The following is a 57,671-nucleotide window of genomic DNA, read 5'->3' as shown; positions in this document are numbered from 1 at the left end:
GGGTGTAATAGACTTCAAGCCGTCCGAAATTCGGATCGTCCTTGGGCTGGCCGGGCTGCGTATCGACGGCAAGCGCGTTTCCCTGCCCGTCCTTCGCCTCGATGTGATCGCGATAAAGATAGTAACCGTCCGCGATCTGCCAGTTCAGCACGAGACGGCCATCCGTATCTTTCAGCACACTCAGGCGAAAAGCCTGATCGACCGGCAGCGGGTTCGCTGCCGATGCCGGGCCAAGCGCGAGAAACAAACTGATGAATAAGCCAGCGAGGCCCGTAAAGAAACGCATTACGATTTTCCGCATAAATTCGATTCGGACAAATTGATCATGTTGCAAAAGGCGAATGCTCCGGCCACCTTAAGACAGCCTTAAGCTGGCGCGGTGAAAAGCCCGTGTGCTTCTAATTGTCAATGAAGGCGGAAACAGGAACTCATGCGCATACTCGTGGTAGAAGACGACGCGATCCTCCTCGACGGACTGACCGTAGGGTTGGGGCTTGCCGGTTTCACCGTGGATGCCGTTTCCAATTGCGGCGATGCGGAAGCAGCCCTTGCCGCCCAGAACTATCATGCCGTGGTGCTCGACCTGATGCTGCCCGATGGCTCGGGCCTCGACATCCTCAGAACGATGCGGCGCGGCCGCGACGAGACACCGGTGCTACTGTTGACTGCCCGCGATCAAGTGCCCGAGCGCATTGCCGGCCTTGATGCAGGTGCCGACGATTATGTCGGCAAGCCCTTCGACCTGCATGAGCTTGCAGCCCGCGTGCGCGCAGTCGCCCGACGTGGTGCCGGACGCGCCAATGCCCTGCTTGAATGGCGCGGCGTGGAACTGGACCCGGCGGAGATGTCGGTGCTTCTCCATGGTGAACCCGTCAGGCTGACCCGACGCGAATTCTCGATCCTGCGCGCCTTGATGGAACGGCCGACCGCCACCTTCTCCAAATCCTCACTGGAAGAAGCGCTTTATGGCTGGCAGGAAGAAGTGGAGAGCAACGCGGTGGAAGTCCATATCCATCATCTGCGCTCGAAACTCGGTTCGGATTATATCGAAACGGTGCGTGGGGTCGGCTACCGTCTGGCGGGGGCAAGCGCATGAATTCCATCCGCAGCCGCCTGACCGGCATCCTGATCGGCGTTACCTGTCTCGTGTGGCTTTTCGCGGTGGTGTGGATCCATATCAGCACCCAGTCACAGCTTGAAAAAGTGCTCGATGCGCGCCTGATGGAGGCCGCACGCATGGTCAATTCGCTTCTGACCGAGCACCGTGTGGAGGTTGGCCCGGAAGGCGATGGCGGGCAATTGTCGCTGAAGCCAATGCCGGATTTTCCGCTTTATGACCGGCAGCTGTTCTGCCAGATATGGGCGCTTGACGGCAAGCTGGTGGGACGTTCCGAAAGTGCGCCCGGCGTGCGGCTCACCAATGTTGCAAACGGCTTTTCCGATACGGAAGTTGCGGGCGATCGCTGGCGTGTGTTCGCTGTCGAAAATACCCAGCTCGGACTGCGTGTCATGGTCGGCGACAGCCTGAGCGTTCGTGAAAGGCTGGTGCAGAACGTCGTGGCGGGCCTCGTGCTGCCAGCCCTGCTGATGTTACCTGTTCTGGCGCTCATGATCTGGCTGTGCGTGCGACGCGGTCTCGACCCGCTGAGCCGCCTTGCATCCGTGCTTTCCAAGCGGCAGGCGCAGGATCTGCGCCCACTGCCCGAACAGAACCTGCCCAAGGAGATCGCGCCCGCCGTCACCGCGCTGAACGGGCTTTTCCATCGCGTTGAAGAGGCGCGCGAGCGCGAGCGCAACTTTGCGATCTTTGCCGCGCATGAGCTGAAGACGCCGCTCGCCGGACTGAAGACGCAGGCACAGATTGCCGAAGGTGCGAAGGATGAAAAAATGCGCGCCAATGCGGTGCGCCAGATCGCGGCGGGCGTCGACCGCACCAGCCGCCTCACCAACCAGCTTCTGGATCTGGCAGCGCTTGAAACCAGCGATGAGATCGAAGCACCAGCATACGAACCGGTGTGCCAGCTTCTGGTTGCGGTATCCACCGACATGCGGATGCTCGCAGTCCAGCGCGGCATTTCCATCGAATTGCCAGACAACATGCCGCTGGTGCAGTTGCCCTCCCCGCATCTTTTCACGCTTGCTGCTCGCAACCTGATCGAAAATGCCGTCAATCACTCGCCCAGGGATGGCGCCGTGCGCTGCCAGATCGAAGCTGAAGCGGGCAAAGTCAGGCTCACTGTCGAGGATAATGGACCTGGCATTCCCGACAGCGAAATGCCGCATGTAACCGAGCGTTTCTTCCGTGGCGCACATCGCAACGAAACCGGCAGCGGCCTTGGCCTCGCAATTGTGAAAATGGCGGCAGAACGGATGGGTGGCGAATTGCAGCTGCAAAACCGCTCACAAGGCGGGTTAAGCGCATCAATCATCGTGCCGGGCACGATTGTCGAATGACATAATACTGCGTCCCGCATCATGATCCGGCTGAAGCGGAATATTGACGAATCCTGAGCAAGGCTCTCTTCCCTATTTTTCGGGCCTTCTGGCAGCTGTCTTTGATTTAGATCAATGACAGCTGCTCTCTAAGCGCTGATAGGAAACCTATCGCTATTGCTGTCTCATCCGAGATGGCTCTTGTCATGCGCTGCGAGGGGATTTCATGAACTACGCCGCTGGAACAGTCCTTTCCGGTCTGGGAGCACTTTTTGCCGTGCTTCTGGCCGGATTTTCCCATGATGAGCTGTTCAGAACCCATATGTGGATTCTGTTCGCTACACTGGCCATCTTCACCATTCTTCTGATGCGAAATGCCGATTACGGCCTGACGCCGAAAAAGGTCGACCAATCCACCTATATGGACGGCCCGATCCGCTACGGCGTCATCGCAACGGTTTTCTGGGGAGTGACCGGTTTTCTGGTCGGTGTGGTTATCGCCGCGCAGCTCGCCTTTCCAGATCTCAATCTGGAACCTTACCTGAACTTTGGCCGCCTGCGTCCGCTGCATACCTCTGCGGTTGTTTTTGCGTTTGGCGGAAACATCCTGATCGCGTCATCGTTCTATGTCGTGCAGCGCACCTGCCGCGCCCGCCTCATCGGCGGTGATCTCGCATGGTTCGTATTCTGGGGCTATCAACTCTTCATCGTGATGGCTGCGACCGGCTATCTGCTCGGCATCACGCAGAGCCGTGAATATGCAGAACCGGAATGGTATGTCGACATCTGGCTCACCATCGTCTGGGTCGCCTATCTGGTCGTGTTCCTCGGCACGATCCTGAAGCGCAAGGAGCCGCATATCTATGTGGCGAACTGGTTCTACCTGTCCTTCATCATCACCATCGCCATGTTGCACATCATCAACAATCTGGCGATCCCGGTCTCCTTCCTCGGCGTGAAGAGCTATTCGGCTTTCTCCGGCGTTCAGGATGCTGTGACGCAGTGGTGGTATGGCCATAACGCCGTTGCCTTCTTCCTGACCGTGCCATTCCTGGCCATGATGTACTATTTCGTGCCCAAGCAGGCAGAGCGTCCGATCTACTCCTACCGCCTGTCGATCGTGCACTTCTGGTCGATCATCTTTCTCTATATCTGGGCTGGTCCGCACCATCTGCATTACACCGCCGTTCCCGATTGGGCGCAGACGCTGGGCATGGTGTTCTCCATCATGCTGTGGATGCCGTCCTGGGGTGGCATGATCAACGGTCTGATGACGCTTTCCGGCGCATGGGACAAGGTCCGTACCGATCCGATCATCCGCCTGATGGTTGCAGCTATCGCCTTCTACGGCATGGCGACCTTTGAAGGCCCGATGCTTTCGATCAAGGCCGTCAATTCGTTGTCGCACTATACGGACTGGACCATCGGTCACGTTCATGCGGGTGCGCTCGGCTGGAACGGCATGATCACCTTTGCCGCCGTCTATTATCTCGCACCGAAGCTGTGGAACCGCCAGCGGCTCTATTCGATCCGCATGGTCAACTGGCACTTCTGGCTGGCGACGCTCGGCATCGTTCTCTATGCGGCGGCCATGTGGGTTGCCGGTATCCAGCAGGGCTTGATGTGGCGCGAATACGACGATCAGGGCTTCCTCGTCTATTCCTTCGCGGAAACCGTGCTCGCCATGTTCCCATATTACGTCATCCGTACGCTTGGCGGCGTGCTCTACCTCGCCGGTGGCTTCGTGATGGCCTGGAACGTCTATCAGACCATTCGCGGCAATCTGCGCAACGAAGCCCCAATGGGTGGTGCGCAGCCTGCAACTGGCACCACCATGCAGCCTGCCGAATAAGGAGCGTGTGATTTATGTCGATACTAAAGAACCACTCCAAGCTGGAGAAAAACGCAACGCTGCTGCTGATCGCATCGCTCGCCGTGGTCACGGTCGGTGGCATCGTTGAAATCGCGCCGCTCTTCTATCTCGAGAACACAATCGAGAAGGTGGAGGGCATGCGCCCCTACTCGCCGCTGGAACTCGCAGGCCGTGACGTCTATGTGCGTGAAGGCTGCTACCTTTGCCACAGCCAGATGATCCGTCCGTTCCGCGACGAGGTGGAACGCTACGGTCATTACAGCCTTGCTGCGGAATCCATGTACGATCATTCGTTCCAATGGGGTTCCAAACGCACGGGGCCTGACCTCGCACGCGTCGGTGGCCGCTATTCGAACGAATGGCACGTGCAGCACCTTGTCCGTCCGCGTGACGTGGTGCCGGAATCGGTCATGCCAAGCTACGCCTTCCTGAAGAACCGTCCACTGGACGCCTCCAACATTGCTGGCAATCTGAAGGCCAATGTGGCGGTCGGTGTGCCCTACAGCCAGGAAATGATCGACAGCGCGCTGGATGATCTCAAGGCACAGGCCACGCCCGATGCCGATACATCCGGTGTCGAGGCCCGCTATCCCAAGGCCAAGCTCGGTGATTTCGACGGCAATCCGCAGATGATCTCGGAGATGGACGCACTCATCGCCTATCTCCAGATGCTCGGCACGCTGGTCGACTTCTCGACCTACGACCAGTCCCCCAAAGCGAGATAAAGCGGAGATTTAGCGATGGATTACAATACCATGCGCACGTTCGCCGATAGCTGGGGTTTGCTCGGCATGGCGCTCTTTTTCCTCTTCGTCGTCTTCTACGCCTTCCGGCCAGGCAGCAAGCAGATAGCCGACCACGCGAAGGACATTCCTTTCAAGGATGACGCAAATGACTGACAAGCAAATTGACGATGTCACCGGCGTAGCGACGACCGGCCACGAATGGGACGGCATCAAGGAACTCGACAATCCAATGCCCCGCTGGTGGCTGTGGACATTCTACGCCACCATTTTCTGGGCGATCGCCTATGTCATCGCCTATCCCGCCTGGCCGCTGATTTCCAGTTCCACCGGCGGCGTGCTCGGCTGGTCGAGCCGTGGCGCCTTCTGGGAAGAAACCGCCAAGATCGACAGCGAGCGCCAGGGCATTATCGACCAGATCAAGGCCAAGGACGTGCACGAGATTCTGGCTGATGAAAACCTGCGCCAATATGCGATTGCCGGTGGCGCTGCTGCCTTCCGCGTCAACTGCGTGCAGTGCCACGGTTCTGGCGCACAGGGCGCACCCGGCTATCCGAACCTCAACGATGACGACTGGCTGTGGGGCGGTTCCATCGACGACGTTCTGACGACCATTCGTCATGGTGTGCGCTCGAAGGACGATGCCGACACCCGCGTTTCCGAAATGCCGGCTTTTGTCGACGTGCTGGAACCACAGCAGATCCGCGATGTCGCGGCCTATGTGGTGAGCCTCTCCGGCACGCCGCACAATTCGGAAATGGTGCCGGAAGGCAAGAAGGTGTTCGCCGAAAACTGTGCTGTCTGCCATGGCGCGGATGCCAAGGGCCTGCGTGAGTTCGGTGCGCCTAACCTGACAGACGCCATCTGGTTCTATGGTTCCGGCGAGGACGCCATCGTGCGTCAGGTATCGCATCCCAAGCATGGCGTCATGCCTGCATGGGAAACACGCCTCGGCGATGCGACCGTCAAGCAGCTTGCCATCTTCGTCCATTCGCTGGGCGGTGGTGAGTAACAATCACTGCCCCCGCATCGGAACCGATGCGGGGGCAAATGCTCCCGGCTTAAACGGCAGGTCGGGATACACTTCAAACCACTGCATTGGAACGGACGGCGAATAACCACCCCGCTCTCAATTGTTGCAAGTGCGATCATTCCGGGAAACCAGCTTCTGTCTTTCCGGGATCACGCTTCAGGAGCAAGGCAAATGTCAGACGATGTCGAACGCATTGACGTTCAGGCAGTCAATTCCCCCAAGACCCGCCCCTCTAAGATTGGGCAGTCGCTTTATGCGGCGCGGGTGAAGATTTTTCCAAAGCGTGTGCAGGGCGAGTTCCGGCGTTTCAAATGGATTGTCATGCTCATTACACTGGGCATCTACTATCTGACGCCCTGGCTGCGCTGGGATCGCGGTCCCTATGCGCCCGATCAGGCGGTGCTGATCGATCTTGCCAATCGCCGCTTCTATTTCTTCTTCGTCGAAATCTGGCCACAGGAATTTTACTACGTCGCAGGACTGCTTATCATGGCGGGTCTCGGCCTGTTTCTTGTAACGTCCGTCGCGGGCCGCGCCTGGTGTGGATATACCTGCCCTCAGACCGTCTGGGTCGATCTCTATCTGGTCGTCGAGCGCGCCATCGAAGGCGACCGCAATGCGCGCATGAAACTCGACAAGGCACCTTGGACCTTCGACAAAATCTGGAAGCGGGTTGCCAAACACTCCGTCTGGATCGTCATCGGTGTTCTGACCGGCGGCGCATGGATTTTCTATTTCGCCGATGCGCCGAAGCTACTCATGGATTTCGTGACAGGTCAGGCCGCACCCGTCGCCTATTTCACCGTCGCCATCCTCACCGCCACCACCTATATTTTCGGCGGGCTGATGCGCGAGCAGGTCTGCACCTATATGTGCCCGTGGCCACGCATTCAGGCTGCGATGCTGGACGAAAATTCGCTCACCGTCACCTATAATGACTGGCGCGGCGAGCCACGCTCACGCCATTCCAAGAAGGCGATTGCCGCAGGCGAAACCGTGGGCGACTGCGTGGATTGCAATGCCTGTGTCGCCGCGTGCCCGATGGGTATCGACATTCGGGACGGCCAGCAGCTGGAATGTATCACCTGTGCGCTTTGCATTGATGCCTGCAATTCGGTGATGGACAAGATCGACAAGCCGCGCGGTCTCATCTCCTATGCGACACTGGCCGATTACGACTTCAACATGGCGCTCGCGACCAATAATGGCACCGCGCCCATTGATCCGGCACGCGTCTATAAGGCGCCGAACAGCTTCTCGGACAAGGTGCAGAACCTGTCGTGGAAGAAGGTGTTGCGTCCGCGCAGCATGTTCTACTTCGCCGTATGGGCGCTGATCGGCCTGACACTCGTCATCTCGCTTTCGACGCGCCAGCGCATCGGCATCAACGTGTTGCATGATCGCACGCCGCAATATGTGCTTTTGTCGGACGGATCGATCCGCAATGGCTACACGGTCAAGCTGCTCAACATGATCCCGACGCCGCGCACCTTCCGTCTCTCTATCGAAGGTCTGCCGGGGGCAACACTGACGGTGCAAGACGAAACAGCGGATGCAGACGGCAATTATGATGTTCCGGTGGAGCCGGACCGTCTGAAGACGTTGCGTGTCTTCGTCACCATGCCGCATGATGCGATTACCGATCATCGCAAGGACTATGAAATCGAAGTGCGTGACGCAAACGGCGCGGAACATGCACGTTACAAGGCAACTTTCATGGCACCGGAGGGCAGATAATGTCGATCAAGTCGAAAACTCCAGGCACGTTTACCGGCTGGCATATGCTGGGCATCATGCTCGCTTTCTTCGGTGTCATTATCGCCGTCAATCTAACCATGGCCTATAATGCCATCCATAGCTGGAGCGGGCTGGTGGTGAAGAACACCTATGTCGCCAGTCAGGAGTTCAACGACAAGGCACAGACCGGCAAGGAGCAGGCCGCGCTGCAATGGCAGTCGAAGCCTGCTTTTGAAAGCGGCGTCTTTACCTGGCAGCTGGCCGACCGTGACGGCAAGGCCGTCGCCATGACCGGCGGCACGGTTGAGTTCAAGCGCCCGGTTGGCGATGTGCACGACACCAAGGTCACGCTGACAGTCCGCGAGCCCGGCGTGCTGACCGCTCCGCTGGAACTGGGCGAGGGTGCATGGATCATGGAAGTGAATGCCGATGCCGGTCTTGAAGACCCCTATCGCCACATCATCCGCGTTCTTGTGAAGGACGGGAGGATACTATGAGCTGCTGCGTCGAGAATGCACAGATAGCGACCGTTGTTCAGGCCGTCTCGGTAGATGAAATGCAGGTCGCAAGCCGTGCGCTTGGAGACGGCTTTCGCCAGCTCGACCTGTCGGTTCCCGGTGTTCATTGCGGCCTGTGCATCAAGAATATCGAGGAGACGCTCGGCAAGATCGCGGGCGTTGTCTATGTCCGCGTCAACCTGACGGCGCGCCGCGTCACCGTGCGCTGGAAAGATGGCGAGACGCCGCCAGATGTGGTCGATCCGCTGCGCAGGCTCGGTTATGAAGCCCATATCTTCGATATGGCGCAGGACAAGGATCCGACCTTCACGCGGCTCCTGATCGCACTTGGCGTCGCGGCCTTTGCTTCGAGCAATGTCATGCTTTTGTCTGTCGCGGTCTGGTCGGGTGCGGATGCCGCGACACGCGACATGTTTCACTGGATTTCCGGCCTCATCGCCCTGCCGACGCTGATCTATTCAGGTCGCATTTTCTATGTTTCAGCCTGGAATGCGCTGTGCGCACGGCGCGTGAACATGGATGTGCCGATTGCACTCGCAATCACGCTTGCCTTCGGCATGAGTGTTTATGAGACGATGAACCATGGCCAGCACGCCTATTTCGATGCATCGGTGACCTTGCTGTTCTTCCTGCTGATCGGCCGCACACTCGATTACATGATGCGTGCCCGTGCACGCTCTGCCGTGCGCGGTCTGGCACAGCTCGGCAGCCGCGGCGCCGTGGTGATCGGCGAGAATGACGAGCGCAATTACCTGCCGGTCAACGAAATCCGCCCCGGAATGCGCATCATTCTTGCCGCTGGCGAACGCGTCCCCGTTGATGCCAAGGTGGAGGAAGGCCGTTCGGAACTTGATTGTGCCATTGCATCGGGTGAAAGCGATGCGGTCCCGGTCGGTCCCGGCTCGGATATTCGCGCGGGCACGCTCAATCTCTCCACGCCGCTTGTCATCCGCGCTACGGCGGAAGCCAAGGATTCCTTCCTTGCTGAAATGGTGCGGCTGATGGATGTCGCCGAAGGTGGCCGCGCTTACTATCGCCGCCTCGCCGACCGCGCTTCTGAACTCTACGTGCCGATGGTGCATACGATTGCCTTTGCGGCCTTTGTCGGCTGGATGTTCTACACCGGTGGCGACTGGTATCGCTCGATCTATATCGCGATCTGCACCCTCATCATCACCTGCCCTTGCGCGCTCGCCCTTGCCGTGCCGATTGTGCAGGTGGTTGCAGCTCGCCGCCTGTTTGAAAACGGCATCATGATCAAGGACGGCTCCGCCATGGAGCGGATGGCCGAGGTGGACACTGCCATTTTCGACAAGACCGGCACATTGACCCTCGGTCAGCCAAGACTGATTAATGCCGATGCGATTGATCCCCACAATCTGGAGATCGCTGCGGAGCTGTCGCTTTATTCGCGCCATCCTTTGTCGCGCGCGCTTGCGTTGTTTTCGGGCGCAAAACCGATGACTGCCTTTACCCGTATCGAGGAAGTGCCGGGCGCAGGCATCGAAGCGGAACTGAATGGCTCCATCTATCGGCTTGGCAAGCGGGACTGGGCGGATGGTACCGCTGCCATGCCTCATGCAGATGGCCCCGAAACCTGTCTTTCCATTGATGGCAAGCTGGTTGAAACCTTCCGCTTTGAAGATCAGCCGCGCGAAGACGCTGCCGGAGCCATCGCCACACTGAAGCGCAGCGGGCTGAAGCTTGGTATCATTTCCGGCGACAGGCTGCCTGCCGTCGAGAGGCTTGCAGGTTATCTCGGCGTCGACAATTTTCAGGCTCAGGTACTGCCTGCCGACAAGTCGGAGCTGGTGCAGAAGCTGTCGAGCGAAGGCAGCAAGGTTTTGATGGTCGGCGACGGATTGAACGATGCTCCGGCCCTTGTCGCCGCCCATGTTTCCATGGCCCCGGCGACGGCAGCCGACATTGGCCGCAATGCAGCGGATTTCGTCTTTCTGCGCGAAAGCCTGTCGGCAGTACCGCTTGCCTTTGCCGTCTCGAAGGAAGCGGGCCGGTTGATCAGCCAGAATTTTGCGCTTTCCATCGGCTATAATATCATAGCCGTGCCGATTGCGATTTTTGGCTATGTCACCCCGCTGGTGGCTGCGCTTTCGATGTCGCTATCGTCCATCGTGGTGGTCAGCAACGCATTGCGGTTGCGGGCCGGAAAACAAAAGCAACAGACGCAGAAGACCATCGCGCCTGTTGCTATCATCAAGGAAGCGCACAAATGAGCGGACTTCTCTTTCTCATTCCAATCGCGCTGTTTCTGGGCCTGCTTGGCCTTGTCGCCTTTCTCTGGTCGTTGAAAAACGGCCAGTATGACGATCTGGATGGGGCAGCCAGTCGCATCCTGTTGGACGACGAGTCTAAGCCACTATCAAAATAGCTCTGAGATCATTGACATTCGTGCCGGTTGGCCCCGGTACGAACAGATCCCCGATGGCGTCGAATGCCGTCCATGCATCATTGGCGTTGAGCCGCGCCGCGCCATCCTCGCCCGCTTTTTGCAGACGCAAAACAGTGGAACCATCAGCAAAGGCTCCTGCATTGTCCTCCGATCCGTCGATACCATCCGTGTCAGCGGCCAGCGCATGGATATTGTCATAACCATCAATATCGAGGGCAAAAGACAGCAGGAACTCGCTGTTGCGTCCGCCCTTGCCGCCCTTGCCGCGAATGGTGACGGTCGTCTCACCGCCTGACAGAATGACCACTGGCTTCCTGAACGGGCGGTCACGGTCGGCCACCTCGCGGGCAATCGCCGCATGAACATGCGCCACTTCCCGCGCCTCGCCCTCCATCGCATCGGAGAGGATCACCGCTTCGACGCCATGACGCGCTGCTTCCTTCACCGCCGCTTCCAGCGAAACGGCAGCGGAAGCAATGACGCGCACTTCGTTCCTCGCAAAAACCTTGTCGCCCGGCTTTGGCGCGTGAGCCTTCTCGCTCTTGATGTGCGCAAGCACAGCATCGGGCAGTTCAAGACTATAGCGTTCGATGATCTTCAAAGCCTCATCGCGGTTTGTCTCGTCCGGCACAGTCGGGCCGGAAGCCACGAAGGCCGGATTGTCGCCCGGAATGTCCGAGACAACGAGCGAAAAGACCTTTGCCGGATGCGCGGCTGCGGCGAGCCTGCCGCCCTTGATCGTCGACAGATGTTTGCGGACCGCATTCATGGCCGAAATCGGCGCACCGGAGGCGAGCAGGATCTTGTTGACGGCGATTTCGTCCTCAAGCGTCAATCCTTCCGGCGGCGACGGCAGCAAGGCAGACCCACCACCGGAAACAAGCGCTACCACGAGGTCATCTTCCGTCAGGTTCGACACTGCATCGAACAGCCGCTTCGAGGCTTGAAGTCCTGCTTCATCAGGAACCGGATGCGCGGCCTCGATAATCTCGATACGCTCGCAGGGCGTGCCATAGCCGTAACGTGTAACCACCACGCCCTCCAGTGGAGCTTCCCAGGCACGTTCGAAAGCCGCCGCCATCTGCGCCGATCCCTTACCCGCACCGATGACAATCGTTCGTCCCTTCGGCTTGGCCGGAAGATTGGCGCGGATCACCAGTTCAGGATCGGCAGCCGCGACAGCGGCATCAAAAAGGCTGGTCAGAAATTTCTTCGGATCGGAGATGGCTGTCATGAGATTCCCAGCTTTGATTATCGTTTGACGGCACTATTTCGTGCCCCGCATATAAAATCAATGGAGCCGGCCACCTCCTCCAAGCAGCCAGCTCCACCCCTCTCCCTCCAGAGAAGTCAGGTCTATTTTAGCACTACAGTTGCAAACTCGTCAGGCCGTGGCGAAAAGAGTGATTTTCGAGCAACGGAGCGGAGCGTACTTAAGGGTACATGAGCACCGGAGCGCAAAAAATTGCTCTTTGCAGTCCGGCATCACGAGGAATGCAGCTGTAGTGTCAGGCGACGTCGTGGTTCGCCATCCGTTCCAGAGCACGCACCAGACCCGAATGGTCGAGACCATCATCGCCATGCGCCGCGCAGGAATTGAACAGTTCCTGTGCCGTGGCAGTGTTCGGCAACGAAACACCGAGCGCCTTTGCGCCTTGCAGCGCAAGGTTCAAGTCCTTCTGGTGCAGCGAAATGCGGAAGCCCGGATCGAAAGTACGCTTGATCATGCGTTCGCCATGCACTTCGAGAATGCGGGACGATGCAAAGCCACCCATCAGGGCTTCGCGCACCTTTGCCGGGTCTGCGCCTGCCTTGGAAGCGAAAACCAGCGCTTCGGCAACAGCCTCGATGTTGAGTGCGACGATGATCTGGTTTGCAACCTTGGTGGTCTGGCCATCACCGCAATCGCCGACGAGCGTGATGTTCTTGCCCATGAGTTTCAGGAGTGGCAGAGCGCGGTCGAACGATTCCTGCGAGCCGCCAGCCATGATGGAGAGGCTGGCATTCTTCGCGCCGACCTCGCCGCCCGAAACCGGTGCATCGACATATTCGCCACCTGTCGCACGGACTTTCTTCGCAAACTCTTTCGTCTCGATGGGGGAAATCGAGCTCATGTCGATGAGCAACTTGCCTTTGCCAAGACCACCGATCGCGCCACCCTCGCCGAAGATAACTTCGGCCACCTGCGGCGTGTCCGGCAGCATGAGGATAATGGTGTCGCACTCTTCGGCAACAGCCTTCGGCGTTTCCAGAATTTGCAGACCGTTGTCGATCAGCTCCTGGCGCGGTGGAGGATTGAACCGGGAGGTGAAGAGCTGATGTCCCGCATCCTGCAAATGACGCGCCATCGGCGTGCCCATGATCCCCAGTCCGATGAAGCCTATCTTGGCCATGTCGCTTACTCCCTAATCAAATTTATGCGGTCAGCCGTTCTTTATGCGGTCAGCCGTTCGGCTTCATGGTTCTTGAACCAGCCGAGGCCTTCTTCAGTGGTGGTCTTCGGCTTGTATTCGCAGCCGATCCAGCCCTTATATCCGGCGTTTTTCAGTGCTTCGAACACGTTCGGATAGTTGATCTCACCGGTGCCCGGCTCATTGCGGCCCGGATTATCGGCAAGCTGAACATGGGCAATCAGCGGCTTGTAACGTTCATACGTTGCAACCAGCTCGCCGCGTGTCCGCTGCTGATGGTAGAGATCGTACTGGATGAACAGGTTGTTGCTGCCCACTTCGTCGATGATCGAAACCGCCTGCTCCACCGTGTTGAGATAGAAGCCCGGAATGTCATAGTGGTTGATCGGCTCGATCAGCAGGCGAATGCCATGCTTGCCCAGTTCCTTTGCCGCCAGACGCAGATTGCTGACAAAAGTGGCGCGCAAAACGTCCGGATCGACACCTTGCGGGGCAATGCCGGAAAGGCAGTTGACCTGCGAACAGTTGAGCGTCGTGGCATAATCGATGGCATCGGCCACACCGCGCCGGAAATCATCGACGCGATCCGGCAGAACCGCAATGCCACGCTCGCCGCCAGCCCAATTGCCCGCAGGCAGATTGTGCAGGACCTGCGCCAGATTATGCTTGGTCAGCGCCGCCTTCAGCTCATGCCGGTTGAACTCGTAAGGGAAGAGATATTCCACCCCGGTGAAACCGGCCTTTGCGGCCAGTGCGAAGCGGTCCATGAAAGGCACTTCATTAAAAAGCATTGTGAGATTGGCTGCAAATCTCGGCATTTTCGCCTCCTTATAATTCTCTATTTGCGCAATTCTGGAAAAAGCCATTTCGCAATTTTCCTGGAATCACCCTCAACCTTGTTCTTTTCCCTCATCCTGAGGAGCCTCCCGAGCTTGTCGAGGGGAGGCGTCTCGAAGGGCGAGGGAAAATGCACCGTGCCTGCCCTCGTCCTTCGAGGCTTCGCTACGCTCCGCACCTCAGGATGAGGGGGAAACGAAGTCGTAAATCGACGTTACGTTAATCCAAAAGTGCTGCGATAGCGGTCGGCGCATCTTCGCCACGTTCGGCCAGTTCCTCGAATTCGACAACCTGATCGATGTCGATACCCATGGAAATATTGGTAACGCGTTCCAGGATGAATTCCAGAACCACCGGCACCTGATGCTCCGCCATAAGCGCTTTTGCCTGTTCAAAACTCTCAGTAAACTGGTTGGGGCTGCGAACCCGGATCGCCTTGCAACCGAGGCCTTCGGCGACAGCTACGTGATCGACGCCATAGCCCTTTTCCGCGTCGCCATTGGCATTGATGTTGTCGAAGGCGAGGCTCACCTCGAAATCCATGTTGAAGCCGCGCTGCGCCTGCCGAATGAGGCCGAGATAGGAATTGTTCACGACCACATGAATGTAGGGCAGCTTGTGCTGTGCGCCGACCGCCAGTTCCTCGATCATGAACTGGAAATCATAGTCGCCGGAAAGTGCCACAATCGGACGGTCAGGATCGGCAGCACGCACGCCGAGCGCTGCTGGCAGCGTCCAGCCGAGCGGACCGGCCTGACCGCAATTGATCCAGTTGCGTGGGCGATAGACATGCAGGAACTGCGCACCCGCAATCTGGCTGAGGCCAATGGTCGTGACATAGCAGGTATCGCGACCGAACGCCTTGTTCATCTCCTCATAAACGCGCTGCGGCTTGAGCGGCGTCTGGTCGAAATGTGTCTTGCGCAGCATGGTGCGCTTGCGTTCGCCACATTCCTTGGCCCAGTCCGACCAGTCGCGCAGCTTGCCTGCAGACTTCCATTCGGTCGCAACGTCCAGCAGCAGCTTCAGCGCCTTGCCTGCATCCGAAACGATACCGAAGTCCGGTGCAAAGACACGGCCGATCTGCGTCGGCTCAATGTCGATATGGATGAACTTGCGATCTTTCTTATAGGTGTCGACATTACCCGTGTGACGGTTTGCCCAGCGGTTGCCGATGCCGATGACGACATCGGAGGCCAGCAAATTGGCATTGCCGTAACGGTGCGAGGTCTGCAGACCGCACATGCCTGCCATCAGGCGATGGTCGTCAGGAATGACGCCCCAGCCCATCAGGGTCGGGATGACTGGAATACCGGTGATTTCAGCGAACTCAACCAGAAGATCGGACGCATCGGCATTGATGATGCCACCACCAGCGACGATCAGCGGACGTTCCGCCTCGTTCAGCATGGCGAGCGCCTTTTCGGCCTGCGCCCGCGTCGCAGCAGGCTTGTAGGCTTCCATCGGCTGGTAAGTGTCGATGTCGAATTCGATTTCGGCAAGCTGGACATCGATCGGCAGGTCGATCAGAACCGGGCCGGGACGGCCCGACTTCATGATGTGAAACGCCTTCTGGAAAACAAAAGGCACCAATGCCGGCTCCATAACCGTGACCGCCCACTTGGTGACAGGGGCTGCAATCTTGGCGATATCGACCGCCTGAAAATCTTCCTTGTCCAGACGCGCACGTGGCGCCTGACCCGTGATGCAGAGGATCGGGATCGAGTCGGCTGAAGCCGAATAGAGACCCGTGATCATATCCGTTCCGGCGGGGCCGGAGGTGCCGATGCAGACGCCAAGATTGCCATGTTTTGTGCGGGTATAGCCCTCGGCCATATGCGAAGCACCTTCGACATGACGCGCCAGTATGTGCCGGATCGAGCCGCGCGCTTTCATCGCCGAATAAAATGGATTGATCGCTGCGCCCGGTACACCGAAAGCACAATTGATCCCTTCTCTTTCCAGCACAAGCACGGCTGCATCGACTGCACGCATTCTGGCCATGGCCAATCCTCCTATGGAATTACTCTCCATTTATGAATGCTATTATCAAAAAATGGAAATGCATACCATTATATGGAAATAAAGATTTTCAACGGAATGGAGATAATCCGCCGATGCCTTTCCGAGTAGCAATGGATGCGATAGTGGTAATTCGTGAGTTTAGAGCGTGGTTCGATCTGATTGAATCAGATCGCGCTCTAACTGTTTGTTTTGACGCGCATCTTGTCCGAAAACCGTTTCACACTTTTCGGGACGTGCTCTAAGGCGGGATTCGGAGAACGATGATGGAACAGGCAAAGGTAAAGCGGGGCCGCAAGGCGGCGGAAAACGCCGCGCCCTCGTCTGTGCAGGTTCTGGACCGAAGCCTGAAGCTGCTGGCATTAATCGCCGAAAATGACGGTTCGACACTGACCGACCTTGCCGATGAAAGCGGTATGGCGCCCTCCACCGTGCACCGCCTTCTGTCGTCGCTGGCAAATCATGGTATGGTTTCCCACGATCTGGAAAGCGGAGACTGGACCATCGGCGTCAAGGCTTTCGAAATCGGCAATGCCTTTCGCCGGTTCCGCAAGCTCGGCATTCTGGCGCGGCCTTATCTCAAGACATTGATGGAAACGAGCGGCGAAACCGCCAATATCGGCGTCGAGGACGGCGGCGATGTCGTGTTCATCTCGCAGATCGAAAGCCATGCGCCGATGCGTGCCTTTTTCCGGCCCGGGCGGCGTGGACCTATCCATGCATCCGGCATTGGCAAGGCCATATTGTCCACCTGGTCGGACAAGGAAATCGCGCACGCCCTGTCAGGGCGCACGCTTGAACATTTCACGCAACGCACACTCGACAACCTGCCTGCGCTACTGAAAGATATTCAGGCAACCCGTACTCGCGGCTGGTCTGTCGACGACGAGGAACACACGCTTGGCATGTGCTGCATCGCCGCCCCAATCTTCAATGAATATGGTGAGGCGATTGCCGGCATTTCCGTTTCCGGCCCTGCGGTGCGCCTGCCGAAAAAGCGGCTCGACGAATTCGGACCGCTGATCCGCTCCACCGCCGACGAGCTGACCCGCGCCATGGGTGGCAAACGCCCGGAAGAGTTTTAACGCGCAGTGAATTCTGGCAAGGTTCGATGTTTCTACGGCCCTCTTTTTCCCTCATCCTGAGGAGCTTCCCTGAGCGTGTCGAAGGGAAGCGTCTCGAAGGACTGAGGGAAAACACGCAGCGCCTGCCCTCGTCCTTCGAGGCTTCGCTTTGCTCCGCACCTCAGGATGAGGGAGAAGCGCAGTGAGGAAGCTTTAGAGTTCGGCCTTGAGCGGCTTGCCAGCCACATAGGTTTCGACAATGGCGCGGTCATCGCCCAGCGTCTGCAACAGGAACAGTTCCTGCTCCAGCGTCGCGCCAGCCGCCATGCGAAGTCGCATTGGCGATGTGGCCGACGAATCCAGCACCACGATGTCGGCTTCCGTGCCCTCATCGAGCGTACCGATCTTGTCTTCCATCGACAGCGCGCGGGCATTGCCCAGCGTCATCATGTAGAATGACTGGAACGGGTTCAGACGCTGTTCGCGCAGCTGGAGGACTTTGTAGCCCTCATCCATGGTGCGCAGCATGGAGAAACTCGTGCCGCCGCCGACATCGGTCGCCACCGCCATGCGCACGCCCGATGCTTTCAAGCGGTCGCGATCGAAAAGACCTGAGCCGAGGAACATATTGGAAGTCGGGCAGAAGACGGCAATCGAACCGGTTTCCGCCATGACGCGCACTTCGCGCGGCTCCAGATGGATCGAATGGCCGAGCAAGGTTTTGTCGCCCAACAGGCCGTAATGCTCGTAAATGCCAAGATAGTCTGGCGCTTGAGGATAGAGCGACTTGGTGAAAGAGATTTCGTCGTGATTTTCCGAAAGATGCGTCTGGATGTAGCTGCCGGGATGCTCACGAACAAGCGCCTGGCTTGCCTCAAGCTGCTCCGGCGTGGACGTAATGGCAAAGCGCGGGGTGATCACATAATCGAGGCGGCCTTTGCCCTGCCAGCGTGCGATCAGCGCCTTCGTATCATCATAGCCGGACTTTGCCGTGTCGCAGAGTGCTGGCGGCGCATTGCGATCCATCATGACCTTGCCGCCGAGCATGCGCATGTTGCGATGTTGCGAGGCGCGGAAATAGGCATCGACGCTCTGCGGATGTACCGAGCAGTAAGCAACCGCCGTGGTGGTGCCGTGGCGGATCAGCTCGTCAAGAAAGCGCTCCGCGATGAATTCGGCATGTTGCTCATCGGCAAATTTCTGTTCAGCGACGAACGTATAGGTGTTGAGCCACTCCAGCAGATTGGCTGCATAAGAAGCGACCACCTGCGTCTGCGGATAATGGATATGCGTATCGATGAAACCGGGCAGGATCAGGTGCGGGCGATGGTCGGCGACGTTGACGTCGTTGCCTGCCATGCTGCTTACTTCAGCATAGTCCCCGACGCGCTGGATGCGGCCATCTTCGACAAGAACAGCGCCGTCTTCGATATAGCGGTAAGCGGCATTGTCATCGAGGCTCTGCGGTTCGTCACGAAAGGTCAGCACGCGGCCGCGGATCAGAAGCTTGGTCATTTTAGTCGTGGTCCTTATTTCGGGCCTTGCGTGGCAGACTGGTACCAGGAGGCAAGAAGCTGGCGCTCTTCCTCGCTCACGCCGGTGACATTGGCGGGCGGCATGGCATGTGAGCGACCTGCCTGCAAATAGATTTCACGCGCATGCGCGGCAATATCCCGGTCGGTATCCAGCACGACGCCTTTCGGTGGCGCAATGATACCTTCCCAGCCCGGTTCCTTGGCATGGCACATGGCGCAACGCCCCAGAACGGTATCCCGCACTTTTTCAAAGTGCGGGTCCGAGATGAAAGACTGCTGCAATGCCGAAACCTTCTGTTCTTCCGGCTCACCGGTCAGAACCTTCGGCACTGTCGAGAGCCAGATGATGATGATGAACAGGATCACCGTTACCAGCCAGGTCCAGGTCGGGCTGCCCTTGCGGGCATGCTGTGTGTTGAACCAGTGGCGGATCGTGACGCCCATCAGGAACACCAGCGAGGCGATGATCCAGTTGAATTGCGTCCCGAAAGCCAGCGGATAGTGGTTCGACAGCATCAGGAACAGAACAGGCAGCGTCAGATAGTTGTTATGCGTCGAACGCTGCTTGGCGATCTTGCCGTATTTCGGATCGGGCTTGCGGCCTGCGATCAGATCCGCCACCACGATCTTCTGGTTCGGGATGATGATCATGAACACGTTGGCAGACATGATCGTTGCCGTGAAGGCACCGAGATGCAGGAAGGCGGCGCGGCCTGTAAACAGGTGCGTATAGCCCCAGGCCACCACCACCAGAATACAGTAGAGAATGACCATCAGGAGCGTATCGCTCTTACCGAGCATCAACTTGCAGATGGTGTTATAGGCGATCCAGCCGAAGGCCAGCGAACCGATCGAGATCGCAATGGCGACCGGTACGGAAACATCGAGCACATTCGGATCGATCAGGTAGAGATCGGCGCCGGCATAGTAGACGATGCAGAGCAGCGTGAAACCCGACAGCCACGTGGCGTAGGATTCCCATTTGAACCAGGTCAGGTGTTCCGGCATTTCGGCGGGCGCAACCAGATATTTCTGGATGTGATAGAAGCCACCGCCATGGACCTGCCATTCCTCGCCATGCGCACCAACCGGCAAGCCGGGACGCTGGCGCAGACCGAGATCAAGCGCGATGAAGTAGAAAGACGAGCCGATCCACGCAATCGCGGTAATCACATGCAGCCACCGCGCTGCGAAGCCCAGCCAGTCCCAGGCTACGGCGAAATCATACATCAGGCACTCCCATTTCTTGACCCATTTTTGAGCCCCATTGTTCGTTGTTGCATTATGTGCCAAAGGAATCAGGTTCAGGGAACGTCACATCACGACCAGCACTTTCAAAAAAATCTAGACAATCGTGGAGGGGACGTATGTCATATCTTGATAATCTGCGCGTTTTTGTGCGCGTTGTCGAATTGGGAAATCTATCTGCAGCGGGTCGCGACCAGCGCGCTTCGCCAGCAGTTGCAAGCAATCGAATCAAAGAGTTGGAGAAGCACCTGGGGGTCAGGCTCTTCAACCGGACGACACGCAAGCTTACGCCGACCGAGCACGGTCGCGTATTCTATGACGGTGCGTTGAAAATCCTCGAAGCTGTGGATGAGGCGGAAGCTGCCGTGGCTGAACTGGCGAAAAATCCCAAGGGGTCGATTCGCATTACCGCTCCGCTTGGCTTCGGGAGACGGCTGATTGCATCGGGAATTCCGGAGTTTCACGACAAATATCCGGATATCGAAGTACGGCTTCGCCTGTCCGATCATGAAGTCGATATTATGAGCGAAGGCGTCGATGTGGCTTTCAAGCTCGGTGTTCTGGAGAATTCGAACCTGCGTATGCGCGGCATCATGAATTGCGAGCGCGTGATCTGTGCAGCGCCTGCATATCTCGAGAAACACGGGGTTCCGCAGTCACCTGACGAGCTGCTTGGCGACAAACACGACTGTCTTCTGCTGCGCTTTCCGGGCTCAAAGGAATATTACTGGTCGCTGCAAACGGCGGAAGGCCTGCGCAAGTTCGAAGTCACGGGGCCTTATGACTCGGATGATGGCGACGTATTGACGCAATGGGCACTTGGCGGGCGCGGCATCATCAACAAGCCGCTGTTCGAAGTGAAGGAATATATCCGTGACGGACGGCTGGTTCCAATCCTCGAAAGCACACCACCGGCGCCGATCCAGCTTGCTGCGATCTACCCGCACAAGCGCTTTCAGGACCCAAAGGTACGTCTGATCATCGATTTCATGACGGAGCGGTGCCAGCGATTGATCCGCGAGGCTTTAGTGTAGAGCGGCTCAAACCGCTCTATTCCTTTGTTTTCAAATATTATATCGCGCGAAACCTTCTCGCGCTTTACCGGAAATGCGAAAAGAAAAACCCGCCTGATCAGGCGGGTTGCGATACACGTACGGAAGTCAGCACCGCCGTCAGAACTTCGGCTGCGGCCAATGCCGCAATGACTTCCGGCCTCTTGTCTTTCACAACGGCTCCGCCGACGGGACAGACAAGATTTTCAAAAAGATTGTCGCTACCGATTTCGCGTTTCAACCAATTTTTGAAAGTAGCTTTTTTGGTCTTCGAGCCGATCATGCCGACATAAACGGCGTCGCGTCGCTGCAATGCCTCAGCAACAATCAGAAAATCCAGCGCGTGGTCATGGGTGAGAACGATAAACGCGCTACCCGGCGGGGCAGAACGCACCACCTGTTCGGGCATGGCCGACAGACAGGTTTCGACGCCCGGCACATCGCACGCCATCAGCTCCGCTTCCCGCGTATCCACCAGAATGACCCGGACGGGCGTGAGCGAGAGAGCACTCGCCAGCGCATCGCCAACATGGCCCGCGCCGAAGACATAGACATGCGGGCGCGTGGCTATTTCCGCATCGACCTTGCTGACAAGCTCGTCGGTGAGCCCACGGCTGACACGCCTGAAGCTCAGGCCTACCCGTCCGCCGCAGCACTGGCCGATTTCGGGCCCCAGTGGCACATTCATGGGTGGAACGTCCTTGGGTGAGTCCCTGCCGCCGAGCAGCACCTTCCGGGCATGGTCGATAGCCATATATTCAAGCTGACCGCCACCGATCGTCCGGAAGATCATATCGCGGGCAACCAGCATCCACGCCCCGGCATCGCGGGGTGCGGAACCTTTCACATCGGTGACTTCAACCAGCACACTATCGGGACGCCGGTTGAGAAAAGCCCGGATATCGTCGCGCGCGCCTGGCATCTCTCTAGCCCTTTTGCTTGCGGAGCCGTTCGATGGCCATCAGCACACGTTCCGGCGTTGCTGGCGCATCGAGACGTGGGCAGACCTTGTGATCCGCCACGGTGGCAATCGCGTCGGCCAGAGCATGCAGCACCGACAACCCAAGCGGCAGTGGCGGTTCGCCGACAGCCTTGGAACGATGGATCGTCGGCTCATAAGCCTCGGACCAGTCGGTCAGCGCGACATTGAAGATCTTGGGCCGGTCGGAAGCCAGCGGGATCTTGTAGGTGGATGGCGCATGGGTGCGAAGCCGCCCCTTGTCGTCCCACACAAGCTCCTCTGTCGTCAGCCAGCCCATGCCCTGCACGAAGCCGCCTTCAACCTGACCGATATCGATGGCGCGGTTCAGGGAACGCCCGGTATCATGCAGAATATCGGTGCGCTCCACCACATATTCACCAGTCAGAGTGTCGACGGAAACTTCGGAACAGGCTGCTCCGTAAGCATAGTAATAGAAGGCGTGGCCCCGGCCCTTGGCACGGTCCCAGTGGATTTTCGGCGTCTTGTAGTGACCTGCCGCCGACAGCTGCACACGACCGATAAAGGCTTGCTTTACGAGATCGTTGAAGCTGATTTCCTGATTGCCGACGCGAACCCGGTTGGGAAGGAAGACAACCTGATCTTCCGGCACCTGATATTGCTGTGCCGCAAAATGGATGAGACGTTTCTTGATCTGGCGGGCTGCGTCCTGTGCAGCCATGCCGTTGAGATCGGCACCGGAAGAAGCCGCCGTCGGCGCCGTGTTCGGCACCTTGGCGGTGGTCGTCGCGGTGATCTTCACCCGGTCGATGTCGATCTGGAATTCCTCGGCCACGACTTGCGCCACTTTCAAATGGAGCCCCTGCCCCATTTCCGTGCCGCCATGGTTCATATGCACCGAGCCGTCATTGTATACATGCACCAGAGCGCCAGCCTGATTGGACTCCGTCTTGGTGAAGGAGATGCCGAATTTCACCGGCGTCAGCGCCATGCCGCGTTTGACATAACGGCTTTTCGCGTTGAACTCGCGGATCGCTTCGCGGCGCTTCGCGTAATCTGAACTTTCCTCAAGTTCCGAAACGATGCGCTGGATAATGCAATCTTCGACCTTCTGGTGATAGGGGGTGACGTTGCGTGTGCCGTCCTTACCCATTTCATCGTAGAAATTGCGCTTGCGGATTTCGAGCGGGTCCTTGCCGACAGCGAAAGCCACCTCATCGATCACGCGTTCTGCACCAACCATGCCCTGCGGGCCACCGAAGCCGCGAAACGCCGTATTCGACACGGTGTTCGTGTAAAGCGGTGCCGACTGCGCATGAACTGCGGGGAAGAAATAGGCATTGTCGCAGTGAAACAGTGCGCGGTCGCCGACAGGTCCGGAAAGGTCTGCCGAGAACCCGGCATTGAGGGCAAACAGATAGTCGATGCCCAGAATATTGCCGTCATCGTCGAAGCCGACTTCATAGTCGATGACGAAGCCATGGCGTTTGCCGGTCGAGGTCATGTCCTCGTCGCGGTCGAGCCTGATCTTCATGGCGCGCTTGTGCTTCTTGGCAGCAATGGCTGCAATGGCCGCCCACTGGTTGGCCTGCGTTTCCTTGCCGCCGAAGCCACCGCCCATGCGGCGCACTTCCACCGTCACGGAATGGCTCGGCACGCCCAGCGCATGCGCAACCAGATGCTGGGTTTCGCTCGGCCCCTGCGTGGAGCAATAGACGGTGACGTCCTCATCCTCGCCGGGGATAGCCAGCGAAACCTGACCCTCAAGATAGAAATGATCCTGCCCACCAAGATACATGCGGTTCTTGATACGGTGCGGCGCGGTATCGATGGCCGCACGTGCATCACCGCGCTTCAGCGTCAGCGGCGTGGTGACAAGCCGGTCCTTCAGACCGTCCAGCGCATCGATGGAATAGATACCTGTCGTTTCTTCATATTCGATCTTTGCCAAACGCGCGGCGCGGCGCGCCTGATCGCGACTTTTCGCGATAACCGCAAAGATCGGCTGGCCGTGAAACTCAACCTTGTCGACTGCAAAGATCGGGTCGTCATGCATGCCCGATGGCGAAACATCGTTTTCGCCGGGCACGTCCTTGTAGGTCAACACGTCGATTACGCCGGGAGCGGCGCGCACTGCCGACAAATCAATCGACTTGAATGAACCATGTGCAACGGACGAATAGCCGACCCCGATATGCAACGTGCCTTCGGGCTCCGGTATATCATCGATATAGACAGCCGTTCCCGTCACATGCTTGTGCGCGGAATCGTGTTTCTGGTCGGTCGCGACGCCACCCACAATGCGGGCAGCTTTCAATGCATTTGCAGGATGCTTGTTCATGATTGCCTCCTCACGCCGCCGCGATTTCAGCCGCACGCAGCGGCACGTAACTGCCTTCCGTTTCGGCGAAGAAACGCCGCAACAGATTGCGCGCCGCGAGCAGCCGGTAATCCGCTGTCGCGCGCATATCGCTCAAGGGCGTATAGTCCTGTGCATAGGCTTCCAATGCCGCTTCAACTGTCGCCTCGGTCCAGGGCTTGGCCGTCAGTGCGGCTTCCACCATGCTGGCGCGCTTCGGCGTTGCGGCCATACCGCCATAAGCGATGCGGATCGTTTCCACATTGCCTGCCGCGTCGAGCGTCAGATGGAAAGCGCCGAGCGTCGCCGTAATGTCTTCCTCGTAACGCTTCGACACTTTGTAAATGGCAAAATGGCTGCCTTCTGCCGGAACCGGTACATGCACGGCTTCGACAAACTCGCCGGGCTGGCGATCCTGCTTGCCATAAGCGATGAAGAACTCTTCCAGCGGTATAGTGCGGCGTTCCGCCCCTTTGCGCAGCGTCAGTTTTGCATTGAGCGCGATCAGCGGCGGCGGCGTGTCACCAATCGGCGAACCATTGGCGATATTGCCGCCGATGGTTCCCATATTGCGCACCTGCTCACCGCCAATGCGGTTGATGAGCTGGCCGAGCTGCGGAATGCGCTTGGCAAGAAATCCGAATGCTTCCGTGTAGGTGACACCTGCGCCGATGGTAACGACACCATTTTCCTCACGGACGGAGCGCAGTTCCTCCAGATGACCGATGAAGACGACCGGGGAAATGTCACGCATCATCTTGGTGACCCACAAGCCCACATCGGTAGAGCCGGCAACGATGGTCGCCTTCGGCTCTGCCGCCAGGATGGTGGCGAAATCATCGAGATCACCGGGCACAATCAACCGGTCCTTGCCTTCACCCACTTCCACCCGAACGCCATCGCGCATGGCCGTCAGCTGTTCAAGAACATGGGCGCGCTCAGCAGCAAGCGGGTCTTCCATGACCGTACCGTAGTCGGAAATGATGCGGGCAGCGCGCATGATCGCCTCATAGCCCGTGCAGCGGCAAAGATTACCTTGTAATGCCTTTTCGATCTGTGCATCGGCGGGCTTCGGTTCGCGCATCCACAGAGCGTAGAGTGACATGACGAAGCCCGGCGTGCAGAAGCCGCATTGCGAGCCATGAAACTCGATCATTGCCTTCTGCACCGGATGCAGATCGCCATCACCGCCGCGCAGATGCTCGATCGTCACGACATGGCAGCCATCCAGCGAACCCATGAAGCGGATGCAGGCATTGACGCTCTCGTAAACGAGCTTGCCGTCGGAAATCTTGCCGACCAGCACCGTGCACGCACCGCAATCGCCTTCGCCGCAACCTTCCTTGGTGCCACGCAGCTTGGCGGACAGCCGCAGATAGTCGAGCAACGTTTCGGTCGGGGAAACGCGGTCGAGTTCAACCTTTTCACCGTTCAGAAGAAAGCGGATCGTGTGTCGCACAGACTGGTGCACAGACTGGTTCATGGCGCTTAGCTCCCGCGATAGGTGGAATAGGAAAACGGCGAAACGAGAAGCGGTACATGATAATGCGCTTTTTCATCGGAAATGCCAAAGCGCAGAGGGACGACATCGAGGAACGGTACGACATCATCTGTCTTGCCGAAATATTCGCCGACATGGAACAGAAGCTCGTAGGAACCGGCCCGCAAATTCTCGCCCGACAGAAGCGGCTCGCTGCAGCGGCCATCGTCGTTGGTGCGAATTTCCCGGATTGGTTCGGCCTGCTGATTCTCGACGCGACGCAATTCGATGCGCAGATTTGCCGCCGGCTTGCCGCTTACCGTGTCGAGGACATGCGTCGTCAACCGGCCATTACCGCTGTTTTCCTGACCCATTTACACTCCTGCAGCTTGCTGATTCTCTCATCAAATAGATTGGAAAATGTTACAAGCTTTTGATTTCCGGTGGTTTATTTGAGCCCAACGTCGCCATCGGCTGTGGGGGCCGCAAACCACACCATGTTCCCAGCATTTAGTATTTCGCGATCCTCCTCATTCTGAAAGATGGTTATCGTTGGATGTCTTTCAAATTTTTGGAGGGGAATAATAGCGATAAATCTTTATTATCATGGATAAAACGAACGAAAACGAGGGAAGACCCGCAATGAAATATCCGCGCAATCTCGTCGGCTATGGACGCAACACGCCAGATCCGCGCTGGCCGGGAGGGGCCAATATCGCAGTTCAATTCGTCGTCAACTATGAGGAAGGCGGCGAATGCAGCATTCTCGACGGTGACGCGGCCTCCGAATGCCTTCTGTCCGAGATTGTCGGCGCGCAGCCCTGGCAGGGCCAGCGCAACCTGAATATGGAATCCATCTACGAATATGGCGCGCGATCCGGCTTCTGGCGCTTGTGGCGCGCCTTCACCCGCCGCAACATGCCAGTCACCGTCTATGGCGTGACACTCGCCATGGCGCGCAATCCCGAAGCCGTTGCCGCCATGAAAGAGGCTGACTGGGAAATCGCCAGCCACGGATTGCGCTGGTGGGAATATAAGGACGTTCCCGAAGAGATCGAACGCGAGCATATCCGCGATGCGGTACGCCTTCATACGGAACTTACCGGCTCGCGACCGCTCGGCATCTATCAGGGCAAGCCTTCCGACAACACGCTGAAACTGGTGATGGAAGAAGGTGGCTTTCTCTATTCCGCCGACTCCTATGCCGACGAGTTGCCTTATTGGGTTGAGGGTCCGAAAGGACCGCACCTGATCGTGCCCTACACACTCGACGCCAATGATATGCGTTTTGCGACGCCGCAGGGTTTCAATTCCGGCGATCAGTTCTACACCTATCTGAAGGACACGTTCGACGTGCTCTATCGCGAAGGCGCGGAAGGCGCACCGAAGATGATGTCCATTGGCCTGCATTGCCGCCTTGTCGGTCGTCCCGGCCGTGTGGCCGCGCTCGAACGGTTCCTCGACTATGTGCAAAGCCATGACAAGGTATGGGTCGCCAAGCGCGTCGACATTGCCCGCCACTGGCACGAAAACTACAAGCCCGTTACCGCCGACGTCGTGCCTTCGAAAGCCAGCAGGGATGCGTTCGTCGCACGTTATGGCAGCATTTTCGAGCATTCGCCATGGATTGCCGAACGTGCATATGATGCGGGTTTCAGCCTGGAGGAAGATACCGCATCCGGTCTCGCGACCGCGATGACGAAGGCATTCCGCGCCGCCTCGGCAGATGAGCGGCTTGCCGTGTTGAAGGCGCACCCGGATCTTGCTGGCAAGCTCGCACAGGCCAAACGGCTGACAGCGGAATCGACCGCCGAACAGGCCGGTGCGGGTCTCGATGCGCTGACTGATGCGGAAAAGCAGACATTCACCGAATTGAACGACGCCTATACGGCGAAGTTCGGCTTTCCGTTCATCATCGCCGTGAAGGGACGCAACAAAAAGGAAATCCTCGACGCTTTCCAGCGCCGCGTTTCCAATGACCGCGATACGGAATTTGAAACGGCTTGCGCTCAGGTGGAGCGCATCGCCCTCCTGCGCCTCAAGGATATTCTGCCGGAAGCGCTCTACTGATCCTTGCAGCCCGGAAGGTCGACTTCCGGGCGCATTCATTCCATGATCTCACGACAGGTTTTCCAGAACTCGCCGTGAGTGCCAGCTTCTCACATAAGGAATTCCCCACATGGGCAACGACAAGAACAATCGCAGCTATTATGCACCGACTGGCGGATTGCCGCCGCAGACCCAGCTCCTCACCGATCGCGCCATGTTCACCGAAGCCTATGCGGTGATCCCCAAGGGCACGTTCAGCGATATCGTGACGAGCTTCCTGCCCTTCTGGGACAAGACACGGCTTTGGGTGATTGCCCGCCCACTCTCCGGCTTCGCCGAGACCTTCTCGCAATACATCATGGAAGTGCAGCCGGGCGGCGGCAGCGACCGTGCCGAACTGGATGAAAGCGCGGAAGGCGTGCTGTTCGTAGTCGAGGGCGAAATCGCCGTCACCGTAGCTGGTAAAACGCACACGCTGACCGAAGGCGGCTACGCTTATCTGCCGCCGAAAAGCGGCTGGACACTTCGCAACAACGGCGCGGCGACGGCCCGCTTCCATTGGGTGCGCAAGGCTTATGAATATGTCGACGGCCTCGATGTTCCCGAACCGCTATTCCTCAACGAAAAGGATATCGCGCCCAATCCGATGCCGGACACCAACGGCGCCTGGGCGACGACCCGCTTCGTCGATCCGAATGACCTGCGCCACGACATGCACGTCACCATCGTGACCCTGGAGCCCGGCGGCGTCATTCCTTTTGCCGAGACCCACGTCATGGAACACGGCCTCTATGTGTTGGAAGGCAAGGCCGTCTACCGGCTCAATCAGGACTGGGTGGAAGTGGAAGCCGGCGACTTCATGTGGCTGCGCGCCTTCTGCCCGCAGGCCTGTTACGCAGGCGGCCCCGGCAAGTTCCGCTATCTGCTCTACAAGGACGTCAACCGGCATATGAAGTTTTCCCGATAAAGGAGAGCAGTTCATATTCCGCGATGCATTCACGCAACGAAAAGGCCGGATCAATCCGGCCTTTTTCATATGTGCAGAACGATAGGACGGAAACAAAAACGGCGAGCCGAAGCTCGCCGTACCACTCTTCCGACTGGAGATCAGATTTGTAAACAGCGCAGTCCTTCTACGCTATCGAATGGTTCTTTTAAAATAGTACAAGCACACCAGAATGCAAATTACATTTTTGTTATATCAGCACTTGGTTACTTTTTATTTCATTCGAAAATTCAAGAATATTTCTTCAATTAAATATCAAAGTATTAGAAATTTTATTGAGCTCATGACCGTTACACTAAGATGAACGGTTCAATATACTTTTGAATGCAGACCGGGAGGCCGATGTCGGCCTCCCGGTTAAGCATTAGAACGAGCGCTGGAAGCGGATCATACCCTGAACGGCATCCTTGCCGTTGAGATAGGACTTGCTGTCGCTCCATTTGGTGTAGGAAACTTCCGGCGTGACCGTGAAGCCCGGAACCATTTCATAAGCTACGTTGGCAGTAGCTGCGAAAGTGTTCGTGCCGTCATAAGCAAGCTGCGCATTGAAGACTGCCTTGTCGGTAGCCTTGAATGCTGCGCCGCCCCAGACAGCCCAATCGCCGCCCCAGGTGCCGTAGAAGCTGCTGATCGCACGAACCTGACCGATATCATGGCCATTGCCATCGGTCTGCATGATGTACTGGTCCTTATTGGACTTGTAACCACCCATCGCCCAGACCGAGAAGCGGTCCGTAATGTTCACGTCAGCGCGAACCTTACCGGCCCACTCTTCGTTGCGGGCATCATAAGCAGCGACGCCTGCGATCTTGCCCCAGCCGCCTTCATACTTCAGGCCACCGACAACGTGCGGCGTGTAGTCCTTGATGACGCCATCATAGCCGTATGCGCTATCCGTATCGTCATTGTTGCCCTGTTCTAGCGACAGAATGGCGGAGAAGCCGTTGCCACCGGTGAAGGTGTAGCTGATCAAGCCGGTGCGATAGCCGCCAGCGAGAATCACGTCATCGTTGATGACATCGCCGAGATAGCCCGGGAAGGTCACGAAGGCCGATTCATCGAGACCGACGCGGAGACCGCCAAGCTGGATATAGGCAAAACGCAGCGAACCGGAGGCACCTTCAACACCATTGCCCCAATCATAACGGGTTTCGGCAAAGGTCTTCAGAGTGCCAAGATCGGTTTCCGACGCCGTGGAGAGGCGCAGTGTGAAGCGAGCCTTGTTATCCCAGGAATTGCGGCGCGTATCGACGCTACCGTCACGATCAACGAAACCGCGACCGTAGACATTGTCACCGCCAGCAGCGTCGTAACGGACATAGCCGGATACGCGAAGACAGGTTTCGGTGCCCGGAATATAGAAATATCCCGCACCATAGGCGTCGCAAACGCGAACATACTCAACAGATTCAGGCTCCGGTGCCACAACGGTATCCGCAGCATATGCTCCAGTGGTTGCAACCAGTGCTGCAGCCGAACCGAACAACAAGCTCTTGATCTTCATTTCATTGCCTCCAGAAATTTTTCAGACGAGGCCTGATAGAATGAATTCCACAAATACATCAATTCCAATTTTAAGAACTATATCAATTCGAAAAGGAATATGTGTCCATTATGACACTAATTATAAACAGCTTTACTTTATAACAATAAATAACTCATAAAATATAAATCGAATAAAATTTCAAGTATATTAAAACTAGCAATTTCTAACTACAAAACCCATATCGCCTTAATTACAATAAACGAAAACGGGGCCCGAAGGCCCCGTTTCACAAGCGTTTCGCGACTATGTCAGTCGATGGCTACCTGCCTGCAGCCTGCTGCGCATAGACGTAGCTGTCATAGGTATATTCAGCGACGCGGAACCATTCGAAGCCCTCGTCACGGAATTTTTTCCAGCTCGGGTAGATTTTCGCCCATGCCGGATTTTTCTTGTTGTATTCGGCGTAGAGTTCGAACGCGACCTTGTAGGCGGCATCCAGAACGTCTCGCGGAAGCGGTTGAAGCTTCACGCCCTTCGACACCAGCGAACGAATCGCAGCGGTGTTTTTCACGTCATAAAGCGAGATCATGTTCTGGGTCGCAGCTTCGGCAGCCGTATTCAGCGCAACCTTGTATGGCTCCGGCAGGCTTTCATATTGCTGCTTGTTGATGAAGAAGTGTACCGAAGCGCCACCTTCCCAGAAGGCCGGGTAATAATAATATGGCGCGATCTGGTAGAAGCCGAGCTTCTCGTCATCATAAGGACCGACCCATTCGGCCGCATCGATCGTGCCGCGCTCCAGCGACGGATAGATGTCGCCGCCCGGAAGCTGTTGCGGAACGACGCCGAGCCGCGACATGACCTCGCCAGCTACGCCCGCGATACGCATCTTCAGGCCCTTCAGATCCGCAAGGCTTTTGATTTCCTTGCGATACCAGCCGCCCATCTGGGCCGCCGTGTTGCCGCCGACGATACCGACAATGCCATAATCGGCAAGGAACGCATTATAAAGCTCGTTGCCACCGCCATGATAGAGCCAGGCATTCTGCAGGCGTGTGTTCATGCCGAAGGGAATAGCCGTCCCAATGGCGAAGGCCGGGTTCTTGCCGGTGAAATAATAGCCGCACGTATGCGCCATTTCGACCGTGTTGGCCTGAACCGCATCGATGGCCTGCGGGCCAGGCACGATTTCACCGGCCTGGAATACCTGAATCTGGAACTTGCCTTCTGTCATCTTTGAAACGGCATTGGCCATATAGACCGCACCGCCATAGATCGTATCCAGATTGTTCGGGAAGCCCGAAGTCAGACGCCAGCGCAGCGTCGGCAACTCCTGCGCGATTGCCGGTGTTGCGAGTGCCGCACCGCTTGTGGCAGCGGCAGCGCCAATTGCGGCACCCTTCGTCAGAAATGTGCGGCGGCTCAAATCCTGTTTCATGTGTCTCCTCCTAAGATTGTTCTGGTTTATCAGAATCTACGCAATGCTCGTTTTCCCCTCATTGCGCAGGTTTTTGCTGTAGGTCTTTGTCCTGTCCGAAGCTCGGCTGCGGAGAACCGAAAGACGGCGCGGGCAGAGGCTCAGTTGACGGCGAAGGCGCTCCGAAAGGTGCGGGTGCTGCGCCGAACGGATTGCCGCCGCCAGCATCTGGCATTGGCACATTGATCTGGATCGATGCCGGATCGGCCTGCGGATGGCCGCTCTTGTAGTGGGTGACGATGCCCGGGAAGCTGATGATGATGCCGACCATGACAAGCTGGATCAAAAGGAACGGGATCGATCCCATGTAGATTTGCCCCGACGTCACCGGCTGGATAGTCGCGCCTGTGACCTTGTCCTTATAGGGTCGGGATGGAGCGACCGAACGCAGATAGAAGAGCGAGAAGCCGAAAGGCGGATGCATGAACGATGTCTGCATATTGACCGCCAGCATGACGCCGAACCACACCAGATCAATGCCAAGGCTGTCGGCCACCGGCGCCAGAAGCGGGATGATGATGAAGGCCAGCTCGAAATAATCGAGGAAGAAGGCCAGAAAGAACACCAGAAGATTGGCGACAATCAGGAAGCCGACTTCACCGCCGGGGATGGACGTCATCAGGTGTTCGACCCAGATGTGACCGTTGACGCCATAGAAGGTGAGCGAAAACACGCGCGCGCCCAGCAGAATGAAAATGACGAAGGACGACAGTTTTGCCGTGGCGTAAAGCGCTGACGTCAGCATCGTCATGTTGAGGCGGCGATTGATGATAGCGAGAAGCAGAGCGCCGACCGCTCCCATCGCGCCACCTTCCGTAGGCGTTGCAACGCCGATGAAGATCGTTCCGAGAACAAGGAAGATCAGCACAAGCGGCGGCACCAGCGAAATCACCACTTTCTGCGCCAGTTTCCAGCCCTTCAATGTACGGGCATGCGGCGGCAGAGCCGGGACCGTATCAGGCCGGAAAATCGACATGCCGATGATAAAGGCGCAGTAGAAACCGACCAGCAGGAGACCGGGAACCAGCGCGCCCTTGTACATATCGCCAACCGAACGGCCCAGCTGATCGGCAAGCACGATCAGGACAAGGCTTGGTGGAATGATCTGTGCCAGCGTACCGGATGCGGCGATTGTGCCGCTCGCCACCTTGCGATCATAGCCGTAGCGCAGCATGATCGGGAGCGAAATCAGTCCCATCGAAATCACCGAAGCGGCGACAACGCCGGTCGTGGCCGCAAGAAGCGCGCCGACGATGATCACCGCAAAAGCCAGCCCGCCACGCACGGGACCGAAAAGCTGCCCGATCGTATCGAGCAGTTCTTCCGCCATGCCGCTTCGCTCCAGTATCAGCCCCATGAAGGTGAAGAACGGAATAGCGAGCAGCGTTTCATTCGACATCTGCCCGAAGATGCGATCCGGTATCGCGCCGAACAGGTTGACAGGCAGAAGCCCCATTTCGATGCCGACGAAGCCGAAGGCAAAACCGACAAAGGCCAGTGCGAAAGCCACCGGGTAGCCGAGCAACAGCACGACCACCAGTGACAGAAACATCAACGGGGCGAGATTTTCCGCAATAAAAGCAATCATATCCATTCCCCTCAGAGCGTCTGGGCTTCCGCATCTTCAAGGGCGACCGTGTCCGGTATGCGCCCTTGAAGGATGGCGATGCGCTTGATGAGTTCGGAAATGCCTTGCAATGCGAGCAGCCCGAAACCGATGGGGATCAACACCCAGACCGGCCAGAGAACCAGCCCACCCGTATTGTTGGAGGTTTCACCGCTGGCGATCTTGGCTTCCACGATGGGCCAGGAGAGGTAAATCGTGATGAGGCAGAAAGGCAGGAGGAAAAAGATCGTGCCGAAAACCTCGACCAGTAGCTGGGTTCGCCGCGAGTAGCGGCTATAGAGAAGATCAACCTTCACATGCTCGCTATGCAGAAGCGTATATCCGGCGGCGATCAGAAAGACCGCCGAGAACAGATACCATTGCGCTTCCAGCCACGCATTCGAACTGACATTGAACAGCTTGCGCGAGACGGCATTGATAGCACTGATGAGCACTGCCACCAGGATCAGCCACGATACGGATTTTCCGATGAAATTATTGGCCGCGTCGATAGCACGCGACAACGCCAGCAAGACTGACATCGCTCCTCCCCTCCTGTTCCGCCTCCTCAAGCGGTTTTGGAGCGAATGATAGGACCGGCGAATCCATGCCGCAAGTTGACGAAAGTTCTAAGAAACGGAGACCTACCCATTAGTGGGTAAGGCAATATCGGGAGACGAACGGAATATCCGCTATTGCGAAGACAGCTATTGCGAAGACAGGCGCAACCGGTTCTCGATGACGTAGCGCGTAAGCCCGGCAGTGCTGGCTATTCCGAGTTTCTTCTTGATATTCTTGCGATGAGTTTCGACCGTCGCCTCCGAGATGCCGAGCCTGATTGCAATTTCGCGGTTGCTTCCACCTTCGGCCACCAGCACCAGAACATCGTTTTCGCGGACCGACAGCCCTTCCGATTTCCTGTCGCCGCTGTCGAGCAGCGCTTCCGAAACACCGGAAGAGAAATAAGTTCCACCCGAAGCGACCGCATGAATGGCAGCGACGATTTCAGTGGTGGACACATCCTTCAACACATAGCCTGAAGCTCCGCGCATGATGGAGGTCGAGATATATTCGCGGCTGTCGTGCATGGACAGCATGAGGATGCGAATGCCCGGCAATTGTTTCTTGAACAGTTCGATAGCGTCGATGCCGTTGAGAAGTGGCATGTTGATATCCATCAAAACCACATCGGGATTAACGGTCAGCGCCAGCTCCAGTGCAGCCCGCGCATTGGAAGCCGCGCCTGCAATATCGATATCGTCATAGGTTTCGAGTACAGCCCGCAAACCATCCAGAACCAGCGGATGATTATCCACGAGCAATACGCGAATCTTGCATTCATTCGTCATGCGACTTCCGGTTCCCGCTTTCTCTCTGTTGCCGATTTCGGCAAGCGCGCGGTGAGCTGCGTACCATCTGCGCCGGTTTCAACCAAGAGCACACCGCCGAAATGCGCCATTCGCTCCTGCATATTTCGCAAGCCAAGCCCTGAAAGCTGATCTTTCAGATCACGCGCGGTAAAACCATTACCGTCATCGGCGACTGTCATCGTCACCTTGCCGCCGGAACCCCAGAGGCGGATACTCACCTGGCTTGCCCCAGAATGGCGCTCGACATTGGTGAGCGCTTCCTGCACGACGCGATAAAGCGCCGTGCTTGCCTCCGGCTTCAGCGTTTCGTTCAGCCCGCTTGCTTCTAGCTGTGTTTCAATACCGGTCCGCTCCGAAAAATGTTCGCACAAGGCCTTGAGCGCAACGGTCAGGCCAAGATCGTCCAGAATGCGCGGACGCAGATCATGCGAAAGCCGCCGCACCTCCTTGATTGCACCATTGAGCGCATCCGATGCCTTCTCGATCGCAAGCGGCGCGCCTCCGCTGTCCATGCGCACCTGACGGCTTGCTAAATCGATGGCATAGCGAACGCCGACGAGATTTTGGGAAATGCCGTCATGCAGTTCACGCGCCAGACGTGCCCGTTCCTCCTCCTGCGTATCGATGATGCGCTGCGCCAGCTCCTTCAGCTTGTTATCAGCCATACGTCGCTCGCGCAGATTGAGCAGCATACAGGTCGCGAAGACGAGCATCACCGCCGGCACGGCGATCAGACTGACGATCAGGAATGTCGTTCGGATATTGGCCCGGAAATCGGCGTTGGCGGCGGCAGTCTGCACATAGACATCATCTAGATAGACGCCAGTTCCGAGCATCCATTTCCATTTGCTCAGTCCGACAGCAAAGGAGAGCTTGTCCGCCATTTCGCCGCTTGACGGCTTTTCCCATTTATACTGATGCAGCCCTCCACCTTCCTTCGCCTTGTCAATCAGATTGGCAATGACGCGATCTCCATCAGGATCAACAAGATCGAGCCAGTTATGGCCGGGCCGAAATGTCTGGCGAGGATGGACGACATTGTTGCCGTCATAGTCATAGACAAAGAAGTAGCCGTCGCGACCATAATCGAGCGAGGTCAGAATCTTCCGCACCTTTTCCATGGCAGCGGTATCGTCGGGGCCTGCATCGTCGTAAATCTGCTGGATGGAAGAAAGCGCCAGGTTGGTAAGATTGAGAAGCTCGGTCTCCTTGGCCTTCAGCATATTCTTCTCGAAGGTCGCGATACTGCTCTGCACAAGATTTGCCGATTGCCAGGTAATGAAGGCCGTGACCGTCAGAATAGCCACGATAAGGGGCACAATCGCCAGTGCAACGATCTGATAACGTAGCGTCACGACTTCTCCTCCCGGCACAACGAGCCGACTTTTCCAGGGCGACTTTAGAGTTCCGGCTTGATGAGGAAAAGGGGACAATCAGCAAAACCTTGCCCAAGAAAAAGACGCCTGCACAACCAATAATATATTATTCTTTTCTTATATAACTGAAATATAAACAATAATTCATAGTTGAAGACACGAATATTTTATGTTCAATAATGTTTTCTTGGACAGTGCGTCCGAGTATACGGTTCTGGGGCTCATTAATTTCAGAGAGAATCTTTTTATGAAAAGCTATCGCGTAATCGGTCTTGCATTCACGCTTGCAACCATTTCCGGCGCTTCGGCCTTTGCGGCTCCACTTCCAGGTGGAGCTAGCACCCTTCAGGAGACTTACCAAGACTGGACCGTTTCCTGTCAGAGCCAGAAGGAAACAAGCATCTGTGTGATGCGTCAGGACCAGAGCAGCACGCAGACCGGCCAGCGCGTTCTGACCGCGGAATTGCGCAATGTGGAAGGTAAGGTCGAGGGTGTTCTGCTGATGCCATTTGGCCTTGATCTTGCCAAGGGCGCAGCTCTCAAGATCGACGAAGTTGCCGGACCGAATCTCGCTTTCTCCACCTGCCTGCCGCAGGGTTGCCTCGCGCCGGTCAGCTTCGAAGCAAAGCAGGTTGCAGCTCTCAAGGCTGGCACCAATATCAACGTCACCACGACAGCCCTGAGCCCAAGCCAGCCGGTCGCCTTCAAGGTTTCGCTGAAGGGCTTCGGCGCAGCGCTTGACCGCATCACCGCATTGACGAAGTAAGTTTCAAAACTTTGATGGAAAAGCCATACGCCCGACGGGCGTATGGCTTTTTCTTTTGTCAGGCCGGATGCGCCGAGATATGCGCGAGATGCCTGCGCCATCGCAGCGTCATCAATACCGAGACAATACCGAGACCGGCGGCAAGGCCGAGCCAGATACCGACCCCACCCAGTTCAAACTGGAATGCAAGCAAGGCACCCAACGGCAACCCCACACCCCAATAGCCGAATAGCGCCAGGAACATCGGAATGCGTGTATCGCGCAATCCGCGCAACATGCCCGCGGCAACGGCCTGTGCACCGTCAACGATCTGGAAGAGAGCCGCCAGCGCAAGAAATGTGACAGCCAGTTCCATCACTGGCAGGTTCTGCGGATCGTGCAGATCGAGAAAAACACCAATGAACACGCGCGGGATGAGAACCATGAGAAGCCCCATCACGGCCATGAAACCGACGCCGAGCGCATAGGCGCTCCAGCCTGCATAGGCGACAGCCTGAGGGTCGCCGCGGCCATAGGCACGGCCCACGCGCACTGTTGCAACCTGACCGAAACCGAGTGGCACCATGAAGCTGAGCGATGCAATCTGGATCGCGACGGCATGAGCCGCCATGGCCGTCGGCCCGATGCGGCCCATCATCACCACTGCAGCATAGAAGATCGAAGTCTCGAACACGAATGTCAGCGCCATTGGAATACCAATGCGCCACAGTTCACGCAGGCGCGCCCAGTCGGGACGCCAGAAGCGACCAAACAGGTGATAGCGGCGGAAGCGGTGGTGACGCACCGTGATGAATGCAAGCCCGAGGAACATCATCGTGCTTGACGCTGTTGTGGCGATACCGGCTCCGTGCAGTTCCATGCGCGGGAAACCGAAGTGACCGAATATCAGCGTCCAGCCGGCAAGCGCGTTGAAGCCGATGGCAAGGGCCGCAATAAGCAGCGTCCACATCGGTTTTTCCATCGCCGCAAAGAACGAGCGTAGAACAATATAGCCGAGATAAGGCAGCAGTGCCCATTGCAGCGTGTGCATGAAATCCGTCGATCGGGCAGCAATATCCGGACGCTGGCCGAGAAACAGGAAAATCTCCTCGCAATGCCAGAGCACGATCCAGACCGGGATCGAGATCATTATGACCGTCCATAGTCCCTGTCGCACCGTGCGGCGCACATCGCGAACCGAATGACGGTTCTTGCCAAGCGCGATGGCGATCATCGGCATGACGGCCGAAACGAGCCCCATCGAGAAGATCATGAGCGTATGATAGAAGCTGGTCGCCAGCAGGGCCGAAGCGAGCGTATCCGCTCCAAGACGGCCGATAAAGATGACGTCGGTTGCAGTCAGCGCTGCCTGCGAAAGATTGGTGAAGATCAGCGGCCAGCCAAGCTTCAACGCTGCCGCCATCTCCCTGCTCCAGCGTTGCGTGCCGGATTCATGCGGCTCCCGAAAGCCCGCATCGATTGTCCTGTCCATAGTCCGCTCCCCGAAGCATCCGGGGCCGTCAATCCGCCGGATGTTCCATTTGAATGAGGCCACGCCCCGGAACATCAGAGACCATGTCAATCTGAGAAGAGGCGCGGAAATACGATCATCGACCGTCCCATGCCGGCTAAGGGTGCCCATCGCCAAGAGAGCGATCACACCCCAACTTTTCGGGTTGCTCAATTTCTAACGGGAACGTTGTGTATGTTCCAGAAACTGATCCGGAGCCAAGCGGGCTGCGCATCGATTTGCACAAAATAAGAGCACAATGGATATCAGACTTGCTTAAAGAAGCAACACATCTCGGAATGGATTTTTCATCTCCTGACACTGAGGGGAATGGAATCCTCATTCTGACGCGAAAGCGCAATTCCCCGTCCGATAAAGGATTGACGCTAACGCCCTAACCGATAGGAATGATTGCATTAATTGCAGGAGGCGTCATGCGCAGCACCAAAGTCATCCATATTGTCGGCTGTCACGCAGAAGGCGAAGTCGGTGATGTCATTGTCGGTGGCGTGGCCCCTCCTCCCGGCAAGACTGTGTGGGAGCAGTCGCGCTTCATCGCCAGCGACGAGACCTTGCGCAATTTCGTGCTGAACGAGCCGCGCGGTGGTGTGTTCCGCCATGTCAATCTGCTGGTGCCACCAAAAGACCCGCGCGCGCAGATGGGTTTCATCATCATGGAACCCGCTGACACCCCGCCCATGTCTGGCTCCAATTCGATCTGTGTCTCCACGGTTCTTCTGGATAGCGGCATTATCCCCATGCAGGAACCAGTCACGCGCATGGTGCTGGAAGCGCCGGGCGGCCTCATCGAAGTGGAAGCCGAATGCCGCAACGGCAAGGCCGAGCGCATCAGTGTGCGCAACGTTCCATCTTTCGCTGACCGTCTGGATGCATCGCTGGAAGTCGAAGGGCTTGGCACGATCACCGTCGATACGGCTTATGGTGGCGACAGCTTCGTGATTGTCGATGCAGCTTCTATCGGAATGAAGATCGAACCGGGCCAGGCGCGGGAACTTGCCGAAATTGGCGTGAAGATTACCAAAGCTGCCAATGAGCAGCTTGGTTTCCGCCATCCTGAAAAAGACTGGAACCACATTTCCTTCTGCCAGATCACCGAGCCGGTGACGCGCGACGGCGACGTACTGACGGGCGTGAACACCGTTGCCATTCGCCCGGCCAAGCTCGACCGTTCCCCGACCGGCACCGGTTGTTCGGCGCGCATGGCCGTGCTTCACGCAAAAGGCCAGATGAAAGTCGGTGAAAGATTTATCGGGAAGTCCGTACTTGGAACGGAATTTCATTGTCGATTGGACAAGGCTCTGGAGCTTGGTGGCAAACCGGCCATCAGCCCCATCATTTCAGGTCGCGCTTGGGTGACGGGAACTTCGCAGCTCATGCTCGATCCAAGCGATCCGTTTCCGAGTGGGTATCGTCTCTCGGATACTTGGCCAAATATGCCAGAGTAAGCCAGAGCGAGGCATCAATAAAAAACCCCGCACAAAGCATGGCATTGGGCGGGGTTTTCTTTACTCATTCAGATGAGGCTTACGCGAAGTCGAGTGCGCGGTCGCCGTCTTCATCCTTGATGCGCGATGGCAGGCCGATCTGGTTCAGGATGTGGAGGAAAGGCTTTGGGTTCAGCTCTTCCACATTGACCATCTTCTTCACATCCCACTCACCCGAAGCAATCAGGATTGCAGCTGCAACCGGCGGAACGCCAGCCGTGTAGGAAATGCCCTGGCTACCCACTTCGTTATAAGCGTCCTTGTGGTCAGCAACGTTGTAGATGAAGACTTCCTTCTCCTTGCCGTCCTTGGTGCCCTTGACGAAATCGCCAATGCAGGTCTTGCCGGTATAGTCTGGTGCCAGCGACGAAGGATCAGGCAGAACAGCCTTAACCACCTTGAGCGGGATAACTTCCAGACCTTCAGCAGTTTTCACCGGCTGTTCGGACAGGAGGCCCAGATTGTTCAACACCGTGAAGACATTGATATAGTGATCGCCAAAGCCCATCCAGAAACGGACATCCGCATTCGGATAGTTTTTCGACAGCGAATGCACTTCATCATGACCAGTCATATAAGCCTTGCTCGGACCGACGACAGGCAGGTCAAAGGTGTGGCCAACTTCGAACATCTTGTTCGACTGCCACTGACCACCCTGCCAGGAATAGACCGTACCGGTGAATTCGCGGAAATTGATTTCCGGGTCGAAATTGGTCGAGAACCAGCGGCCATGTGAACCGGCATTGATGTCAACGATGTCGATGGATTTGACTTCATCGAGATGGTCGTCAGCAGCCAGACGTGCATAGGCATTGACCACGCCCGGATCAAAGCCAATGCCGAGAATGGCGGTGATGCCCTTCTCTTCGCATTCCTTGAGATGCTTCCATTCGTAGTTGCCATACCATGGCGGGGTTTCGCAGATCTTCTTCGGATCTTCATGGATCGCGGTGTCCATGTAAGCCACGCCCGTATCGATACAGGCGCGAAGGACCGACATATTGAGGAAGGCCGAGCCGACATTGATGACGATCTGAACGCCCGTCTTCTGGATCAGAGCCTTGGTGGCTTCAATATCCAGCGCGTCCAGCGCATGCGCTTCCAGTTTCACCTCGGTCTTGAGGCTCTTCTTTTCATGCACGCTATCGATAATCTTGCGGCATTTCTCAACCGTGCGGGACGCAATATGGATATCGCCCAATATGTCAGAGTTTTGCGCACATTTATGTGCAACAACCTGTGCCACGCCCCCGGCGCCGATAATGAGAACGTTCTTCTTCATTTTCTGTCGATGCTTCCTCTTCCAGCGGTTACCCGCCATCTGTTAACCGTCCCGATTGCCTTCTCACCCGGAACACATGAATTCATTGCAGTTTGAGGGCTGCAAAAGGATCTTTAAGAAAGCGACCCTTCAAAATCCGCATAATCAAATTCGCGGACTAATTTGACCGTGCCATCGAGTTCACGCACGGCAATGGCTGGCATCTTCACGCCATTAAACCAGTTCTTCTTGACCATGGTATAACCGGCTGCATCTTCAAATGAGAGGCGGTCCCCAATGGAGAGCTCCTTGTCGAAAGTGAACTCGCCGAAAATATCGCCAGCAAGGCAGGATTTGCCGCAAACCATATAGCTGTGCTCGCCATTGTTGGGCGCCATCTTCGCCTTTTCGCGATAGATGAGCAGATCGAGCATATGCGCTTCAATCGAGCTATCAACGATGGCGAGGTTCTTGCCGTTATAAAGCGTGTCAAGAACCGTCACTTCCAGCGTCGTGGTTTTGGTGATCGAAGCCTCACCCGGCTCCAGATAAACCTGCACACCAAACTTTTCCGAAAACGCCTTCAGGCGTGCGCAGAACGCATCGACCGGATAATCGTCGCCGGTGAAGTGGATGCCGCCACCAAGGCTGACCCATTCAACGCGGTGCAGAAGTGAGCCAAACTTTTCTTCAATATCGGTCAGCATCTTGTCGAAAAGACCGAAATCGGAATTTTCGCAATTGTTATGGATCATAAAGCCGGTCACGCGGTCCATGACCTTCTCGACCTTTGCCACATCCCATTCGCCAAGACGGCTGAACGGACGCGCCGGGTCAGCCAGATCGAAGGTCGAAGACGAAACGCCTGGGTTCAGACGCAAGCCGCGCTTGATATGCACTGCCTTGTCGGCAAAGCGCTCCAGCTGACCGATCGAATTGAAGATGATCTTGTCAGCATGCGAAATGACTTCATCGATCTCGTTATCGGCATAGGCCACGCTATAGGCATGGGTTTCACCGCCAAATCTTTCATGGCCAAGACGCACTTCATTGAGCGATGACGACGTGGTGCCGTCCATATATTCGCTCATCAGATCAAACACCGACCACGTGGCAAAGCATTTCAGCGCCAGCAGAGCCTTGGCGCCGGACTTTTCGCGCACATAGGCAACCTTTTCCATGTTGCGCTTCAGCTTGGTCTTGTCGATCAGGTAGTAAGGCGTCTGGATCATGAGAGTTCCGGGTCGTCCAAAGGGGAAATCTGGCCTCGCCAGCAAGGCTGGCTTGCCAAGTTGAGGAAACACACAGGTGGTTTCCCAAATTATTCGAAGGCTTATAGGAAGCTTGTGACAGAAACACAAATCCGCCACAGCATTATCGGGAAAAAAATTCCCCACAAGCTATCGCGGATTACTTCCCGACCTTCAGCAGGTGAGCTTCATATAGAGCTTTCTGCAGGAATTTGAACCCCTCCCCTCTTCTAGAGCGGTTCCGGTTGATAAGAAGTCGTTGGAACCGCTCTATCTGTTTGTTTTTACGCATGTCTCCCGAAACCGGTTCCCGCTTTCGGGAGACATGCGCTACCCCTTGCCCTGCCGTTTTCATTGAAAGTCTTTGCCCGGACAAATGGCTTCTGCCGGCCAATAGGGCTCGCTACAATCCCAGAAGTATCATCAAATTAATTAAACAAGCATTTGCTTGACAAATTACAGCCGCGGGCGTAGCCATTTTCTCCATGTTCGGGGCGACCTCATTCAGACTTTCGCCCGCACGATGACAGTCAAAGGAAAATCAAATGCAGGATCAGAAGCCGACCGCCGGTTGGGGAGACCTGTTCGCAGGCAGAAACGCTATCGTCTCGCTGACGCTTGTCGGCGGTGTCGCGCTTCATGCCATCAACGTGTTCATCGCTACAACCATTCTGCCAACGGTCGTCGCCGACATTGGCGGCATGGACTATTATGCGTGGAACACGGCGCTGTTCGTGACTGCATCCATTCTCGGCTCGGCTCTCGTGCCGCGCCTGCTTTCCCAGGCAGGCCCGCGCAGCGCTTATCTGATTGCGGCGGTAATCTTCGCTGCCGGAACCCTGACCTGTGGTCTGGCTCCATCTATGCCTGTCATGCTGGCGGGGCGAGCCATACAGGGTCTTGGCGGCGGCATGATGCTCGCCCTTTCCTATTCCATGATCCGCATCGTTTTTGACGAAGCATTGTGGCCACGCGCCATTGGCCTCGTTTCCGGTATGTGGGGCGTGGCCACACTTGTCGGCCCTGCCATCGGCGGCGTTTTTGCAGAGCTTGGCATCTGGCGCGCCGCCTTCTGGTCGCTCGCGCCGGTGATTGCTGTGTTCACCATCATGGCTATGACGGTGCTGCCGCGTGAATCCGGCTCCGCCGCCAGCAATGACCGGCTTGCCTGGCCACAGCTCATCCTTTTGACCGCTGCAGTCCTCGCCGTTTCTGCTGGAAGTATTTCATCCGAACTGGCGTTCAATGCCGGAGGCGTCGCGCTTGCCATTATTCTGCTGCTTCTCCTCGCAGCCGTCGAAAAGAAAGCCAGCAGGCGCATTCTGCCGAAAGGCTCGTTCAGCATCCAGAAACTCGGCGCGCTTTATCTGACCCTCGCCTTCCTCAGCGCATCCGTCACCAGTTCCGAAGTCTTCGTACCGCTGTTCTTTCAGGTGCTGCACAACCAGTCACCGCTTGTTGCGGGCTATCTGGCAGCCATCATGGGCGGCAGCTGGACACTTGGTTCCATCGGATCGTCAGGGGTTGCCGCCGGGCGCACCGACCGTGTCATTCTGGCCGCCCCCGTTATGGGCGTGGCGGGCATGGTTACGCTGGCCGTTCTCATTCCGGCTGGCAGCGAAGGACATTGGTACGATCTGCTGCCGATCTGTATCGCGCTGGCCGTCATCGGTTTTGGCGTTGGCCTGACATGGCCGCACCTGCTGACCCGCATTTTCAAGCGTGCCGACGCAGAGGATCAGAATCTGGCTTCCGCATCCGTGACCATGGTGCAGCTTTTCACGACCGCCCTTGGCGCAGCACTTGCAGGAATGGTTGCCAATATGGCTGGTCTCACCAATCCCGGCGGCTTTACCGGCACTGCACATGCCGCACTTTGGCTATTCTCCGGCTTTGCCATTCTGTCTGCACTGGCATTCGTGTCGGCACTCGCTCTGGTCCGCAGCGCGAGACAGCCGCAACCGGCATAGTGCTAAAAGGATGGTTAGGCGGTCGGCGCAATAACGTAAGCACAGCGCCGCGCACCGGCCAGAATATGTTCAGTGCGGTTTACAGAAACATCAGGGCCAAGCACGGCCCTGAACACCTGAAGCTCTGATCTGCAGAAGCCCTGACAGGCATCTGCAGCGGCGCAGATAGGACAATGATTTTCGATGAGCAGCCAGGAACCATCGTCCCGCTTTTCGGCATCAGCCATGTAGCCTTCGGCGGAACGAATGTCGGCAAGTTCCTTCACTCGCTGGTCGAGCGACAAATCCTTCAGCCGCGTCTGATATTGACGGCGCGTCTCGGTCTCGCGATGGGCGATCAGCGTGTCCAGCGCATCGTCACCAAGAATGGTACGCACCGAATGAAGAAGCTGAACTGTCAGATCAGCATGCGTATCGGGGAAACGTTTGTTACCGGCTTCGGTCAGATCCCAGAACAACGAAGGGCGGCCAACGCCTTGGGACACGGAATGTGAGGAAACAAGCCCTTCCTCTGCCAGACGCACGAGCTGTTGGCGAACGGCCTCACCTGTGGTTCCCAAATGTTCCCCGATGGTCGCGGCGGTTTGCGCTCCCCGCATCTTGAGCGAGAGCATGATCCTCTCCGCGGGAGAACGTGCTCCCAATTCATCGGTATTTAGAAAGTCATTCCTTGACATATGTGCCATTTTCTATTTAAAGAAGGATTATCTTGTTAAATAGGTGATCAGGCCTGTCGAAGCAAGATAATTCTGAATTTTCAATATTCAAACCGGCTTTCGTCAAAGCCAGAGTCCACACCGGGATAGATCCTCAGGATGCTGAACGGTGATTATGCTCAAGCGATCAGGAGTTTTAAAATGAGCTTCACTTTGCCACCACTTCCCTTTGCAACCAACGCACTTGAAGGCGTCGGAATGGGCACGGAAACGCTTGAGCTGCACCACGGCAAGCACCATCAGGCCTATGTGACGGCACTCAACGGTTTCGTGGAGAAAAATGACGCGCTCAAGGGCAAGTCGCTCGAAGAAATCGTCCTCTTCGCCAAGGATAAGGCTGATCTAGCTCCCGTGTTCAACAATGCCGGCCAGCATTGGAACCACGATCTGTTCTGGCAGAACCTGTCGGCAACCGGTGGTCGCCTGCCTGGCGCTCTGGAAAAGAAGATCGTCGAGGATTTCGGTAGCGTCGACCAGTTCAAGGAAGCCTTCAAGGCTGCGGCCGTCGGGCAGTTCGGCTCGGGCTGGGCATGGCTGGTTCTGGCCAATGACGGCAAGCTGAAGGTCACCAAGACGCCAAATGGCTCCAACCCGCTGGCAACAGGCGAAGGCAAGGCACTATTAGGGCTTGATGTCTGGGAGCATAGCTATTATCTCGATTTCCGTAATCGTCGGCCTGACTATGTAACGAATTTCCTCGACAAGCTGGCCAATTACGAATTCGCGGAAGCCACCCTGAAGGCAGCATGACGCGCTTACATTGATTGTGATCAAGGCGTTTTGCCCGCAGCGGATGCAGTCTCCACGGAGCTGCACGACTGCGGGCAAAATGCAGCAATGACCGATAGAAACCGAACCGACCAATCCATTCCATAGGCGCCGTCCTCCCAAGCGGTGCTGGAGCAAGACAGAGACAGTTCCGAAAATGAGCAGCAACTTCAATCAGGAAACCGTCACCGACATCCATCACTGGACCGACACGCTGTTTTCCTTCCGCACGACGCGCGACCCCGGTTTTCGCTTCCAGAGCGGCCAGTTCATCATGATGGGCCTGGAAGTGAACGGCAAGCCGCTCACACGCGCCTATTCGATTGCCTCGAGCCTTTACGAAGACGGTCTGGAATTCTTCTCGATCAAGGTGCCGAACGGTCCATTGACCTCAAAGCTCCAGCACCTGAAGGTTGGTGACCAGATCATCCTGTCCAAGAAGCCGGTCGGCACGCTGCTCTATGACAATCTGAAGCCCGGAAAAAATCTCTGGTTGCTTTCGACCGGCACCGGTCTCGCGCCATTCCTGTCGATCATCCGCGATCTGGAGGCCTATGAACGTTTCGAGAAGATTATTCTCGTTCATGGCGTACGTCAGGTGGCAGAGCTTGCCTATACGGACTTCATCGCCAATGAATTGCCGCAGGATGAATTCCTCGGCGAAATGGTCAAGAACCAGCTCATCTACTATCCGACCGTCACACGTGAGCCTTACAAGAATCGTGGCCGCCTGACCGACCTCATTCGTTCGGGTCAGCTCTTTGCCGATATTGGTCTGCCGGAATTCAACCACGATGACGACCGCATGATGCTCTGCGGCAGCCCGGAAATGCTGGCCGAAACCAAGCAGATTCTGGAAGAACGCGGCTTCAAGGAAGGCAGCCAGAGCGAAGCCGGACATTACGTCATCGAAAAGGCTTTTGTTGAAAAGTAACCCCTGCCACAAGCGCTGAAAAATGAATAGAGGGAGGCGTCGGCCTCCCTTTTTCTTTAACTGTACTTATTGAGATCGCACCGCCTGCAGGAAAAACGTCTTCACACCGGCGACCATCTCGGCACGATCCATCATATCCGGGTTGGAGATAATCTCATCGACCGCACCGTGCAGCGCATTGAACAGAAGTACAGCCGTCAAACGCGTATCGGCGATTTTCCATACGCCTGCAGCATTACCGTCGGTCAACAATGCATCGAGCCGGACGATTGCCGGATTTTCCTGCTTCATGCGACGCATGGGCGGGTGAAAATCATGGAACACCATGTCGTGGAGTTTGTAGTTGTCGAGATAGCCGGCAATTCCGGTCTCGGCCCATGCAGCCAGTTTTCCCTGCCAGTCGTCGGCGGGAAGTAGACCGAGTTGGCGCTCCAATCGCTCGCAGAACCCATCGACAAATCGCTCCCGCAAGGCAAGCAGGATGTCGTCCTTGCTGCGAAAATGCAGATAGAACGTACCTTTGGCAACATCCGCCAGACGCACGATTTCATCCACGCTTGTCGCCGCGAAGCCCTTTTCGAGGAAGAGGGCTTCGGCTGCAGCCATCAGCTCGTCGCGACGTATTTCCGCTGGTTTGGTGCGGGGCTTGGGCTTGATGGCAGTGGAAGGCAAATCAATCTCCAAAACTTCAGGTCGCTGCCAATTTATCCCGGATCGCCGCCCTGTCAAAATCAAGCTGATTTGGTCGAATGACCCGATCTTCCAGCCAATGCAGCGCCGCATCGACATTGGAGAATGTGCCCGCGGGGACGCGAAACAGCTTTTCTGCATCCATGCGGCTTGCCTGTTCATAAACAGATTCCGGAACGATGTTCACCATTCCCAGCACCTGTTCGCGAATACGCTGCGCATTCTGCTGCAACCATTGTTTCACTTCCCGTGCCGAACCTTCGGGATGCGCAAGTGCATCCTCGTCCAGAAAACGGCGAATCGTGATGAAGGGCTTTCCCTCATCAAGCCACCGATTCCAGACATCAAAGAATTCACGCGTTTCTTCCAAGGTCGATGCGCCATTCGACAAGGTGACCACGTAAGGCCAATTTTCCGTATGGTGAAGCATCACGCTTCCCTCCTGCTCGATATCCATCAAACTTTCTGCGGCCATGCCGCTTTGAGCCGTGACGGCGATCCGGCAACCGGCACGCACACAAGCAAGTTGCAGAACCACCGCACGACTCATGACTGACTATCAGTCAGTCATTGTGTGACATGAAAACATGAATTGTTCAATCATGTTTTTGCGTGTAGGATTCTTGCGCGAGTATGGATGCAGTTTACGCCATGAATGTGCGAGACCTAACCCTTAGCGGTGGACTAGCTTTCACAGCGAAACACGTTTGGACATTGCCTATGTGGGAGATATTGCGCCTGTCCACACAAGACGTAAAGCCTCATCTATTCAGTTCAAAATCGAGCCCGATATCGAGATTTGGCGCGCTGTGCGTGGTCCAGCCGACTGAAATCAGATCAACGCCGCTGGCCGCGACTGCCGCCACCGTTTCCGGTGTGATGCCGCCCGAGGCTTCGGAAATGGCGCGACCGTCGATAATCGAGACCGCCTCGCGCAATTGCGCAGGCGACATATTGTCGAGCAATACAGCGTCCACACCAATGGCCATCGCCTCCTCGAGCTGTTGCAGCGTATCGACCTCGACCTCGATCTTGACCATGTGACCAGCACCGGCCTTGGCGCGTTCGATAGCCTCGTGCACGCTGCCAGCGACTGCAATGTGATTGTCCTTGATGAGCACCGCATCATAGAGCGCGAAACGATGGTTCATGCCGCCGCCTGCCCGGACTGCATATTTCTGCAAGGCACGCAGACCGGGCGTCGTCTTGCGCGTGCAGACGATGGAAGCCTTTGTGCCCTGAACCGCCTTGACCAGATTGGCCGTTGCCGTGGCAATGCCGGAGAGGTGACCAAGAAAATTAAGCGCGGTCCGCTCACCCGCCAGAATGGAGCGGGAGGAGCCGGAAACGCGGGCGACATCCGCCCCTTTTTCAAGAGACTGACCGTCCCGCGCCAGACGTTCGAATGTGACATCCGGATCGACCAGACGAAACGCCATTTCGGCCACGTCCAGCCCGGCGATGACGCCCGGCTGGCGCAGGCTGAACAGCATGGCCGAGCGGTGCTCTTCCGGCACCACCGCATTGCTGGTGATGTCGCCAGCAAGCCCCAGATCTTCCAGAAGTGCAGCGCGCACCAGCGGTTCGACGACGAGCGGAGACAAGCGCGGCAGGTTCATCATGCAGTCCTTGTAACAGGGTGAGGCGCGGCAATTTCACGAGCCAGTGCGAAAGCTGCCGAAAAAGTGAAAAAACTGCGGACTGGAGCCGCAATTTTGGCGGGATAGTCGGTGCGGGCATGACTGCCACGCGACTCGCGCCGTTCATATGCCGCAACCACAGCGACCAGCGCCACGGCTGCGGCATCGTCGGTCTCCGCGAGGGGGAGAAGGGTGGTGATTGCAGAGCGCAAACCTTCTTCATCACGCAGCAGGCCAAGATGGCTGGAAACGATGCGCCGCACCGGTTCGGGATCGGCACTCTGTGGCAGGCTGAACGGCACGGGATGCCGCGCGTCGACGGCGTCTTCATTTGAGAGGGCGCGGGCGGCGCGCAGCCCCATGGCGGCAGCTTCAAGCAGCGAATTGCTGGCCAGCCGGTTGGCGCCGTGCAGGCCGGTGCAGGCCGCTTCGCCCACAGCCCACAGACCCGGCAGACTGCTGCGCCCGTCGGCGTCGGTCCTGATCCCGCCCATATGGTAATGCGTGGCCGGTCTGACCGGGATCAGATCACCGGACGGATCAATGCCATGCTGTTTGCAAAGCGCATCGATACCGGGAAACCGGGTTGCAAAACGCGCACCCAGAGCCGCGCGCGCATCCAGATAGACCTTGCGCCCTTGTGCAATCTCGCTGCCGATAGCGCGTGCGACCACATCACGGGGCGCAAGTTCGCGACCCGGAATATCGGCTATGAAGCGTTCACCGCGATCATTGACCAGATGCGCACCCTCCCCGCGCACCGCCTCGCTGACCAGCGGCAGACGCGGCGCAGACACGCCAAGCGCGGTCGGGTGGAACTGTACGAATTCCATATCGGCAAGCACAGCGCCAGCGCGGCCTGCCAGAGCGGCACCTTGGCCGAGATTGCCAAGCGGCGTGGTTGTTGCCTTATAAAGTCCGCCGATCCCGCCCGTTGCCAGCACCACGGCGGTTGCTGCAACCGGGCCAAGATTTTCAAGACAGGCACCGACCACACGGCCATCCTGCCGGATGAGCCGAAGGGCGCGGGTGTTTTCCAGAACAGTGATCGAAGGCGTTACCAGAACCTTTGCGGTTAAAGCGCGCATGATGCCCGCCCCCGTCGCATCGCCATCCACATGCACGATGCGATGGCGGTTATGGGCAGCTTCCAGACCGAGTGAAAATGACCCGTCCGCCTTGCGATCGAAGTGCACGCCATGCACTTCCAGCGCAGCAACGACGTCCGCGCCTGCCGCTATGATTTCAGCAGCCACGCCCATGTCACACAGGCCGTCGCCAGCCGCAATCGTATCGGCCAGATGCAGCGCCGCGCTGTCATCAGCACCAACACTTGCAGCAATACCGCCTTGCGCCAGCATGCTGGAACCAGACAGGCCGAGGCTTCCCGCTGTCACCAGCAACACCGGCTGCGGAGATAGCGTCAGCGCCGTCATCAGACCGGCAAGACCGCTGCCAATGACGAGGACCGGGGTCGTAGTCATACCGCCAGCATCCGCTCGACGGCGCGGCGGGCAGGCTCCATCAGTGCTGCCTCGACTGTCACTTCATGGCGATTGTTTTCCAGCGCATCGCGAATATTGGCAAGCGTGATCCGCTTCATATGCGGGCAGAGATTGCACGGGCGGATGAACTCAACATCCGGGTGATCGACAGCAACATTGTCGCTCATCGAGCATTCGGTCAAAAGCACGACACGCTGCGGCTTTTTCTCGCCGACATAATCCGACATGACCGCCGTGGACCCGGCGAAATCGGCAGCTTCCACCACGTCCGGCGGGCATTCGGGATGGGCCAGAACCACCACACCGGGGTGGCTCTCACGCAATTCGCGAATATCGTCAGGGGTGAAGCGTTCATGCACCTCACAATGGCCATGCCAGGCGAGAATTTCGACATCGGTTTCGCGCGCCACATTCTGCGCCAGAAACTCATCGGGGATCATCAGCACGCGCGGCACGCCGAGCGACTCCACCACTTTTTTGGCATTGCCGGAGGTGCAGCAAATATCGGATGCCGCCTTAACGGCAGCAGATGTATTGACATAGGTGATGATCGGCACGCCGGGATGCGCTTCCCGCAGCAACGCCACATCTTCCGGCGTGATGCTGTCAGCCAGCGAACAGCCCGCCCCCATATCCGGGATCAGCACTGTCTTGCCTGGATTGAGCAGCTTGGCCGTCTCGGCCATGAAATGTACGCCCGCCAGCACGATCACATCGGCATCGACCTCCGCAGCCTTGCGCGCCAGCGCTAGACTGTCGCCGACAATATCGGCCACGCAGTGGAAGATTTCCGGTGTCTGGTAATTATGCGCAAGGATAACCGCATTGCGCTTTTTCTTCAGTTCGAGGATCGCCGCAACGTCATCCTCGAAGCCCAGCCACTCCGCCTTCGGCAGGACTTTGGCCACGCGATCATAGAGTTGCGAGACGGAAACATGATCGTTCATGGGTGATCTCCCGAGTGCATCCATTATACTCAACTTGAGTATTTCATGTTTGCGAAGTTATACTCGATTCGAGCATATTGTCAATCGCGAGAGATTGGCAGCTTGGCACCAGCCAGATGGCGCTCGGAAAGGGCGCGTTCCTCGACAATCGAGTAGCGGAAACGGAACAGTTTTGCCGGGCGACCGCCGGTTTCGCTGTCGCTTTCGCCGGTTTCCTCGACGAGATCCTGCTGTTCGATCAGGCGGCGGAAATTCTGCTTGTGCAGGCGCAAGCCGGCCAACGCCTCGACGGTGCGCTGCAATTGCAAAAGCGTAAAACTGTCGGGCATCAACTCGAACACCACCGGGCGGTATTTGATCTTGGCACGCAGTCGCGCAATTGCCGTGGCAAGGATACGGCGATGATCGGCAAACATGGAGCGGCCGTTCTCGTCTTCCTTCATTCCGGCCTCGGCCACCAGACCAGCTTCGAACAGCAGCTCATAACGTTGCAGTACAAGGTCTTCGTTCCAGCGCCCGCTCCACTCTCCGCTCTCAAAGCCGAAGGTGAAAGCGATGCGCCGCATGCGCTGCGCTGTCAGCTCCGGCGTTTCGGCCCGATAGGCCCAGACAAGCAGCGCATTGTTGAGATGCTCCATGATAGCCGGTTCGCCCTGACGGTGATCTTCCCACGGCAGATAATCATACCAGCCGCGCCAGCCCGCCTGCCCCGCCGCCGCATCGCTTTCCCGCACAAGACCGAGATAGCTGATCGAGATGATGCGCTCACCCTGCGCATGGCGGTCACGGTCGGCAAAAGTATAAAGCTGCTCCAGATAACCGACCGGATGTGCGGTTTCCGACTGCACCCAGGCGCGCAGACCCGATTGCAGAGAACGATGCTCGCTTTCGAACGGACCCGACGGTAAAGCTTGTCCCTGCCGCACAGTCATGACGCGCGGCTGTTCGCTGGTCACAGCCGTCAGCACGGCAATCAGTTCGGTATGGGCAATATCGTCGGTCACGGCAACTCCGGAAAACAGTCCCGACATTGAACGCGATTGACGAATAAATACAAGGCGCTACCGCCATACGGCACAGGTTTTGCTATTCAGCCCTTGGGTTTCGCGCCGAAAACATGCTCCGGCCCCGGAAATGCACGCGCCTGCACCTCTTCGGCATAGGCTTTGGCTGCATCGGAAATCTGCGGCGCCAATTGCGCAAAACGCTTCACGAAACGCGGCGTGAAATCCTGAAACAGCCCCAGCATGTCGTCTGAAACCAGTATTTGTCCATCACAGGCAGCCGAAGCCCCAATGCCAACCGTCGGAATGGCGAGCGATGCGGTGATCTCGCGCGCCAGCGGTTCCACGGTGCCTTCAATGACCAGCGCGAAAGCACCGGCATCGGCAATGGCCTGTGCATCGCGGCGAATCCGGTCGGCTTCCTCGTCGCCGCGTCCGAGCGAGCGGAAGCCGCCGACCGTGTTAACCTGTTGTGGCATCAGCCCGACATGACCGAATACCGGAATGCCCCGCTTGACGAGGAATGCGACCGTTTCGGCCATTTCCTCGCCGCCTTCGAGCTTGACGCCGTCGCAGCCGGTTTCCTGCATCACACGAGCCGCACTGCGGAACGCCTGTTCCTTTGATTCCTGATAGGAACCGAACGGCATGTCGACGATGACACAGGCCGTCTCGGCCCCGCGCATCACCGCCTGCCCATGGGCGATCATCATGTCGAGCGTGACAGCAAGGGTGGATTCCATGCCGTAAAGCACCATGCCGAGAGAGTCGCCGACAAGCAGCAGATCGCAATGCGGATCGAGCAGACGCGCAATCGGTGTCGTATAGGCGGTGAGGCTGACAATCGGGCGCTCGCCCTTGAGGGCCGAAATGGCCTTCGGCGTCAGTCGCTTCTGTTTAACGGATGCGCTCATCTCAGGCCGCCTGTTCCTGCGCGACATGCGCGATCACGCGATTATCGAGGAGCCGCGTCGTGCCGAGCCGCACGAACAGCGCGACGAGCACCGGACGCCCCTGCACTGCCGTCAGGCGTTCCAACGTTTCGGGGTCACGCAGCGCCACCACTTCCGGCGTCGCCAGCGGTTCCGTGGCAATGAAAGTGCGAATTGCCGCTTCCAGCGCATCGGGATCATCCACGCCGGACCGATAAAGTCGCTCGGCCTCATCGAGTGCCTTCGGTACGATGATGGCGGCGGCGCGCTGCTCCGGCGACAGATAGACATTGCGGGACGAACAGGCGAGCCCGTCTTCCTCGCGCACCGTTTCAACACCGACAACGCGCACCGGAATAGCCATGTCCTCCACCATGCGGCGGATGATGACGAGTTGCTGAAAATCCTTTTCGCCGAAATAGGCGGCGTCCGCGCCGACGATGTTGAAAAGCTTGTTCACCACCGTTGCGACACCGGCGAAATGACCGGGACGTGCCTCGCCTTCCATCTGGTTGCCGAGGGTTGGCACATCCACCACCGTCTGCATCGGCTGCGGATACATGTCGCTGACCGCTGGCGCGAAAAGATAATCGACATCCGCTCTGTGCAACAGAGCCGCATCCCGTTCCAGATCGCGCGGATATTTGTCGAGGTCTTCATTCGCGCCGAATTGCAACGGATTGACGAAGATGGACACGACAGTCACGTCATTTTCCGCTCTGGAGCGGTGAACCAGTTCAAGATGGCCTTTATGGAGGTAGCCCATGGTCGGCACGAAGCCGATGCGTTTTCCCGCCCGCCTTGCTGGTGCCAAAACCTGACGCAATTCCTCAATGGTGCGGATGATCTGCATGAGGTCCTCCTCGCGGCCCGAATTTGTTGGCCGCGAGTCCTACAGCGTCAGCTCAAATATGACAACTGCAGAGAAAAGAACGCTGTCGGCATACTTTACTGCGTGGGGGTAGTTACCGCGCCAACCGTATTGCCGACAGCGCGACCGAAACGGTCAATCTGCTCGTCATAGGTTTTGCGCGTGTTCGGATCAAACACGGCAATCGGCGCCGTTACCACCAGCGAGGCAGCCGTGCCGACACCCTGTGCCGTGCCCATCGCCACCGCCCCCAGACGATCACCGAGGCCAACCTGCGAATCCGTGATGGTCTGGCCTGCGACAAGGCGCTGACCGATCAGCTGCACGACTTCCGGACTTGCAGCAAACTTGCCATGGTTGAGACGGTCACCCGCCTTCAACTGTGTCAGGTCGATAACCGTGATGCCTGCTTTTTCCAGCTCGGAGCGATAAGGCTCGATTGACGGATCGATCTGGCCGAGGCGGTCGATATTGCCCGAAATGCGCCGTGACAATGCAAGCGCCTTGTCATCCCGCGACGTGAACAACGTGAAGCGTGGATGTTGCTTGCCCATGGCAAGGAACTGCTTCGAGAACACATCGACGTCGAGATCGGGCGATGCCAGAATGACATCCGTTATCTTGGCATTGACGCGACCGTCGCGGATCGCCATCTGCCGCAGAGCCTCGACCGTCAACCAGCTGCCCATCGAATGGGCCATGACAGTGATATCCTTGACCTCTGGCTCGCGTGCGATGGCGCGCAAGATTTGTTCCAGCGCATCGCGGGAATAATTGGTACTTTCCTTGTCGTAGTTGTAGTCGAAAACACTGGCGCGCGATGGCCAGGTAAAGATCACCGGTGCAACATCGGCACCGGAATCGTGCACGATCTGCGCAAAGCGATAGACCGAATCCTCGAACGTATTGTTGAAGCCGTGCACGAACACCATTACGCGGCGGCTTTTAGTCAGATGCGGGCGGACCCAGCCTGCCATTTCCACATCGGTCTTGACCGGTGTCACGCTGACGGTGGTGAAATCCTTCTGCGGATTGGGCGGCAGCTTCTTGGGCCACTGCACTTCACCCGCCTTGCGGTTCTTTTCCGGCGGAATGGACACAACGATCTCGTTGAGCGACACGAGCTTGTCGCGTTCGCCGGAGAAAAGAATGCCGGGATTATCAGACGGACGGCGCGTGGTGGCAACGACAAGATTCACCTTCGTCGTACCGGGCGAAGCGACATCGCCGACCGGGATAAGCACGCCTTCAGGCCGGCTGGCGCAACCGGCAAGCACAGACAGAAGAACAAGCAACGCAGGGGCAGTCCGAGAAAAAACGCGCCGCAAAACCAAACTCCCTCAACGCTACGCCAGCAGGTCTCTTATACGAGGGCGCTGAGATGCTGACGCATCACGCCCTGAAAATGCTCAATCGCCGCACAGGCTTAACCAAAACTCGATGGGTCAAACTCATCTAGTTTTGGTATTACACCCGAACTTTGAGGGTTAATATATTCTTTACCTGAAACCTTCTGCCAAGCCCCAATTATCCACCGTTGTCGGAACGCAAGGCGATTGCGGCTTATGGGTTACACACTGTTCAACAGGTGATACTTTCCTCACGATCAGCCCAGACCGATATATCCCCCAACAGCAACTCCGTTTCTGAAGGAGGCACATTATGGCATTGGAACTGACAGGGCTGCACCATCTGACAGCCATTACCGCCGATGCGCCCGGCAACCGGCGCTTCTATACCGACACGCTCGGGCTTCGGCTCGTCAAGAAAACCGTCAATCAGGACGACACCAGCGCCTACCATCTGTTCTACGCAGACGGGCTGGCTTCGCCCGGCACGGACATCACCTTTTTCGACTGGCCGGTACAGCGCGAACAGCGCGGCACCAACAGCGTCGCCCGCACTGGTTTGCGTGTGAACGGTGTCGAAAGTCTCGATTGGTGGCGAAAGCACCTGAACGACAAAGGCGTTCAGACGGGCGATATTTTCGAGGTCGCGGGACGGGCTGTTCTCGACATCGAAGACCCGGAAGGGCAGCGCTTGCGCCTGACCGATGATGGCGGCGCGGGTGAGGCACATAGCTGGGACCGGAGTCCCGTGCCTGCGGAAAGGCAGATCAGAGGTCTCGGACCGATTACGCTTAGCGTTCCCGAACTCGCACCGACCCAGATCATTCTGGAAAAGGTCATGAACATGCGCCAGACCGGCGATTACGCTTCGCCTGACGGCGAAGGCCATGTCCATGTCTTCTCCATGGGGCCGGGCGGTGCTGCCGCCGAACTGCATGTCGCGGTACAGCCGAACCTGCCGACCGCATGGCAGGGTGCGGGCGCCGTGCACCATGTGGCCTTCCGCACGCCGGATCAGGAAAGCATGCAGGAATGGGTCGACCGTCTGAGGTCCGTGCGCATGCCGTCAAGCGGCGAAGTGGAACGTTACTATTTCCGCTCGCTCTACTTCCGCGAGCCGAACGGTATCCTGTTCGAAATCGCTACCGATGGGCCGGGTTTCGCTGTTGATGAACCACTTGAAAGCCTTGGCGAGAGCCTGTCGCTTCCACCTTTCCTCGAAGGAAAGCGCGAAGCCATCGAGCGTAACCTGAAGTCCCTCGATTAATATAGTAAAAGGGCTGCGGAATTCTCCGCAGCCCTTTTATTTATATCTTGTCCCGAAGCCAGTCGCTTACAATGAGGATATCTTCATCGATGAGTGCATGCCCTGCTTCGACCGTGCTGATGGTAAGCGCCGTCCCGTCGTCTCTCAGGACTTTTTCCAGCGTTCCGGTCTCATCGCCGAACGGATCGGAAGCACCATTCATCAAAAGTACTGAAGCATCCGACAAATCCGCGCCATCAGGCTGCTCCTCCAGAACCTCCTGACCGCGCAGAAGAACCGCCGTGCGAACCACATGCGGATGCAAGCGCATGAAAGCCGCCAGCAAATTTGCGCCGTTGGAGTTCCCGATAAAAGCTGTCCGATTCAAATCGATACTATAAGCGGCGGCGGCACCTTCAACGAAAGCCTCGAATGCCTGCGCTTCAAACTGAATATCGGCCTGATCGAATTTTTTCAGATCGAAGCGGCGGAACCAGCGCTGGATACCCTCTTCCGTGCTGCGTCCCCGTACCCCCAGAAGGGTTGCGTGCGGCGCAGCCTTGCGGGCGAACGGCATCAGGTCGTTTTCGTTTCCACCAGTGCCATGCAAAAGCACCAGTGTACTGCCATCCGGGTCTTCCGGCTGGTGTATCCGATGAACGAAAGGCAGATCACGATAGATGACGCGCTCTTCGCCCGGCAGAGCGAATTGCGGCATCCGTGCCCGAATGGCATCGGCCTTTTCTTCATTACCGGGCGGCAC

Annotated in this window: 51 protein-coding genes (2 of these 51 cut by a window edge); 20 read left to right on the top strand and 31 right to left on the bottom strand. The window is 57.3% G+C overall.

Annotation, left to right across the window (positions count from 1 at the left end; all coding sequences use genetic code 11):
* A protein-coding gene (gene dsbD / locus OHI65_RS11645) for a protein-disulfide reductase DsbD (protein ID WP_264358886.1) crosses the window boundary here: on the bottom strand, positions 1-286 show its 5' portion. 1,517 nt of this gene lie to the left of the window's left edge; only the first 286 of its 1,803 coding nucleotides appear in the window; it begins with the start codon at positions 284-286; the stop codon falls past the left edge of the window.
* A 144-nt stretch (positions 287-430) separates the two neighbouring features.
* Between dsbD and OHI65_RS11640 the strand changes: the two genes are divergently transcribed.
* From OHI65_RS11640 to ccoS, 10 genes are all read left to right on the top strand, one after another.
* Entirely contained in the window at positions 431-1,096 is a 666-nt protein-coding gene (locus OHI65_RS11640; protein ID WP_012090755.1) for a response regulator, read from the top strand.
* Positions 1,093-2,454: an ATP-binding protein gene (locus OHI65_RS11635; RefSeq protein WP_125333737.1), complete on the top strand. Its 1,362-nt coding sequence runs from the start codon at positions 1,093-1,095 to the stop codon at positions 2,452-2,454. Before OHI65_RS11640 ends, OHI65_RS11635 begins: the two co-directional genes overlap by 4 nt.
* A 205-nt stretch (positions 2,455-2,659) precedes the next feature.
* A complete protein-coding gene (gene ccoN / locus OHI65_RS11630; protein ID WP_012090753.1) occupies positions 2,660-4,285 on the top strand; it encodes a cytochrome-c oxidase, cbb3-type subunit I in 1,626 nt (541 codons plus the stop codon).
* 14 nt (positions 4,286-4,299) lie between these two features.
* Entirely contained in the window at positions 4,300-5,031 is a 732-nt protein-coding gene (ccoO, locus tag OHI65_RS11625; RefSeq protein ID WP_010658291.1) for a cytochrome-c oxidase, cbb3-type subunit II, read from the top strand.
* Between the two features lie 15 nt (positions 5,032-5,046).
* Positions 5,047-5,205, top strand: a complete 159-nt coding sequence (locus OHI65_RS11620; protein WP_010658290.1) for a CcoQ/FixQ family Cbb3-type cytochrome c oxidase assembly chaperone — start codon at positions 5,047-5,049, stop codon at positions 5,203-5,205.
* Positions 5,198-6,061, top strand: a complete 864-nt coding sequence (gene ccoP, locus OHI65_RS11615; protein ID WP_012090752.1) for a cytochrome-c oxidase, cbb3-type subunit III — start codon at positions 5,198-5,200, stop codon at positions 6,059-6,061. The genes OHI65_RS11620 and ccoP overlap by 8 nt, the downstream gene beginning before the upstream one ends.
* Before the next feature lie 192 nt (positions 6,062-6,253).
* Positions 6,254-7,819 (top strand): cytochrome c oxidase accessory protein CcoG, encoded by a 1,566-nt coding sequence (gene ccoG / locus OHI65_RS11610; RefSeq protein ID WP_231771324.1) that lies wholly within the window; start codon positions 6,254-6,256, stop codon positions 7,817-7,819.
* A complete protein-coding gene (locus OHI65_RS11605; RefSeq protein ID WP_264358885.1) occupies positions 7,819-8,316 on the top strand; it encodes a FixH family protein in 498 nt (165 codons plus the stop codon). The genes ccoG and OHI65_RS11605 overlap by 1 nt, the downstream gene beginning before the upstream one ends.
* Positions 8,313-10,571: a cation-translocating P-type ATPase gene (locus OHI65_RS11600; RefSeq protein ID WP_264358884.1), complete on the top strand. Its 2,259-nt coding sequence runs from the start codon at positions 8,313-8,315 to the stop codon at positions 10,569-10,571. The genes OHI65_RS11605 and OHI65_RS11600 overlap by 4 nt, the downstream gene beginning before the upstream one ends.
* Positions 10,568-10,726, top strand: a complete 159-nt coding sequence (ccoS, locus tag OHI65_RS11595) for a cbb3-type cytochrome oxidase assembly protein CcoS (RefSeq protein ID WP_010658285.1) — start codon at positions 10,568-10,570, stop codon at positions 10,724-10,726. The genes OHI65_RS11600 and ccoS overlap by 4 nt, the downstream gene beginning before the upstream one ends.
* Here the strand turns inward: ccoS and OHI65_RS11590 are convergent.
* The 4 genes from OHI65_RS11590 to gcl all read right to left on the bottom strand — a co-directional run bounded on the left by OHI65_RS11590 (position 10,707) and on the right by gcl (position 15,999).
* Positions 10,707-11,981, bottom strand: coding sequence for a glycerate kinase (locus tag OHI65_RS11590; RefSeq protein WP_151688951.1), 1,275 nt, complete (start codon positions 11,979-11,981; stop codon positions 10,707-10,709). The genes ccoS and OHI65_RS11590 overlap by 20 nt on opposite strands.
* Before the next feature lie 274 nt (positions 11,982-12,255).
* On the bottom strand, positions 12,256-13,140 hold the full coding sequence (locus OHI65_RS11585; RefSeq protein WP_029925676.1) for a 2-hydroxy-3-oxopropionate reductase: 885 nt from the start codon (positions 13,138-13,140) through the stop codon (positions 12,256-12,258).
* A 41-nt stretch (positions 13,141-13,181) separates the two neighbouring features.
* Positions 13,182-13,976, bottom strand: a complete 795-nt coding sequence (gene hyi, locus OHI65_RS11580) for a hydroxypyruvate isomerase (RefSeq protein ID WP_010658282.1) — start codon at positions 13,974-13,976, stop codon at positions 13,182-13,184.
* Positions 13,977-14,214: 238 nt separating this feature from the next.
* Positions 14,215-15,999, bottom strand: coding sequence for a glyoxylate carboligase (gene gcl / locus OHI65_RS11575; protein ID WP_264358883.1), 1,785 nt, complete (start codon positions 15,997-15,999; stop codon positions 14,215-14,217).
* A 284-nt stretch (positions 16,000-16,283) separates the two neighbouring features.
* Here gcl and OHI65_RS11570 point away from each other — a divergent pair, with 284 nt between their 5' ends.
* Entirely contained in the window at positions 16,284-17,102 is an 819-nt protein-coding gene (locus OHI65_RS11570) for an IclR family transcriptional regulator (protein ID WP_264359157.1), read from the top strand.
* A 192-nt stretch (positions 17,103-17,294) separates the two neighbouring features.
* Here OHI65_RS11570 and guaD read toward each other — a convergent pair whose 3' ends face one another.
* Together guaD and OHI65_RS11560 are read right to left on the bottom strand one after the other, a co-directional pair.
* The gene (guaD, locus tag OHI65_RS11565; RefSeq protein ID WP_264358882.1) at positions 17,295-18,596 is read right to left on the bottom strand and encodes a guanine deaminase; all 1,302 of its coding nucleotides are present in this window, start codon (positions 18,594-18,596) and stop codon (positions 17,295-17,297) included.
* A gap of 14 nt (positions 18,597-18,610) precedes the next feature.
* The gene (locus tag OHI65_RS11560; RefSeq protein ID WP_012090742.1) at positions 18,611-19,846 is read right to left on the bottom strand and encodes a urate hydroxylase PuuD; all 1,236 of its coding nucleotides are present in this window, start codon (positions 19,844-19,846) and stop codon (positions 18,611-18,613) included.
* A 137-nt stretch (positions 19,847-19,983) separates the two neighbouring features.
* On the opposite strand from OHI65_RS11560, the gene OHI65_RS11555 reads away from it, so the two are divergent.
* Positions 19,984-20,898: a LysR family transcriptional regulator gene (locus tag OHI65_RS11555; protein WP_264358881.1), complete on the top strand. Its 915-nt coding sequence runs from the start codon at positions 19,984-19,986 to the stop codon at positions 20,896-20,898.
* Positions 20,899-20,995: 97 nt separating this feature from the next.
* Here OHI65_RS11555 and xdhC read toward each other — a convergent pair whose 3' ends face one another.
* From xdhC to uraH, 4 genes are read right to left on the bottom strand one after another with little or no spacing between them, the layout of a single operon-like run.
* Positions 20,996-21,838, bottom strand: a complete 843-nt coding sequence (xdhC, locus tag OHI65_RS11550; RefSeq protein WP_010658276.1) for a xanthine dehydrogenase accessory protein XdhC — start codon at positions 21,836-21,838, stop codon at positions 20,996-20,998.
* Between the two features lie 4 nt (positions 21,839-21,842).
* Complete coding sequence (xdhB, locus tag OHI65_RS11545) at positions 21,843-24,197, bottom strand: xanthine dehydrogenase molybdopterin binding subunit (protein ID WP_010658275.1); 2,355 nt, start codon at positions 24,195-24,197, stop codon at positions 21,843-21,845.
* Between the two features lie 10 nt (positions 24,198-24,207).
* On the bottom strand, positions 24,208-25,686 hold the full coding sequence (xdhA, locus tag OHI65_RS11540) for a xanthine dehydrogenase small subunit (RefSeq protein ID WP_264359156.1): 1,479 nt from the start codon (positions 25,684-25,686) through the stop codon (positions 24,208-24,210).
* A 17-nt stretch (positions 25,687-25,703) separates the two neighbouring features.
* A complete protein-coding gene (gene uraH / locus OHI65_RS11535) occupies positions 25,704-26,069 on the bottom strand; it encodes a hydroxyisourate hydrolase (RefSeq protein WP_094514808.1) in 366 nt (121 codons plus the stop codon).
* A 268-nt stretch (positions 26,070-26,337) separates the two neighbouring features.
* Between uraH and puuE the strand changes: the two genes are divergently transcribed.
* Both puuE and OHI65_RS11525 read left to right on the top strand, forming a co-directional pair.
* Complete coding sequence (gene puuE, locus OHI65_RS11530) at positions 26,338-27,765, top strand: allantoinase PuuE (RefSeq protein WP_151688946.1); 1,428 nt, start codon at positions 26,338-26,340, stop codon at positions 27,763-27,765.
* 109 nt (positions 27,766-27,874) lie between these two features.
* Positions 27,875-28,711, top strand: a complete 837-nt coding sequence (locus OHI65_RS11525) for a bifunctional allantoicase/(S)-ureidoglycine aminohydrolase (RefSeq protein WP_151688945.1) — start codon at positions 27,875-27,877, stop codon at positions 28,709-28,711.
* A gap of 403 nt (positions 28,712-29,114) precedes the next feature.
* On the opposite strand, the gene OHI65_RS11520 is transcribed toward OHI65_RS11525, so the two are convergent.
* From OHI65_RS11520 to OHI65_RS11495, 6 genes are all read right to left on the bottom strand, one after another.
* The gene (locus OHI65_RS11520) at positions 29,115-30,254 is read right to left on the bottom strand and encodes a porin (RefSeq protein WP_010658270.1); all 1,140 of its coding nucleotides are present in this window, start codon (positions 30,252-30,254) and stop codon (positions 29,115-29,117) included.
* A 301-nt stretch (positions 30,255-30,555) separates the two neighbouring features.
* Entirely contained in the window at positions 30,556-31,674 is a 1,119-nt protein-coding gene (locus OHI65_RS11515; protein ID WP_264358880.1) for a TRAP transporter substrate-binding protein, read from the bottom strand.
* 58 nt (positions 31,675-31,732) lie between these two features.
* Positions 31,733-33,301 (bottom strand): TRAP transporter large permease, encoded by a 1,569-nt coding sequence (locus OHI65_RS11510; protein WP_012090735.1) that lies wholly within the window; start codon positions 33,299-33,301, stop codon positions 31,733-31,735.
* A gap of 11 nt (positions 33,302-33,312) precedes the next feature.
* The gene (locus OHI65_RS11505) at positions 33,313-33,861 is read right to left on the bottom strand and encodes a TRAP transporter small permease subunit (RefSeq protein WP_264358879.1); all 549 of its coding nucleotides are present in this window, start codon (positions 33,859-33,861) and stop codon (positions 33,313-33,315) included.
* A 165-nt stretch (positions 33,862-34,026) separates the two neighbouring features.
* The gene (locus OHI65_RS11500; protein ID WP_010658266.1) at positions 34,027-34,668 is read right to left on the bottom strand and encodes a response regulator; all 642 of its coding nucleotides are present in this window, start codon (positions 34,666-34,668) and stop codon (positions 34,027-34,029) included.
* A complete protein-coding gene (locus tag OHI65_RS11495) occupies positions 34,665-36,044 on the bottom strand; it encodes a cache domain-containing protein (protein ID WP_010658265.1) in 1,380 nt (459 codons plus the stop codon). The genes OHI65_RS11500 and OHI65_RS11495 overlap by 4 nt, the downstream gene beginning before the upstream one ends.
* 268 nt (positions 36,045-36,312) lie before the next feature.
* Here OHI65_RS11495 and OHI65_RS11490 point away from each other — a divergent pair, with 268 nt between their 5' ends.
* Complete coding sequence (locus OHI65_RS11490; RefSeq protein WP_010658264.1) at positions 36,313-36,831, top strand: invasion associated locus B family protein; 519 nt, start codon at positions 36,313-36,315, stop codon at positions 36,829-36,831.
* Between the two features lie 58 nt (positions 36,832-36,889).
* Here the strand turns inward: OHI65_RS11490 and OHI65_RS11485 are convergent, their stop codons facing one another.
* A complete protein-coding gene (locus OHI65_RS11485) occupies positions 36,890-38,302 on the bottom strand; it encodes an MATE family efflux transporter (RefSeq protein ID WP_012090732.1) in 1,413 nt (470 codons plus the stop codon).
* Between the two features lie 452 nt (positions 38,303-38,754).
* Between OHI65_RS11485 and OHI65_RS11480 the strand changes: the two genes are divergently transcribed.
* The gene (locus OHI65_RS11480) at positions 38,755-39,786 is read left to right on the top strand and encodes a trans-3-hydroxy-L-proline dehydratase (RefSeq protein ID WP_264358878.1); all 1,032 of its coding nucleotides are present in this window, start codon (positions 38,755-38,757) and stop codon (positions 39,784-39,786) included.
* Positions 39,787-39,865: 79 nt separating this feature from the next.
* Here OHI65_RS11480 and OHI65_RS11475 read toward each other — a convergent pair whose 3' ends face one another.
* Both OHI65_RS11475 and nspC read right to left on the bottom strand, forming a co-directional pair.
* Positions 39,866-41,107: a saccharopine dehydrogenase family protein gene (locus OHI65_RS11475; RefSeq protein ID WP_264358877.1), complete on the bottom strand. Its 1,242-nt coding sequence runs from the start codon at positions 41,105-41,107 to the stop codon at positions 39,866-39,868.
* A 113-nt stretch (positions 41,108-41,220) separates the two neighbouring features.
* Complete coding sequence (gene nspC, locus OHI65_RS11470; RefSeq protein WP_151688939.1) at positions 41,221-42,318, bottom strand: carboxynorspermidine decarboxylase; 1,098 nt, start codon at positions 42,316-42,318, stop codon at positions 41,221-41,223.
* A gap of 563 nt (positions 42,319-42,881) precedes the next feature.
* On the opposite strand from nspC, the gene OHI65_RS11465 reads away from it, so the two are divergent.
* Positions 42,882-44,306 (top strand): MFS transporter, encoded by a 1,425-nt coding sequence (locus OHI65_RS11465; protein ID WP_094514801.1) that lies wholly within the window; start codon positions 42,882-42,884, stop codon positions 44,304-44,306.
* Between the two features lie 14 nt (positions 44,307-44,320).
* Here OHI65_RS11465 and OHI65_RS11460 read toward each other — a convergent pair whose 3' ends face one another.
* Complete coding sequence (locus OHI65_RS11460) at positions 44,321-44,920, bottom strand: helix-turn-helix transcriptional regulator (RefSeq protein WP_012090727.1); 600 nt, start codon at positions 44,918-44,920, stop codon at positions 44,321-44,323.
* A 243-nt stretch (positions 44,921-45,163) separates the two neighbouring features.
* Here OHI65_RS11460 and OHI65_RS11455 point away from each other — a divergent pair, with 243 nt between their 5' ends.
* Together OHI65_RS11455 and OHI65_RS11450 are read left to right on the top strand one after the other, a co-directional pair.
* Positions 45,164-45,772, top strand: coding sequence for a superoxide dismutase (locus OHI65_RS11455; protein ID WP_029925699.1), 609 nt, complete (start codon positions 45,164-45,166; stop codon positions 45,770-45,772).
* A 175-nt stretch (positions 45,773-45,947) separates the two neighbouring features.
* Entirely contained in the window at positions 45,948-46,724 is a 777-nt protein-coding gene (locus tag OHI65_RS11450; RefSeq protein ID WP_010658256.1) for a ferredoxin--NADP reductase, read from the top strand.
* A 66-nt stretch (positions 46,725-46,790) separates the two neighbouring features.
* On the opposite strand, the gene OHI65_RS11445 is transcribed toward OHI65_RS11450, so the two are convergent.
* The 9 genes from OHI65_RS11445 to OHI65_RS11405 form a co-directional block, all read right to left on the bottom strand.
* Positions 46,791-47,396, bottom strand: coding sequence for a TetR/AcrR family transcriptional regulator (locus tag OHI65_RS11445; protein ID WP_235824242.1), 606 nt, complete (start codon positions 47,394-47,396; stop codon positions 46,791-46,793).
* Between the two features lie 16 nt (positions 47,397-47,412).
* A complete protein-coding gene (locus tag OHI65_RS11440; RefSeq protein ID WP_264358876.1) occupies positions 47,413-47,964 on the bottom strand; it encodes a hypothetical protein in 552 nt (183 codons plus the stop codon).
* Positions 47,965-48,175: 211 nt separating this feature from the next.
* Entirely contained in the window at positions 48,176-49,033 is an 858-nt protein-coding gene (gene nadC, locus OHI65_RS11435; RefSeq protein ID WP_264359155.1) for a carboxylating nicotinate-nucleotide diphosphorylase, read from the bottom strand.
* Positions 49,033-50,538 (bottom strand): L-aspartate oxidase, encoded by a 1,506-nt coding sequence (locus OHI65_RS11430; protein ID WP_264358875.1) that lies wholly within the window; start codon positions 50,536-50,538, stop codon positions 49,033-49,035. Before OHI65_RS11430 ends, nadC begins: the two co-directional genes overlap by 1 nt.
* The gene (nadA, locus tag OHI65_RS11425) at positions 50,535-51,506 is read right to left on the bottom strand and encodes a quinolinate synthase NadA (protein ID WP_010658251.1); all 972 of its coding nucleotides are present in this window, start codon (positions 51,504-51,506) and stop codon (positions 50,535-50,537) included. Before nadA ends, OHI65_RS11430 begins: the two co-directional genes overlap by 4 nt.
* Before the next feature lie 80 nt (positions 51,507-51,586).
* Positions 51,587-52,537 carry an NUDIX hydrolase gene (locus OHI65_RS11420; protein ID WP_264358874.1) on the bottom strand — a complete coding sequence of 317 codons (951 nt, stop codon included), beginning with the start codon at positions 52,535-52,537 and terminating at the stop codon, positions 51,587-51,589.
* Between the two features lie 59 nt (positions 52,538-52,596).
* Positions 52,597-53,424, bottom strand: coding sequence for a 3-methyl-2-oxobutanoate hydroxymethyltransferase (gene panB, locus OHI65_RS11415; protein WP_264358873.1), 828 nt, complete (start codon positions 53,422-53,424; stop codon positions 52,597-52,599).
* A gap of 1 nt (position 53,425) precedes the next feature.
* Positions 53,426-54,295 carry a pantoate--beta-alanine ligase gene (gene panC, locus OHI65_RS11410; RefSeq protein WP_094514795.1) on the bottom strand — a complete coding sequence of 290 codons (870 nt, stop codon included), beginning with the start codon at positions 54,293-54,295 and terminating at the stop codon, positions 53,426-53,428.
* A 95-nt stretch (positions 54,296-54,390) separates the two neighbouring features.
* The gene (locus tag OHI65_RS11405) at positions 54,391-55,647 is read right to left on the bottom strand and encodes an alpha/beta hydrolase (RefSeq protein WP_041544929.1); all 1,257 of its coding nucleotides are present in this window, start codon (positions 55,645-55,647) and stop codon (positions 54,391-54,393) included.
* A 328-nt stretch (positions 55,648-55,975) separates the two neighbouring features.
* Here OHI65_RS11405 and OHI65_RS11400 point away from each other — a divergent pair, with 328 nt between their 5' ends.
* Positions 55,976-56,929, top strand: coding sequence for a ring-cleaving dioxygenase (locus OHI65_RS11400; RefSeq protein ID WP_012090716.1), 954 nt, complete (start codon positions 55,976-55,978; stop codon positions 56,927-56,929).
* Between the two features lie 40 nt (positions 56,930-56,969).
* Here OHI65_RS11400 and OHI65_RS11395 read toward each other — a convergent pair whose 3' ends face one another.
* On the bottom strand, positions 56,970-57,671 hold the 3' end of the coding sequence (locus tag OHI65_RS11395) for a VOC family protein (RefSeq protein ID WP_264358872.1). Its footprint extends 852 nt past the window's final position; 702 of the gene's 1,554 nt are visible here — the last part of the coding sequence; the start codon falls outside the window, past its right edge; the stop codon is at positions 56,970-56,972.

Source organism: Brucella sp. MAB-22, assembly GCF_025908475.1.
In the GTDB taxonomy this organism is placed as follows: Bacteria; Pseudomonadota; Alphaproteobacteria; order Rhizobiales; family Rhizobiaceae; genus Brucella; species Brucella anthropi.
This window is presented reverse-complemented; position numbering and strand designations above follow the sequence as displayed.

What these genes read in the sequence shown, in the direction of transcription:
- gcl (WP_264358883.1), bottom strand. Translation starts at nt 15,999, where the DNA reads ATGGCCAGAATGCGTGCAGTCGATGCAGCCGTGCTTGTGCTGGAAAGA.
- OHI65_RS11640 (WP_012090755.1), top strand. Translation starts at nt 431, where the DNA reads ATGCGCATACTCGTGGTAGAAGACGACGCGATCCTCCTCGACGGACTG.
- hyi (WP_010658282.1), bottom strand. Translation starts at nt 13,976, where the DNA reads ATGCCGAGATTTGCAGCCAATCTCACAATGCTTTTTAATGAAGTGCCT.
- OHI65_RS11485 (WP_012090732.1), bottom strand. Translation starts at nt 38,302, where the DNA reads ATGGACAGGACAATCGATGCGGGCTTTCGGGAGCCGCATGAATCCGGC.
- OHI65_RS11560 (WP_012090742.1), bottom strand. Translation starts at nt 19,846, where the DNA reads ATGTATGATTTCGCCGTAGCCTGGGACTGGCTGGGCTTCGCAGCGCGG.
- uraH (WP_094514808.1), bottom strand. Translation starts at nt 26,069, where the DNA reads ATGGGTCAGGAAAACAGCGGTAATGGCCGGTTGACGACGCATGTCCTC.
- ccoG (WP_231771324.1), top strand. Translation starts at nt 6,254, where the DNA reads ATGTCAGACGATGTCGAACGCATTGACGTTCAGGCAGTCAATTCCCCC.
- OHI65_RS11620 (WP_010658290.1), top strand. Translation starts at nt 5,047, where the DNA reads ATGGATTACAATACCATGCGCACGTTCGCCGATAGCTGGGGTTTGCTC.
- OHI65_RS11465 (WP_094514801.1), top strand. Translation starts at nt 42,882, where the DNA reads ATGCAGGATCAGAAGCCGACCGCCGGTTGGGGAGACCTGTTCGCAGGC.
- OHI65_RS11400 (WP_012090716.1), top strand. Translation starts at nt 55,976, where the DNA reads ATGGCATTGGAACTGACAGGGCTGCACCATCTGACAGCCATTACCGCC.
- OHI65_RS11600 (WP_264358884.1), top strand. Translation starts at nt 8,313, where the DNA reads ATGAGCTGCTGCGTCGAGAATGCACAGATAGCGACCGTTGTTCAGGCC.
- OHI65_RS11585 (WP_029925676.1), bottom strand. Translation starts at nt 13,140, where the DNA reads ATGGCCAAGATAGGCTTCATCGGACTGGGGATCATGGGCACGCCGATG.
- OHI65_RS11520 (WP_010658270.1), bottom strand. Translation starts at nt 30,254, where the DNA reads ATGAAGATCAAGAGCTTGTTGTTCGGTTCGGCTGCAGCACTGGTTGCA.
- OHI65_RS11525 (WP_151688945.1), top strand. Translation starts at nt 27,875, where the DNA reads ATGGGCAACGACAAGAACAATCGCAGCTATTATGCACCGACTGGCGGA.
- OHI65_RS11430 (WP_264358875.1), bottom strand. Translation starts at nt 50,538, where the DNA reads ATGACTACGACCCCGGTCCTCGTCATTGGCAGCGGTCTTGCCGGTCTG.
- OHI65_RS11505 (WP_264358879.1), bottom strand. Translation starts at nt 33,861, where the DNA reads ATGTCAGTCTTGCTGGCGTTGTCGCGTGCTATCGACGCGGCCAATAAT.
- OHI65_RS11570 (WP_264359157.1), top strand. Translation starts at nt 16,284, where the DNA reads ATGGAACAGGCAAAGGTAAAGCGGGGCCGCAAGGCGGCGGAAAACGCC.
- OHI65_RS11480 (WP_264358878.1), top strand. Translation starts at nt 38,755, where the DNA reads ATGCGCAGCACCAAAGTCATCCATATTGTCGGCTGTCACGCAGAAGGC.
- OHI65_RS11460 (WP_012090727.1), bottom strand. Translation starts at nt 44,920, where the DNA reads ATGCTCTCGCTCAAGATGCGGGGAGCGCAAACCGCCGCGACCATCGGG.
- OHI65_RS11555 (WP_264358881.1), top strand. Translation starts at nt 19,984, where the DNA reads ATGTCATATCTTGATAATCTGCGCGTTTTTGTGCGCGTTGTCGAATTG.
- OHI65_RS11420 (WP_264358874.1), bottom strand. Translation starts at nt 52,537, where the DNA reads ATGTCGGGACTGTTTTCCGGAGTTGCCGTGACCGACGATATTGCCCAT.
- panB (WP_264358873.1), bottom strand. Translation starts at nt 53,424, where the DNA reads ATGAGCGCATCCGTTAAACAGAAGCGACTGACGCCGAAGGCCATTTCG.
- OHI65_RS11490 (WP_010658264.1), top strand. Translation starts at nt 36,313, where the DNA reads ATGAAAAGCTATCGCGTAATCGGTCTTGCATTCACGCTTGCAACCATT.
- nadC (WP_264359155.1), bottom strand. Translation starts at nt 49,033, where the DNA reads ATGAACCTGCCGCGCTTGTCTCCGCTCGTCGTCGAACCGCTGGTGCGC.
- ccoP (WP_012090752.1), top strand. Translation starts at nt 5,198, where the DNA reads ATGACTGACAAGCAAATTGACGATGTCACCGGCGTAGCGACGACCGGC.
- OHI65_RS11450 (WP_010658256.1), top strand. Translation starts at nt 45,948, where the DNA reads ATGAGCAGCAACTTCAATCAGGAAACCGTCACCGACATCCATCACTGG.
- OHI65_RS11605 (WP_264358885.1), top strand. Translation starts at nt 7,819, where the DNA reads ATGTCGATCAAGTCGAAAACTCCAGGCACGTTTACCGGCTGGCATATG.
- ccoO (WP_010658291.1), top strand. Translation starts at nt 4,300, where the DNA reads ATGTCGATACTAAAGAACCACTCCAAGCTGGAGAAAAACGCAACGCTG.
- OHI65_RS11455 (WP_029925699.1), top strand. Translation starts at nt 45,164, where the DNA reads ATGAGCTTCACTTTGCCACCACTTCCCTTTGCAACCAACGCACTTGAA.
- ccoN (WP_012090753.1), top strand. Translation starts at nt 2,660, where the DNA reads ATGAACTACGCCGCTGGAACAGTCCTTTCCGGTCTGGGAGCACTTTTT.
- xdhB (WP_010658275.1), bottom strand. Translation starts at nt 24,197, where the DNA reads ATGAACAAGCATCCTGCAAATGCATTGAAAGCTGCCCGCATTGTGGGT.
- OHI65_RS11440 (WP_264358876.1), bottom strand. Translation starts at nt 47,964, where the DNA reads ATGAGTCGTGCGGTGGTTCTGCAACTTGCTTGTGTGCGTGCCGGTTGC.
- OHI65_RS11510 (WP_012090735.1), bottom strand. Translation starts at nt 33,301, where the DNA reads ATGATTGCTTTTATTGCGGAAAATCTCGCCCCGTTGATGTTTCTGTCA.
- puuE (WP_151688946.1), top strand. Translation starts at nt 26,338, where the DNA reads ATGAAATATCCGCGCAATCTCGTCGGCTATGGACGCAACACGCCAGAT.
- xdhC (WP_010658276.1), bottom strand. Translation starts at nt 21,838, where the DNA reads ATGCCAGGCGCGCGCGACGATATCCGGGCTTTTCTCAACCGGCGTCCC.
- nadA (WP_010658251.1), bottom strand. Translation starts at nt 51,506, where the DNA reads ATGAACGATCATGTTTCCGTCTCGCAACTCTATGATCGCGTGGCCAAA.
- OHI65_RS11635 (WP_125333737.1), top strand. Translation starts at nt 1,093, where the DNA reads ATGAATTCCATCCGCAGCCGCCTGACCGGCATCCTGATCGGCGTTACC.
- OHI65_RS11475 (WP_264358877.1), bottom strand. Translation starts at nt 41,107, where the DNA reads ATGAAGAAGAACGTTCTCATTATCGGCGCCGGGGGCGTGGCACAGGTT.
- ccoS (WP_010658285.1), top strand. Translation starts at nt 10,568, where the DNA reads ATGAGCGGACTTCTCTTTCTCATTCCAATCGCGCTGTTTCTGGGCCTG.
- guaD (WP_264358882.1), bottom strand. Translation starts at nt 18,596, where the DNA reads ATGACCAAGCTTCTGATCCGCGGCCGCGTGCTGACCTTTCGTGACGAA.
- OHI65_RS11500 (WP_010658266.1), bottom strand. Translation starts at nt 34,668, where the DNA reads ATGACGAATGAATGCAAGATTCGCGTATTGCTCGTGGATAATCATCCG.
- OHI65_RS11515 (WP_264358880.1), bottom strand. Translation starts at nt 31,674, where the DNA reads ATGAAACAGGATTTGAGCCGCCGCACATTTCTGACGAAGGGTGCCGCA.
- panC (WP_094514795.1), bottom strand. Translation starts at nt 54,295, where the DNA reads ATGCAGATCATCCGCACCATTGAGGAATTGCGTCAGGTTTTGGCACCA.
- nspC (WP_151688939.1), bottom strand. Translation starts at nt 42,318, where the DNA reads ATGATCCAGACGCCTTACTACCTGATCGACAAGACCAAGCTGAAGCGC.
- OHI65_RS11590 (WP_151688951.1), bottom strand. Translation starts at nt 11,981, where the DNA reads ATGACAGCCATCTCCGATCCGAAGAAATTTCTGACCAGCCTTTTTGAT.